The organism is Nitrococcus sp., from assembly GCF_059432795.1.
On sequence record NZ_JBXWZQ010000103.1, the window covers coordinates 1 to 47,358 of the forward strand.

General features: G+C 62.3%; 40 protein-coding genes, 3 tRNA genes and 2 pseudogenes. 18 read left to right on the forward strand and 27 right to left on the reverse strand.

The window, feature by feature from the left end; translation table 11 throughout:
• Nucleotides 1-168: pseudogene (gene aspA / locus AC52Q4_RS07555) on the forward strand (aspartate ammonia-lyase); the annotation flags it as partial.
• Between the two features lie 24 nt (nt 169-192).
• Here aspA and AC52Q4_RS07560 read toward each other — a convergent pair.
• Nucleotides 193-1,023: a RibD family protein gene (locus tag AC52Q4_RS07560; protein WP_495536192.1), complete on the reverse strand. Its 831-nt coding sequence runs from the start codon at nt 1,021-1,023 to the stop codon at nt 193-195.
• Nucleotides 1,024-1,200: 177 nt separating this feature from the next.
• Between AC52Q4_RS07560 and uvrY the strand changes: the two genes are divergently transcribed.
• The 6 genes from uvrY (at nt 1,201) to AC52Q4_RS07590 (ending at nt 5,484) form a co-directional block, all read left to right on the forward strand.
• Complete coding sequence (uvrY, locus tag AC52Q4_RS07565) at nt 1,201-1,839, forward strand: UvrY/SirA/GacA family response regulator transcription factor (RefSeq protein ID WP_495536193.1); 639 nt, start codon at nt 1,201-1,203, stop codon at nt 1,837-1,839.
• 51 nt (nt 1,840-1,890) lie between these two features.
• The gene (locus AC52Q4_RS07570) at nt 1,891-2,541 is read left to right on the forward strand and encodes a uracil-DNA glycosylase (protein ID WP_495536194.1); all 651 of its coding nucleotides are present in this window, start codon (nt 1,891-1,893) and stop codon (nt 2,539-2,541) included.
• Between the two features lie 157 nt (nt 2,542-2,698).
• Nucleotides 2,699-4,519, forward strand: a complete 1,821-nt coding sequence (gene uvrC, locus AC52Q4_RS07575) for an excinuclease ABC subunit UvrC (protein WP_495536195.1) — start codon at nt 2,699-2,701, stop codon at nt 4,517-4,519.
• A 93-nt stretch (nt 4,520-4,612) separates the two neighbouring features.
• The gene (gene pgsA / locus AC52Q4_RS07580; RefSeq protein WP_495536196.1) at nt 4,613-5,248 is read left to right on the forward strand and encodes a CDP-diacylglycerol--glycerol-3-phosphate 3-phosphatidyltransferase; all 636 of its coding nucleotides are present in this window, start codon (nt 4,613-4,615) and stop codon (nt 5,246-5,248) included.
• Nucleotides 5,239-5,314, forward strand: a tRNA-Gly gene (locus AC52Q4_RS07585). Before pgsA ends, AC52Q4_RS07585 begins: the two co-directional genes overlap by 10 nt.
• A gap of 96 nt (nt 5,315-5,410) precedes the next feature.
• Nucleotides 5,411-5,484: transfer RNA gene (locus AC52Q4_RS07590), tRNA-Cys, on the forward strand.
• A gap of 654 nt (nt 5,485-6,138) precedes the next feature.
• Here the strand turns inward: AC52Q4_RS07590 and AC52Q4_RS07595 are convergent.
• Together AC52Q4_RS07595 and AC52Q4_RS07600 are read right to left on the reverse strand one after the other, a co-directional pair.
• Complete coding sequence (locus AC52Q4_RS07595) at nt 6,139-7,401, reverse strand: TerC/Alx family metal homeostasis membrane protein (protein ID WP_495536228.1); 1,263 nt, start codon at nt 7,399-7,401, stop codon at nt 6,139-6,141.
• Between the two features lie 298 nt (nt 7,402-7,699).
• On the reverse strand, nt 7,700-8,065 hold the full coding sequence (locus tag AC52Q4_RS07600) for a hypothetical protein (RefSeq protein WP_495536229.1): 366 nt from the start codon (nt 8,063-8,065) through the stop codon (nt 7,700-7,702).
• Between AC52Q4_RS07600 and AC52Q4_RS07605 the strand changes: the two genes are divergently transcribed.
• Nucleotides 8,013-8,222, forward strand: a complete 210-nt coding sequence (locus AC52Q4_RS07605) for a hypothetical protein (protein ID WP_495536231.1) — start codon at nt 8,013-8,015, stop codon at nt 8,220-8,222. The two genes, AC52Q4_RS07600 and AC52Q4_RS07605, sit on opposite strands and share 53 nt — an antisense overlap.
• A 434-nt stretch (nt 8,223-8,656) precedes the next feature.
• Nucleotides 8,657-9,034: a hypothetical protein gene (locus tag AC52Q4_RS07610; protein ID WP_495536197.1), complete on the forward strand. Its 378-nt coding sequence runs from the start codon at nt 8,657-8,659 to the stop codon at nt 9,032-9,034.
• Nucleotides 9,035-9,205: 171 nt separating this feature from the next.
• On the opposite strand, the gene ku (AC52Q4_RS07615) is transcribed toward AC52Q4_RS07610, so the two are convergent.
• From ku (AC52Q4_RS07615) to AC52Q4_RS07655, 9 genes are all read right to left on the reverse strand, one after another.
• Nucleotides 9,206-10,183 carry a non-homologous end joining protein Ku gene (gene ku / locus AC52Q4_RS07615; RefSeq protein WP_495536198.1) on the reverse strand — a complete coding sequence of 326 codons (978 nt, stop codon included), beginning with the start codon at nt 10,181-10,183 and terminating at the stop codon, nt 9,206-9,208.
• Nucleotides 10,176-10,955: a non-homologous end joining protein Ku gene (gene ku, locus AC52Q4_RS07620; protein WP_495536199.1), complete on the reverse strand. Its 780-nt coding sequence runs from the start codon at nt 10,953-10,955 to the stop codon at nt 10,176-10,178. Before ku (AC52Q4_RS07620) ends, ku (AC52Q4_RS07615) begins: the two co-directional genes overlap by 8 nt.
• 226 nt (nt 10,956-11,181) lie before the next feature.
• Complete coding sequence (ligD, locus tag AC52Q4_RS07625; protein WP_495536200.1) at nt 11,182-13,752, reverse strand: DNA ligase D; 2,571 nt, start codon at nt 13,750-13,752, stop codon at nt 11,182-11,184.
• Nucleotides 13,753-14,275: 523 nt separating this feature from the next.
• Nucleotides 14,276-14,827, reverse strand: coding sequence for a DUF6580 family putative transport protein (locus AC52Q4_RS07630; protein WP_495536201.1), 552 nt, complete (start codon nt 14,825-14,827; stop codon nt 14,276-14,278).
• A 41-nt stretch (nt 14,828-14,868) separates the two neighbouring features.
• Complete coding sequence (locus tag AC52Q4_RS07635) at nt 14,869-15,792, reverse strand: ABC transporter substrate-binding protein (RefSeq protein ID WP_495536202.1); 924 nt, start codon at nt 15,790-15,792, stop codon at nt 14,869-14,871.
• Nucleotide 15,793: 1 nt separating this feature from the next.
• Nucleotides 15,794-16,519, reverse strand: a complete 726-nt coding sequence (locus AC52Q4_RS07640; RefSeq protein ID WP_495536203.1) for a Dph6-related ATP pyrophosphatase — start codon at nt 16,517-16,519, stop codon at nt 15,794-15,796.
• 213 nt (nt 16,520-16,732) lie between these two features.
• Nucleotides 16,733-17,377: a DNA oxidative demethylase AlkB gene (gene alkB / locus AC52Q4_RS07645; RefSeq protein WP_495536204.1), complete on the reverse strand. Its 645-nt coding sequence runs from the start codon at nt 17,375-17,377 to the stop codon at nt 16,733-16,735.
• Between the two features lie 218 nt (nt 17,378-17,595).
• Nucleotides 17,596-18,231: a peptide-methionine (S)-S-oxide reductase MsrA gene (msrA, locus tag AC52Q4_RS07650; protein WP_495536205.1), complete on the reverse strand. Its 636-nt coding sequence runs from the start codon at nt 18,229-18,231 to the stop codon at nt 17,596-17,598.
• Between the two features lie 193 nt (nt 18,232-18,424).
• A complete protein-coding gene (locus AC52Q4_RS07655; protein WP_495536206.1) occupies nt 18,425-18,745 on the reverse strand; it encodes a hypothetical protein in 321 nt (106 codons plus the stop codon).
• 892 nt (nt 18,746-19,637) lie between these two features.
• On the opposite strand from AC52Q4_RS07655, the gene AC52Q4_RS07660 reads away from it, so the two are divergent.
• The 3 genes from AC52Q4_RS07660 to AC52Q4_RS07670 all read left to right on the forward strand — a co-directional run bounded on the left by AC52Q4_RS07660 (nt 19,638) and on the right by AC52Q4_RS07670 (nt 21,823).
• Nucleotides 19,638-19,722, forward strand: a tRNA-Leu gene (locus AC52Q4_RS07660).
• Between the two features lie 358 nt (nt 19,723-20,080).
• Nucleotides 20,081-20,662, forward strand: a complete 582-nt coding sequence (locus tag AC52Q4_RS07665; protein WP_495536207.1) for a 3'-5' exonuclease family protein — start codon at nt 20,081-20,083, stop codon at nt 20,660-20,662.
• A 330-nt stretch (nt 20,663-20,992) separates the two neighbouring features.
• A complete protein-coding gene (locus tag AC52Q4_RS07670; protein WP_495536208.1) occupies nt 20,993-21,823 on the forward strand; it encodes a DUF6894 family protein in 831 nt (276 codons plus the stop codon).
• Nucleotides 21,824-21,834: 11 nt separating this feature from the next.
• Here AC52Q4_RS07670 and fabB read toward each other — a convergent pair whose 3' ends face one another.
• The 3 genes from fabB to AC52Q4_RS07685 form a co-directional block, all read right to left on the reverse strand.
• Nucleotides 21,835-23,052: a beta-ketoacyl-ACP synthase I gene (gene fabB / locus AC52Q4_RS07675; protein WP_495536209.1), complete on the reverse strand. Its 1,218-nt coding sequence runs from the start codon at nt 23,050-23,052 to the stop codon at nt 21,835-21,837.
• Between the two features lie 49 nt (nt 23,053-23,101).
• Complete coding sequence (gene fabA, locus AC52Q4_RS07680) at nt 23,102-23,623, reverse strand: bifunctional 3-hydroxydecanoyl-ACP dehydratase/trans-2-decenoyl-ACP isomerase (protein ID WP_495536210.1); 522 nt, start codon at nt 23,621-23,623, stop codon at nt 23,102-23,104.
• 124 nt (nt 23,624-23,747) lie between these two features.
• On the reverse strand, nt 23,748-24,230 hold the full coding sequence (locus AC52Q4_RS07685; protein WP_495536211.1) for a YcgN family cysteine cluster protein: 483 nt from the start codon (nt 24,228-24,230) through the stop codon (nt 23,748-23,750).
• 232 nt (nt 24,231-24,462) lie between these two features.
• Here AC52Q4_RS07685 and AC52Q4_RS07690 point away from each other — a divergent pair, with 232 nt between their 5' ends.
• Nucleotides 24,463-26,043 carry a peptide chain release factor 3 gene (locus AC52Q4_RS07690; RefSeq protein WP_495536212.1) on the forward strand — a complete coding sequence of 527 codons (1,581 nt, stop codon included), beginning with the start codon at nt 24,463-24,465 and terminating at the stop codon, nt 26,041-26,043.
• A 33-nt stretch (nt 26,044-26,076) separates the two neighbouring features.
• On the opposite strand, the gene AC52Q4_RS07695 is transcribed toward AC52Q4_RS07690, so the two are convergent.
• The 3 genes from AC52Q4_RS07695 to mobB all read right to left on the reverse strand — a co-directional run bounded on the left by AC52Q4_RS07695 (nt 26,077) and on the right by mobB (nt 27,860).
• Complete coding sequence (locus tag AC52Q4_RS07695; protein ID WP_495536213.1) at nt 26,077-26,289, reverse strand: acetyltransferase; 213 nt, start codon at nt 26,287-26,289, stop codon at nt 26,077-26,079.
• 8 nt (nt 26,290-26,297) lie between these two features.
• On the reverse strand, nt 26,298-26,966 hold the full coding sequence (locus tag AC52Q4_RS07700; protein WP_495536214.1) for a nicotinamidase: 669 nt from the start codon (nt 26,964-26,966) through the stop codon (nt 26,298-26,300).
• A gap of 351 nt (nt 26,967-27,317) precedes the next feature.
• Nucleotides 27,318-27,860 carry a molybdopterin-guanine dinucleotide biosynthesis protein B gene (gene mobB, locus AC52Q4_RS07705; protein ID WP_495536230.1) on the reverse strand — a complete coding sequence of 181 codons (543 nt, stop codon included), beginning with the start codon at nt 27,858-27,860 and terminating at the stop codon, nt 27,318-27,320.
• A 310-nt stretch (nt 27,861-28,170) separates the two neighbouring features.
• On the opposite strand from mobB, the gene AC52Q4_RS07710 reads away from it, so the two are divergent.
• On the forward strand, nt 28,171-28,542 hold the full coding sequence (locus AC52Q4_RS07710; protein ID WP_495536215.1) for a hypothetical protein: 372 nt from the start codon (nt 28,171-28,173) through the stop codon (nt 28,540-28,542).
• A 21-nt stretch (nt 28,543-28,563) separates the two neighbouring features.
• Here the strand turns inward: AC52Q4_RS07710 and AC52Q4_RS07715 are convergent, their stop codons facing one another.
• On the reverse strand, nt 28,564-32,454 hold the full coding sequence (locus tag AC52Q4_RS07715) for a DUF1631 family protein (protein WP_495536216.1): 3,891 nt from the start codon (nt 32,452-32,454) through the stop codon (nt 28,564-28,566).
• A gap of 283 nt (nt 32,455-32,737) precedes the next feature.
• Here AC52Q4_RS07715 and AC52Q4_RS07720 point away from each other — a divergent pair, with 283 nt between their 5' ends.
• Nucleotides 32,738-34,804 (forward strand): S9 family peptidase, encoded by a 2,067-nt coding sequence (locus AC52Q4_RS07720; protein ID WP_495536217.1) that lies wholly within the window; start codon nt 32,738-32,740, stop codon nt 34,802-34,804.
• A gap of 69 nt (nt 34,805-34,873) precedes the next feature.
• Here the strand turns inward: AC52Q4_RS07720 and AC52Q4_RS07725 are convergent, their stop codons facing one another.
• The 6 genes from AC52Q4_RS07725 to lexA form a co-directional block, all read right to left on the reverse strand.
• The gene (locus AC52Q4_RS07725) at nt 34,874-35,440 is read right to left on the reverse strand and encodes a hypothetical protein (protein WP_495536218.1); all 567 of its coding nucleotides are present in this window, start codon (nt 35,438-35,440) and stop codon (nt 34,874-34,876) included.
• A 226-nt stretch (nt 35,441-35,666) separates the two neighbouring features.
• Nucleotides 35,667-35,951, reverse strand: coding sequence for an Rdx family protein (locus AC52Q4_RS07730; protein ID WP_495536219.1), 285 nt, complete (start codon nt 35,949-35,951; stop codon nt 35,667-35,669).
• 218 nt (nt 35,952-36,169) lie between these two features.
• Nucleotides 36,170-36,832, reverse strand: coding sequence for a hypothetical protein (locus AC52Q4_RS07735; RefSeq protein WP_495536220.1), 663 nt, complete (start codon nt 36,830-36,832; stop codon nt 36,170-36,172).
• On the reverse strand, nt 36,829-37,593 hold the full coding sequence (locus tag AC52Q4_RS07740) for a Y-family DNA polymerase (protein ID WP_495536221.1): 765 nt from the start codon (nt 37,591-37,593) through the stop codon (nt 36,829-36,831). The genes AC52Q4_RS07735 and AC52Q4_RS07740 overlap by 4 nt, the downstream gene beginning before the upstream one ends.
• Nucleotides 37,594-37,673: 80 nt before the next feature.
• Entirely contained in the window at nt 37,674-38,399 is a 726-nt protein-coding gene (imuA, locus tag AC52Q4_RS07745) for a translesion DNA synthesis-associated protein ImuA (RefSeq protein WP_495536222.1), read from the reverse strand.
• A gap of 10 nt (nt 38,400-38,409) precedes the next feature.
• Entirely contained in the window at nt 38,410-39,009 is a 600-nt protein-coding gene (gene lexA / locus AC52Q4_RS07750) for a transcriptional repressor LexA (RefSeq protein WP_495536223.1), read from the reverse strand.
• A gap of 57 nt (nt 39,010-39,066) precedes the next feature.
• Between lexA and AC52Q4_RS07755 the strand changes: the two are divergent.
• Nucleotides 39,067-42,149 (forward strand): annotated as a pseudogene (locus AC52Q4_RS07755) (error-prone DNA polymerase).
• 303 nt (nt 42,150-42,452) lie between these two features.
• Entirely contained in the window at nt 42,453-43,037 is a 585-nt protein-coding gene (locus AC52Q4_RS07760; protein WP_495536224.1) for an exopolysaccharide biosynthesis protein, read from the forward strand.
• A 202-nt stretch (nt 43,038-43,239) separates the two neighbouring features.
• Here the strand turns inward: AC52Q4_RS07760 and AC52Q4_RS07765 are convergent, their stop codons facing one another.
• A complete protein-coding gene (locus AC52Q4_RS07765; RefSeq protein ID WP_495536225.1) occupies nt 43,240-44,760 on the reverse strand; it encodes a DUF3482 domain-containing protein in 1,521 nt (506 codons plus the stop codon).
• Nucleotides 44,760-46,310, reverse strand: coding sequence for a DUF2868 domain-containing protein (locus AC52Q4_RS07770; RefSeq protein WP_495536226.1), 1,551 nt, complete (start codon nt 46,308-46,310; stop codon nt 44,760-44,762). Before AC52Q4_RS07770 ends, AC52Q4_RS07765 begins: the two co-directional genes overlap by 1 nt.
• Before the next feature lie 219 nt (nt 46,311-46,529).
• Here AC52Q4_RS07770 and AC52Q4_RS07775 point away from each other — a divergent pair.
• Nucleotides 46,530-47,358 (forward strand): aldo/keto reductase (locus AC52Q4_RS07775; RefSeq protein ID WP_495536227.1); only part of this gene is annotated, 829 nt, incomplete at its 3' end.

A 47,358-nucleotide genomic window follows, 5' to 3' on the forward strand; every position in this document is an offset into this window, starting at 1 on the left:
CTCAACTCCGTTATCGGCTACGAAAAAGGCGCCGAGATCGCCAAGCGCGCCTATGCTGAGGGACGGCCCGTCCTCGCCGTGGCAAAGGAGATGACGGACCTCTCCGAGGCCGAGCTCCAGCGCCTGCTCGACCCCAACGAGCTTACCGGCGGCAGGCTTCGCCGGTGACTCGCCGGCGGTGGCAACGACGCGCTATAGGCGGTCGTAACGGGCGAACATCTGGCCCGCGCCGGCCGGTGTGGCGGCATCGTAATACAACCATCGCAACCGGTAGTCCACCGGGGTATCGAGCAGCGCCCCCTGCATGATGGTAGCGAACCCCTGGCCGCCGAGCAGGCGGTGGACGGTCGTGAGAAACAGCGTGTCCAGGCAGCCCGCGCTCACCAGCGTGTGCAGGACCTGCGGCCCGGCGACACAATAGGCGCGGCGGTCGCCGAGCGCGGCAAGGCGTGCCACGACGTCCTTGCCGTCTATGCGCCCATTGCCGGGGAAGCGCTCCACGCTCACCCCCGTTGCCGCCAGCTCGTCGAGCCGCGCGGTCGGTGGCGTATCGGCGGTGAAAATTCTGATGGTGCGGCCCTGTTGCAACAGCATCTGCGGCAAGGGGAAATCGAGATCTTCGCTGAGGACAACCACGTCCGGCTGCGCCGCCAGTCCCTTGCGCCGGCGCCAGTGGCGGATATCACTGAAGGCGCGTTCCGATCCCACCGGCAGAGTATCCTGGGCCTGACCGGCTGCCAGATCTCGCAGGTAACGCCCGGAACTGATGAGCACGTCGGCATGGCCGGCCAATTCCTGGAACAGCCGCCAGTCCCGTGGATTCGCGGTGGTGGAAGGCACGGACTGGTGACCGTGCGGCGGCTGCGCGATGGCGATCCGCCCGTCGAGGCTCACCACGAAGTTACCGTAAATGAACAGCCGGTCGGAGCGCCCACCGGAGACGAGGCGATGCTCGAGGTAGAGCCCTTCCAGCGCAACCGCCTCGAGGGGTTGTGGATAAAGGCGCAGCAAAGACGGGGTCATGAACCGAAAAGCTTCGATGCCGTATCGGCGAAGCTTGGTAATCTAGCAGATAAAGATACTCGTTGGATGGGGTATTGTTTGTATTGGGGGCTTATTATTTGAACTAATTTGAGGCATGCCAGGATCTCGGCTGCCATTATTTTGTATGCATAGCGCGCTTTCGGGGGTGGTGCTGGGATGATCAGGGTTGTGTTGGTCGACGATCACCAACTGGTTCGAACCGGAATTCGCCGGGTCCTCTGCGATGCCGAGGGCGTCGAGGTGGTGGGTGAGGCCGACTCGGGGGAGCAGGCGCTGGATGTGACACGGCAACTGCGTCCGGACGTGGTGTTGATGGATGTCCACATGCCCGGCATCGGTGGGCTCGAGGCGACGCGGAAGTTGTTGCGCGTCAACCCGAACCTCAAGATTCTGGCGCTGACGGTATTTGGTAACGAGCCTTATCCCAGCCGCTTGCTGGAGGCGGGTGCGCTGGGGTACCTGACGAAGGACTGCAGCGCCCAGGATATGTTGAGCGCTATCCGGATGGTCGCTCGTGGCGAGCGTTATATCTGCACCCAGATCGCTCGGCAAATGGCGCTCTCCAACCTGAAGGGCCAGTCCAAGAACCCCTTCGCCAAGCTCTCCCAGCGGGAGATACAAGTGATGATGAGGATCACGGAGGGGCATCGACTGCACGAAATTTCGGAGTCCCTTTGTCTGAGCCCGAAGACGGTTAGCACCTATCGCTACCGGCTTTATGAAAAGCTGGGGGTTTCCAACGACGTCGAGCTCACTCGGCTGGCGATTCGTTTCGGGATGATCGAGAAGACTTAGCGGAATGCCGGCTCGGCCCGGGCCTGCCCTGTGATTGCAGCGGAGTCAGTGATGATTCAGGCGCAACCGTTCGATGCCGATTGCACCGCCTGTCCCCGGCTGGCGGATTTCCTGAGCGAGACCCGCGCGCTGTACCCCGCCTACCACGCGCGGCCGGTGCCGGCGTTTGGCCCGATCGATGCGCGTTTAGTAGTCGTCGGCCTCGCTCCCGGCATGCACGGGGCGAACGCGACGGGCCGACCGTTTACGGGCGATTACGCCGGTGTGCTCCTCTACCGTATGCTTTATGAAACCGGTTTCTCCAACCGGCCTGACTCAGAGCGGTGCCATGACGGTCTGGCGCTGCACGACTGTCGCATAACTAATGCCGTACGCTGCCTGCCGCCCGCGAATAAGCCCACGGCAGGGGAAATCCGCAACTGCGCGGGCTTTCTCAGGCATGATCTGGCGCTCATGCCCGCCGGCGGGGTCGTGCTCGCATTGGGGCGGATCGCGCATGAAGCGGTCGTGCGATGCGAGGGTTACCGCCAGCGCGATTATCCTTTCGCGCACGGGGCAGAGCATTCCCTGTCGCGCCGGCGCACGTTGCTCGATTCGTATCATTGCAGCCGATACAACACGCAGACCGGGCGATTGACCGAGGAGATGTTCCGTGGCGTATTACGCCGCGCCAGAGAGGCGCTTTCGGCAACGAATACCTAGCCGACGCTCTCGCCGCCCCATCCGCCACGCAAGGCGCGATGCGCGGCGCTTGGCACGCTCTGTATCCGTCCCGTGCTCGCCGGCTGTGGCCGCCCCGGCCCCGGCCCCGGCGCGCGGCGAGCCCCGGGTTGCGACCCATTAGCGGCTGCGATGGTGGATGGATAACGACGACCGCTTGAACCCCAAAGCCCTGCTCGCGACGCTGCCGGAGAGCCCCGGCGTCTATCGGATGATCGACGGCGCAGGCACGGTGCTTTACGTGGGCAAGGCTCACAACCTCAAGCACCGCGTAAGCAGCTATTTCATGCGCACGGGCCACAACGCCAAAACGAAGGCGTTGATGGCGCAGGTGCAGGACGTAAAAATCACGCTCACCCACACCGAGGCGGAGGCGCTGCTGCTCGAGAACAACCTCATCAAAGAGTTGCGGCCGCGCTACAATGTGTTATTAAGGGACGATAAAAGTTATCCCTATATCTATCTCTCCAAGCAGCAGCATTTTCCCCGGCTTGCTTTCCATCGCGGGCCGCACAAGCAAGCGGGCCGCTACTTCGGGCCTTTCCCCAGCGCCGGAGCCGTTCGCGAGACGCTCAACCATCTCAAGAAAGTCTTTCCCCTGCGCCAGTGTCGAGACAGCTTTTTCAACAACCGCTCCCGGCCCTGCCTGCAGTATCAGATCAAGCGTTGCACGGCGCCTTGCGTAGGTTACATTTCAACTCAGGCCTACGCGGCGGATGTGCGCCACGTGGAAATGTTCCTCTCGGGGCGCAGCAACCAGGTGATCGACGAGTTGGTGCAGCGCATGGAAGATGCGTCCGAGGCGCTCGACTACGAGCAGGCCGCCCGGTTGCGCGACCGGATCTCGGCGCTGCGGCGCATCCAGGAGCGCCAGTATGTGGCCGGTGCCCGGGGTGATGTTGACGTTATTGCCTGTGTGGCCGCCGCCGGATTGATCTGCGTACAGGTCTTCATGATCCGCAACGGCCGCAATCTGGGTAATCAAACCTTCTTCCCGCGCATCCCCGAAGGAACGAGCGAGCCGGAAGCATTGGGCGCGTTCATCGCACGTCATTACCTGGGGCGGGACATACCCATGGAGTTGCTGGTCAGTCACGATTTCGAGGACCGCACTCTATTGGAGGAGGCGCTGGCGCGCGATGGCAGGCACCGCGTGCGAATCCAGTGGCGCCTGCGCGGCGAGCGGCGCCGCTGGCTGGCGATGGCGGCGAGCAACGCCCGCCACGCGCTTGCGGCCCAGATCGCGACCCGGGCCGGCATGGAGCGGCGGTTCGAGGAGCTGCAAACGGCCTTGAATCTCGAAGGTATGCCCGAGCGTATCGAGTGTTTCGATATCAGCCATACGCAGGGGGAGGCCCCCGTGGCCTCCTGCGTGGTGTTCAACCGAGCCGGTCCGCTGAAGTCGGATTACCGGCGCTTCAATGTGGCCGGGATTGAGCACGGCGATGATTACGCCGCCATGCGCCAAGCGCTGGAACGGCGCTATACGCGGCTCAAGCGCGGCGAGGCGCCCATCCCCGACGTTCTGCTGATTGACGGCGGGCGCGGGCAGCTCAAGCAGGCTCAGATCGTGCTCCAGGAATTACAGATCGAAGACGTGCAGCTCATCGGGATTGCCAAGGGACCACGGCGTCGGGCCGGCGAGGAAACCCTGTTCATTTCCGGTCGTGCGCACGCGCTGCAGCTGGCACCGGATTCCCCGGCGCTGCATCTTTTGCAGCAAGTTCGCGACGAAGCACATCGGTTTGCGGTTACCGGCCACCGGGCGCGCCGCAGCCGCAAGCGCACGACTTCCACGCTGGAAGAGATTCCGGGCCTGGGTCCCAAACGCCGACAGCTTCTGCTCAAGCAGCTTGGTGGTCTGCGCGGTGTACGCCGGGCCGGAATTGACGATCTGGCTCGGGTCACGGGAATCAGCCGGGCCTTGGCCGAGCGGATTTACCAGAGCCTGCATGACTGAGCCCGCATGCATCCGTAGCGGTGAACCGGTGCGTAGCGTGTTACAGTTTGCAGTGGCAGGCAAGACGGAGTTGACCGTCGCGCGAGGGGCCCGATGAGCTGGAATCTGCCTAACCTACTCACTTGGCTGCGCATCATCCTGATCCCCGTGCTCGGGTTGATATTCCTGTTGCCCTATCCTTGGTCGAACGCCACGGCGGCCGCACTGTTTGCCTTCGCGGGTCTCACCGACTGGCTCGATGGTTTTCTCGCCCGCCGTTGGGGGCAAACGTCGCTCTTCGGCGCTTTTCTCGATCCGGTAGCCGATAAGCTGCTCATCGCCGTGGCATTGATCGCCATTCTCGTCGCCACGCCGTCCGCCGCCGTGGGGGTGCCGGTTGCAATCATCGTCGGGCGCGAGATCGCTGTCTCGGCGCTGCGCGAGTGGATGGCGGAACTGGGCAAGCGGGCGAGCGTCGCCGTGGGTCGGGTCGGGAAGATCAAGACCGCCGCGCAAATGGTTTCAATCGTGCTGTTATTGTATGCGCACGACATCTACGGCATTCCCGTCTGGCTGATCGGCTTCTGGCTGCTCTACATTGCGGCCGCGCTGACGATTTATTCGATGGCGCTTTATCTGGCTGCAGCCTGGCGTGTGGTGGGGCACGTTGAAGGGAATGCGGTGCCGAATTACATACTTGACAGCAAGGTCGAGCTCACTAGAATGAAGGCGGATACAAAGCGGGAATAGCTCAGTTGGTAGAGCACAACCTTGCCAAGGTTGGGGTCGCGAGTTCGAGTCTCGTTTCCCGCTCCAAAGTTCAAAACCCCGGCGTCGCCGGGGTTTTTTCTGGGGTAACGGGTTCTCGCGCCTGGCCTCGACCGTTCCAACATCTTTTTTGATCGATTCGTCGGCTAGGTGGCAGAGTGGTTATGCAGCGGCCTGCAAAGCCGTGGACGTCGGTTCGATTCCGGCCCTAGCCTCCATAACGCCACCCCACCCGGTTTCACCTCGCATCTAAGCCCGCGTTTGTGGTGGGTTTTTTTAATCGCCAGTCCATTGTCGTGTCATGCGTACCCGTGGGAAATACCCCTTCGGGACAAGCTTTGGTACCCGAAGCAACGGTTGCCTGCCACCTCCGCATGGTATCCCGCTCAGAGTGACGCAATGGCGCGATACGATCGCAGAAAAAAGGCCGGACCCTTCCATGGCCCGGCCTAGGGGATGGTGGAGAGGAGATAACATCCAAGAATCAATCCACACTTGAAAAGCTAGCGCAGTTCCTGCGGTGGACCACTGTAGGAAGTTGCAGTCTCAGGCGTGCGGGTGCGGAGAAATTTTCCTACGCCGAGCCAGCGGAGCGTTGTCCCAGCGAAAAGAAGGTCGGGGCGAAATACCCGCGAACTTGGCTCGTGCCGTATTTCTTCGCCAATTGCGGCAGTCGAGGGAGGTGGTCCGCTATCCGAGCTGGCAATCAGAGCGATGCCCATCCCAACGACGGCGAAGTTATCCGCTGACGGGCTGCTCGGATTATGGGACGCGCGGGGTAGGGTCACGCGAAGCCTAGAAAAGCCTCGGTGCCAGTACCCCGACAACAACACGCCCGTCAGCCCTCTGTAGCGACAATGCCTTTCCGCAAGTCACCCGCCCCTATCCGTTTCTTCCCTTGTCTTTAGGGGGATAGTCAGCCTTGTGCCGATCGTGATCGCGTCCGGATCCTCTATCTGCTTTTGATTGGCCCGGTAGATCCGGCGCCATTGACTGGGATCGCCATAAACACGCTCGGCAATGTCGAACAGGGTATCGCCGCGCTGAACAGTGACTATCCTTTGTGTCATGGCTATTGTTTCTGGCGCTTTCCCTTTCTCTGGTGATGCGGGGGAAACCTTTCCCGCTTCGTCTTTTTTATGAATGCGTTTCCCAGACAAGCGCTCGGAGCGATCATTATTCGCTCTCGGCGGTTGACCCCTCGGTCGTGCTGCGCTGCCTAGATCCTCCGTGTCCGGATTGTTGGGTTGCGACGCTTGATTGTCTTCTCTTTTGCCAAGCGAGTTCTCTTCGTCGGGTTCTGTTTTAAGCGAATGATATAGTACTGGGGACGCGGCGAGGATCACGACCAGTAAAGCTGCTCCAACGACAGTGCGTTTCTTGGCGTAGCGATGAACGAAAGATGCGAGGCTATTTTTTATCTTCTTTCCGATTATTTTTGGATCGTAAAAGCTCGCCAGAATTGCTATCAGAAGCAATAATATCGTCACCGAAACGGAAACGAGTGCGGGAATATGGATCCAGTCCGCTAAAATCAATTTAACACCGGCAAACGCCAGGACACCCGCCAGACCATAATGGAGGTACTTCAGATCAAGAATAACCTGTATTAATGCTAAATAAAGCGCCCGCAGGCCCAAAATAGCAAATACATTGGAGCTATAGATAATGAAAGGGTCGCGGCTCACGGAAAAAGCGGCAGGGACCGAATCGATGGCGAACATGATGTCGGTGATTTCCAGGCCGAGGACCGCAATGAGTAGAGGCGTTGCGACGCGTTGTTGATTTTCTCTTACAACAAACCGCTGGCCATAAATTTTTTGAGTGACCGGGAGATGCTTGGAAAGCCAGCTGACAGCCTTATTTTCTTTCTCTTCCGCTGGATTTTTGCGAAATGCATGGTAGGCGGCTAATATGAGTATCGCTCCAAATACTTTCGCGATCCAGTCATAGCGTGCGAGTGCGGCTGCACCGAGAAAGACAAAGATAGCACGAAAAACGATCGCGCCGATAATTCCCCATAAAAGCACATCATGCTGGTATCTTTCCGGAATTTCAAACTTTGAAAAATAATTAAAAACACGAAAAGATTGTCCAGGCTCAGGCTTTTTTCTATAAGATACGCGGACAGATATTCTTTTGCCGAGTCAGCACCAAGGTAGAACGAAACAAAAATATTAAAGGCAAGCCCGATGGCAATCCAGGCCACGCTCCACAAATACGCGCTCTTCGCTGAGCGCCGCCGCCCTCCGCGATGGAGGAATAAGTCGAGGCTGAAAAATAACAGGAACAGGACCGCGAACGTTATCCAGGCCCACGTTGTTATATCGTCCGTCCCTGTAGCCATTGGCTGTGTTTGGCTCGTGCAGCACCTCAGGTGGACTCGTTAGACCGTTTCTCAAAAGGTGCAGTTCCCCTTGAGCCTCCCTCGTACTAGCAGCGCCTGCAGTGAGTGAAAATTCCACCGTCCCCAATTCGCCAGCATGTCCGGAAGGGGGCTGCCAGGCCTATCCGGACGGGGACCAAGAAGGAATTGAGCCGTCGATGAGCGTATAGGGTTGTCTTGCAAGGCTTCGTGAGGTGTTGACCAACTAAGTCTCCCCATAGTCGCCGGCCTCCCCAGAACCTGTCATATGCAGCGTTATTCCTGAAGCCAAGAAAGATGCTCAGCGCCACACCGATGAGTGTGAAAGGCGTCGTGGTGAGTGTGTGTTCTCGAATATCATAAACTAGTTGGAGGTACGTCATGACGCAGGCAACGGCGGTAACCGTGATAATTCGCGGCCACGTTTCCGCCAAGCTGCTGCCTTTGAGTTGGAACAGTAACCGCAGCGAGCTGAATTCATTCTTGACGATCATGCAATGGGCCACTCTTTATTACGACGTGTTGCTGGGATCGATTAGAAGGTTTCATGGGATCGCTATTATGAGTCTTTCGTCGCGGACAACACCCTGAGCAGCCACGGAACAGTATGGACGCCTTGCAAGCCGTCTTTCGTCTTGCGGACAGTCGATGACAAGGGCGAGCGTTATTTTTTCAATGCGTGCGGGTCGCGCTCAAGCGGCCGCCATGTCACGAGAAGAATTCGAGGTCAAGATGCGCATCCTGTACGTCCAGCGGCCCCTGCGACGCATTAACAAACGAGCGTGGCAGACGTCGCGCCGATAATGAAAACGTGCCTCGCCACCAGGATATAAATGTCGCTGCCGGTGTCTCAGTACTTGAATGTCGTTGAGCGGCATTGAGGCATAAGCGTGTTTACTCACCGTATTTCGGGCGAGCTTGTCGTTCCGAACGGCGGTATTGAGCCTGCCGGTTATTTGAGGCCTCCGGCGATTACGGTGAACGCGCTATTGCAACGCATTTTTGCTTAAGAACAGGAGTAAGTGATGAAGGCAAAATGGACGACACCGTTGATGATTGGGACATTCTCGGCAGCGCTTGCCATTGCCAGCGGCGTGAGCGCGACGGAAGTCGGTGGCGGCATGCAGGGCCACGAGCGTTCCGGTGCCGCTTCTTCGATGGATCAGAAACATGATGCGATGAGCTTCTCGAGGCTCGATCAGAACCAGGACGGCATGGTAAGCGAGCAGGAAGCGGCCTCCAACACGCGCTTGAGCGAACGGTTCCAGCGTCTGGACAGCGACAACAATGGCAGTCTGGACAAGGGCGAGTTCGCGCAGTTCGAGGTGCAGCCCACGCAGTCCGAGCAGGAGATGGAGCGGGCGCCCTCGCAGGAAAAGGGCAAGGTTCCGGATCAGTGGTAACTTCGCCACTCGCGACGGAGGCGCCCGTGAGGCGCCTCTTTTTTTTATACGCGAGTTTTCTCGGCGTACATGGAATTGCTTGTTTCTAAGGGTGGGCGCCAAGCGGACCGACGTCATTTTACGCCGTGGAGGGGTCTGCCCCGCGAGGCGGCGCAATATATGGGGAGGTGTTTACCGAGTGTTGGCGATAGCCTCGCTGAGCTCCTTTTTACTCATCTGGCTACGTCCGGCAATGCCAAGCGCTTTTGCCTCGGCGTAAAGATCGGCTTTCGATCGACGGGGTGCGTGACTCGTTGCCTCGCTCGGCGGGGCACGACGCGTTGCCTGCCTAGCCGGTTTCTGCTGCAGGCTTTGCTTGAGCACCGCCATCAAATCCTGTTCCGGTTCAGTGGAGTCATCATCCGGCTCGTCTCCCGGCGGCGGCTCGATTACGTCTTGGCCCGCCGCGAGCTTCTCGTTTACTCGCTCGCGTATTCGTTGACTCTGACGGTCGGAGAGCTCATCTCGGTCGAATGTATCGCTGCTGAGCTGCTGCACGGCCTTGCGGAAGCTACGCAGCCGATCGCGGGCAGGCGTCTTGGGCTCGGGCAATCCCACATCGGCGGGTGAGCGCAGCTCTTCGTAAAAGCGCATCGTTTCAGCGCGCAGAATGCGGTTTTCGGCAATGATCGCCACCCAGTATTCCTTGCCGCGCATGACGAAGGTCGCAATGCCCGCCCGGCCGGCCGCCTCCATGCTCTGCGCGAGCAAGCGGTAAGTCTTGACTGCACCTTTGCCGGGGGCGAGAAAATAGGCGCGCTCGAAGTAGATGGGGTCGATCTCGGCGAGCGCAACAAACCGCCGAAGATCGATTTCCTGGGATTTTTCCGGTGCCAGTGCGGCAAGCTCTTCGTCCGCTACGGCAACGAATCGGTTCGCCTCCGTCTCGTAGCCGCGCACGATTTCCTCGCTGGAGACCACGCGTGCCTCCTGCGGGCAGAAGTAGTGCCGGTTCAACGGTGTGCCGGTCTGATCCACCAAGCGCAGATTCACCGCTTTCGAGCGATAGGCAAGGAAAAGCCGCACCGGCAAATTGACGAGGCCGAACGCGATCGTGCCCGACCAGAACGGGCGCGGTTGATTTCCTTGGGCTTCCTTTTTCTCAGGCATGTTCATGCTCCCGCTTGAGACTCGCCTCCAGCGCGCGGGTGAGATCTTGCTCCGCAGGCGGGCGGCGCACCGAGCGGCGCTGCATCCTCTGCCCGCGTTTCTTGGCTTCGATAAGCTCGAGCACGCGCTCGCGGTATTCGTCCTGATACGCTTGCGGCTCGAAGGAGGCCTCGAGCATGCCGATGAGCTGGCGCGCCATGGAGAGTTCTCTCGCGTCGAGCTTTGCCCCTCGCGGTGGCTCGAGTGTGTCGATAGCCACCACCTCTTCTGCATAACGCAGCATCACCAGCATCAGATAGCCTCGGTGTGCCCGAAGCGCCCCCAGATATTCTTTCTTGCGCATCACCCAGCGTACCAGCGCCTCTTTGCCCTCGGCCTTGAGCGCCGCGGCCAAGGCGAAGTAAGGCTCGTCCTCGCCATCCGGGCCAAGGTAGTAGGGTCTTGCATACCAGCGGTGATCGATGGCCTTGAACGGCAAGAAGCGAAGCACGTTGATGTCGCGGGAGGGCTTGGGCTCCAGAGCCGAAAGCTCCTCCGGGTGGAGCATAATCCAATGGCCTTCCTCGCCCTGGTAGCCGCGATAGGTTTGCTGATACGCCACCACCTCATCGGTGTGGGGGTTCACCAGGATTTGCCTGAGCGGGGCATAATCGTCGACGTGCAAGAGCCGGAAATGGACGCTGCGATCCTCCACGGCGGCGTAGAGCTTGACCGGGACACGCTCCTCGGTGAAGCGGATGATGCCTTTCCACATGGCACGCGCTGCCATCATTCACCCCCCGCGTGGCACGACGGGCAGCGCAGACCGCCGCTCATTCGGACCTCCACCACGCAGAGCGGGCAGACCGGCCGGTCGCAATCCGCGCAGTAAACACCGGCCTCGCCGTGGAAGGCGGCCAAGCAGAACTCGCATGTCTGGGGGCCTGGAGTCAGCCACCACGGGATTTCCGAATGCGGGGGCTCGCTACGACTCACTTTCGCTGACCTCCGGATGCGGCTTAATCCAGGCCCACGGCCCGACGCATTTGACGGGACAGAGGACGGCGGAGCGCCTCGAAGTCCCCCCATGGGTCTTTGCGCAGCGCCGCGAGTCGACGGGGCAGATTGTCGATGGTGTAACGGTCGGGTCTCAGCACGCTGCTCAGCTCATGCCAGCCGATGGGTACAGCAACCGGTGCTCCGGCACGCGCGCGAGTGGAGTAGGAGGCAATGGCCGTCGCACCGCGGCTGTTACGCAGGTAGTCGATGAAAATCCGCCCGCGGCGTTTCTCCCTGGATGGGTTGACGGTCAGCCGTCGGGGGTCGTCGTGGGCATGCCGTTGCGCCACGGCGCGTGCGAAGGCCTTGACTTCTCCCCAACCGGCCCGGGGCGAAAAGGGTACGGCCAGATGCAGGCCTTTACCGCCGGTGGTGCGAACGAAGCTCGCAAGACCGAGCGCTCCCAGCCGGTCCCGCAACTCGGTGGCGACCCGGCGGATTTCCGGCCAGCCCACGTCAGGCGCCGGATCGAGGTCGAAGACGATGACATCCGGGCGATCAATGTCGTCGACCCGAGCGCCCCAGGGATGGAGCTCCAGCACCCCGACCTGCACGAGTGCCACGAGATCGGCAACCGAGCGCACATACAAATACGTCGCCGCACCTTGCTTCTCCTCAATCGAAAGCTTCGGAATATCGGCCGCGATCGCCTGGCCCGGATGCTTTTGAAAGAAGCATTGCTTGCCTCGGCCCTGCGGACAGCGCAGCAGCGACAGTGGCCGATTAGCGAGGTAAGGCAGTATCCAATCCTGAATCCCCTCGTAATAACGGGCGAGGGCGAGCTTGGTGGCGCCCTGCTCGGGATACAGGACGCGCTGCGGATGGCTGAGCCGTATACCGGCCACTTCCGCGCTGCCCGCGGGCGAGCGCGTGTGCGAGGTGGATTTGCGAGGCGTCGGAGCGCGTGTGGTTGGTTCCTCGTCGCGGTCGTTCTGGTCGAGCCTGATCTCGCTAGGGTCCCGGTCTTCGCGGACACCCCGGTAGGAGGGTTGCCGCAGTCGGCCGTCCCGCGTGCGCTCACTGTACTCGATGTCCACCACGAGCCGCGGTTGCACCCAATGGACACTGCGAGCGCTTGGCAGCGCACCGTGGAACGGGCTGTTCGGGCGCTCGAGCGAGCGTAGAACACGGTGCAGTGCGGCAAGCTCACGTGTGCTGAAGCCGGTGCCCGCGCGGCCGGTGTAGACGAGCCTGCCCCCGTTTTGATACGCGCCGAGCAGTAACGAGCCGAAGTGGCTGCGTTGGCCGCTGGGCTCCGTGTAGCCGCCGACCACGAATTCCGCCTGGCGCCGCGTACATTTCACCTTCAACCACTGCTTCGTGCGACCGCTTTCATAATGGCTGCTGCCGCGCTTGGAAATGACGCCCTCCAGGCCAAGCCGGCAGGCGCGGTCGTAAAACGTCGGGCCTTGGGCCTCGATATGATCCGTATAACGCACGCGATGACCGTTGCCGAAGCCTGCCGCGGCCAACAATCGCGCGAGCGTGCGTTTGCGCTCCAGCAGCGCAACCTGCCGTAAGTCAAAAGTATCGAGGTGGAGCAGATCGAATACTTGATAGACGAGCCGATCGGTGTGCCCGGAGGTCAATGCCTCTTGCAGTCGACGAAAGCTGCTGCGCCCGTCACGTGCGAGCGCCACCACTTCACCATCGAGAACGGCCTGGGTATCCGGTAGGCGTTGCCGTAAGGATGCCGCGAGTGCGGGGAAACGTTCGGTCCAGTTCTTGCCATTGCGGCTGCTCAGGCGGACAGCCCCTTTGTCGAGCTGCGCCATTAGGCGATAGCCATCGAATTTGATCTCGTGGATCCAACCGCTGCCCTTGGGGGCGCTCCGCGTCAGCGTGGCGAGCTGGGGGCGAAGCGCCTGGGGCAGTAAATCCGCCACGGCACCGTTGAGGCGGCTCGGATCCGGCAGCTCGGGAGACGCGGGAGAACGTTCTGCTGGGCGCCCGGCGTCGGACCGAGCTGCGTGTGCGATCTGCTCCATGGTGCGATCCGTGACGACGCTTCGATCATTGAGTTTCGGTGAGGAAGGCTTGGTTGCCGAATCGGCATTCGCCCGATTGATCAGGAGCCAATTCACCTGCCGCTCTGAGATCTCGCCCCTCATACGCACAAGGGTCCAGGTGCCTTGCAGCTTGCGTCCCTCGAGTATGAAATCGAGGCGTCCATCGCGCACGCCATCCCTTTGAGCACTCCAACGGCCCTGATCCCATAACATGACCGTGCCGCCGCCATATTCCCGCTTGGGGATCACGCCCTCGAAGTCCCCGTACTCCAGGGGATGGTCCTCGACTTCCACGGCCAGGCGCTTCTCGCCGGGCGCGAGGGCCGGTCCCTTGGGTAACGCCCAGCTTTTCAGTACGCCGTGTTGCTCGAGACGAAGATCAAAATGCAGGCGCCAAGCGGCGTGCTTGTGCAGCACGAAGCGTCCGCCGAGTGTCGCGTCCGTCTCCTTCGGCGGTTCCCCGGCCGGCTCCGGGGTACGTCGAAAATGGCGTTTTTCGCGGTACTGCTTGAGCCTGTCCATTGCCGTCCTCTGCAGCGCTCGTGGATGATGGAGCCGGATACCTCGCATAGAGTGGAGCGCTTCGCTCGTATCCGACCGCGGCCCCGGTCGCTATGCAGTGCCTCGATTCGATCGTCTCAGCTCGCCGGGTCGGCAGATCGCCTGTTGGCCATGCCCACGGCTTTGCCGGCGTTACTACTTACTTAGTGTTCTGGGGCCGCCCGGAGTTCGGAGCCGACGAGGGTCGTTGAAATATCGGATCGAGACCGCGTATCCACGGTGCGAACGGCGGTCGAGGGCGGCACAGCAGGGTAGGCAGACGGTGCTGTTGTCGTGTTGTCGTGATGTACGGAGCTATGGCCGGGAGTCGCATCGCTCGCGCCGCGATGACGCAGGCGCCGGCGGATTCCGAGGGTAGAACGCTAGGAGCTCCGGACGTGTTATCATCCCGTTACGCACATATTGCGGACTTCGTTCATAGAGCCGGATACGTCCGGGTCCCGGCGTGAGGGCGGGCCTCAACGCCGGGTAGACGCGTCCCGCCTCAATGGGACAGCTGCGGGCATAGCGGCAGGCGGGTGTGCTGCTGCGCTAGCGCTAAGCCCCCGAATAGCACGGCGGTGTAGACAAGAGCTCCGGCGAGCGTGTAGTGGAAAAACGGTAGCCCTGCGAGATAGCAGGCGAGCAGTCCGCTTGCGTTATGGGGATAAAGCCCGCTGGTCAGCCAGGCGCCGAAGTTTGTCACCAGGAAGAATAAAATGGCCGCCATTACCGCGCCGCCCGCGATCCGAGAGATCGTTAACCGTTGGCGCAACCAGCCCGACCCCAATGCGGCGATCAGTGCCACGCTTGCATAAACGAAGGCCATTCCGCCGTAGACGAGCCCATAGTCATAGATGACAAACCCCAGAACGAGATCGCTCAGCGCTAAGGCGAGCAAGGGCAGCAAAAGCGCTACGCGCCGGTCGGCCAGGTAAGCCCCACCGAAGAGCGCCACGGCCTCGATCGGAGTGAAATTCGGCGGGTGGGGCAATAAGCGTGCCGCCATCGCGGCGATCATTATGCCGGCCAGCAGCAGGGTCGTTCGGCGAAACATCGCGAGATACCTCGATTGTTGTCGTCGCTGAGGGTTTTCCTTCACTTCCAATGACTTGGCTGCAGGATTTTTTCAGCGTCCTGATTTGGCGGAAAGATCTCAGGGTGCAGCATTCCCGCTAGAATTTCCAGGCTGTCTATCAGACGCGGTCCCGGCCGGTTGAAGTAGGCGTTGCCATCGACGAGGTAGACCTGATCGTTGCGTACCGCATCGAGCGCTCGAACCGCCTGCACGTTGGCCATGCGGGTCCAATCCTTCGCGGCGCGCTCGGCCGTCTGCCCGCAGCAGGCGATGACCAGCACGCCGGGCCGCGCCGCTTGCAGCGCGTCCCAGGTCAGGCGCATCGACGGTTGACCGACTTCTCCCAGGACGCTTTCGCCGCCGGCAATGCTGATCAGCTCCGGCGTCCAATGCCCGGCGCAGTATAGCGGATCCAGCCACTCCAGCAATGCGACCCGCGGGCGGCGCTCGGCGAGCGCAACGCCTTGCACGACCTTGGCGATCCGTTGCTGTAGCTCGACGATCAGGCGGCCGCCCTGCCGGACGACCCCCAGCGCCGCGGCGACCTGCTCGATCGTGTCGAGCACCCCGGCGAGTGTGGAGGCCTCCAAGTTCACGATGCGTGGCGGCTCGGCGAGCGCGGCCGCAATCTCGGCGACGGTCTCGGGCCCAGGAGCGCAGACCCGGCAGAGGCTTTGGGTCAAGATGACTTCCGGGCGCAAGGACGTCAGCCGTTGGCGGTCGAGGTGGAACAGCGGTTCACCGCGAGCCAAGCGCTCGCTTACCCACTGGTCTATCGCGGCGCTCTCGAGCGGCGTTTGTGCGATCTCACAGCTCGTTACCTGCGGTTTCGTCACAACGTCCGGCGGGAAATCGCAATCGTGCGACACCGCCACCAAGTCGTCCTGCCGATCGAGGGCATAGACGATCTCCGTGGCTGAGGGCAGAAGGGAGACGACCCGCACGTCATTCTCCGACAGCGCTCTCGGACGCCGCGTCCGAGCGCATCCGTTCATGCGGCAACAGATCGATGAAATGGCGACCGTCCCGGCTTACGCGATGGCCCTGAGTGATTTTCAGCGGCCAACGAAACAGTGGGCCGGCGTAGACGAAAGAGTGGTATTCGCCATATTCCCCGCAGGCATCGACCGTTGTCGGCAGATCGTCGAGCAGACTGGGCCCGAGATCTCGTCCAGCGAACTCAGGCCCCAATTTGGCCGCGTCCACGCAGCACAGGTACGCTTTGTATCCCAATGCCGCGAATTCGTGAACGAGCTCGCTGGGCTCACGTCCCCAGAGCGGGAACAGGCCCCGCAAGCCGACTTTTGCCAGATTCTGTTCCCGGTAAGCGCGCAGATCCGCCAGAAAGATATCGCCGTGTGCCACCCACTGAATCCCTCGGGCCGCGAAACGCGTCAACACCCGCTCCATGCACGATTCGTATTGCGCGTTGGTGCAAGGTGACGCAGGTAGATAAACCTTCTCCAAAGGTAGCCCGAGCGCGGCGGTTTGCTCCTCGAGCAAGCTCTCCCGTACGCCATGATGGCTGATCCGGCGGTAATCATGAGCTAGCGTCGTCAGCAGGCCAACGACATCGTAGCGGGGGTCGGCTTGCAGCGCATGCAGTGCCAACATACTGTCTTTGCCGCCGCTCCAGGCGAGAAGCACTTTTTCCGGTTCGCTTCGCTGCATTGGAGGCGCTCGCGCAAGCCCTTAGTCGAAGGACACTGTGACACAATTGGATATCTGGGGTAAGGCCGCATCCCTTTTCGTCAGGGAGGCACCTCTGAGCGATCCGGCGCGGCGTCAACCACTGGGGTGCATTTCAGCTCCCGCAACCCCTCCCCAGAGTCAAGGGTCCGAAGCATCACTCGGGCTAATGGGCGCTGAGCGTCGGCTTGCCTGTCAGAGCGCCTTGCGTAACGTGAGATTGATTCGGCAACGGCCGGTCAGTGAGTGTTGCCCGTCAGCGAGCGGCGCGATGCCATGGTAGGCAAGGCGGGCCGAGCCGCCCCAGACGGCGACGTCGCCGCTTTCCATACGGATGCGCCTCGGCCGCTCGCCACGCTGTATCCCGCCGAACAGAAATATGGCCGGCAGCCCGAGCGAGACTGAGACGATGGGGGCACTGAAATCCCGCTCGTTCCGATCCTGATGCAGCGACAGCCGTGCTCCCGGCTCGTAGCGGTTGATCAGGCATGCATCGGGTTGGAAATCGGCAAAACCTCCGTCCTGGGCCGCGCGCGCGGCAAGTCGGAGAAACGCCACGGGCATCGCCGGCCAGGGACGTTGCGTCACCGGGTCGGCCGAGGTGTAGCGATAGCCGCGGCGATCCGTGACCCAGCCGCTTTGCCCGCAGTTGGTCATCGCCGCGGACATTCTTCGTCCGCCGGGAGTTTCCATGTGGCGAAACGGCGCGGCTGCGATCACCTCCTCGATCGCCGCCATCAACTCGGCAGCCATCGGACTTGCCAAGCCCTTGAGGAGAGTTGCATCCTCGGCGATCGGCTCAACGTCGCCGCGCGAGGTGTCATCGAGGAAGTTTTTCATACTCCCACCGTCACTCCCGGCATGGCCGTAAAGACGAAAACCCGATGCCTAGCTGAGCATATGGCGCCGCCTCGGGGATCGGGATCGCCTACGTGCACACCTCCAGGCAGCCGCACCTATGTTGGCGTCGCGTCTTCTATGTAGCACAGAAATGACAGCTGCTTGTCTGCAGCCAATCTGCACTACGGCTTTAACGTAGCCTACGCATTTTTCCCGGCCTAGCCGGTTCCCGCCTGATTGCCCCATAACGTGCGCAATCGTTTGTCACGGCCGCAGTAAAAACGGTAGAACTTGTAGGAAATCGGATTCTTTTGATAATAATCCTGATGGTTCGGCTCCGCGGGGTAGAAGGCTTCGGCTGCCCGGATCTCGGTCGCAATGGGTTTGTCGAAGCGCCCGCTTTCGGCAAGCTGACTTTTGGAAATCTCGGCCAGACGCTTTTGCTCTGCCGTGTTATAGAAGATGGCGCTGCGGTATTGATCCCCACGATCGCAGAAGGCGCCGCCGGCATCCAAGGGATCGATGTTGTGCCAATAGATGTTCAGCAGTCGCTCGTAGCGGACCTCAGTCGGATCATAGACGATGCGGACGGCCTCGACGTGCCCGGTGCCGCCGGCGCTGACCTGCTCGTAACTCGGGTTCGCGACTTGTCCACCGGTATAGCCGGAGGTAGTGGATAAGACGCCATCGACCTTGTCGAACGGCGGCTCCATGCACCAAAAACACCCGCCGGCAAAGATGGCCGTGGCGAGCCCATCAGCGGGCTCATGGCTCGACGAGCCGGAATTTCCAGCCCCCGCGACCCCCGATAGCAGCAGAATCGCAACGAGGATGCCCGTCAGGCGATGAAGCACGAGACCTATTCTCCACACGCGTGGCCGGCACCTGCCCGGGAACCCTGGCATACCGGCGAGGGAAACTCCTTCAATGCTACCAGAAAGCCCGAGACGAATGCGCCGGCGTCCCTATGGCCCGCGTCTCGGGTTGCAACGACAGTATGTTGGTCCCGCAATGCGCGGATCCGCTGCGAATTCGGCTACCGATTCGTTATCGGGTTCGGCAGTCCAGTTGAATCGGGATCCATATGTTTACGATCGGAATCAGCCCGACAATTGCGGCGAGCAGGCCGTATAGCAGACCTTCGCGAACGCCCTTGCCCCCCCACAGACCGTCAGCCGCCAAACTGATAAAACCGAATACCGCCACGGCATAGCCCGCGGCAAACGGAATTCCGGCAAGCAGCAGGCCCCGGGGACCGAACGCGGCGACCATGAGCGGATAGAATCCGACGGTGGCGCCGATCAGGCCGCCCCGCATCAGCCAGCGCGGTACTCGTGGATCCTCGGAGAGCGTCTCGAACAGATTCATGGATGTATTCCTTATGTTTGGCTGCGCTAATCCGCCGCGAGCGGTGCTGAGGCTACACGGACCACGAACGTTGGGGCAGCTATTCAACGCCGGTCTCGTTCGCCTCGTCGCCAGGCAAGGCATCGAATCAAAAGCGAGGGGCACCATCGGGAAACGGGCACGGTGGGCCTCGCTTCGATGGTGGCCATCACCATCGCCAAGCAAGTGTAATTGCCGTAGGTCTCCGGTTCCCGCGTCCGCCATGGCAGTCGCCAGGAAGGCATGTTTTTTTGGTTTTGAGTTCTGACTGTTGGCCACGTAGCGTTCAGTCGTTGCCCGACCTCGCCATATGCGCCCCGTGTCCGGGAAAATGATCGCTGCCACGCCCGCCGAGCGCCTGAAAACGGCGGCAGACCGATTGGTGAATTCAATCGCGTAGCGCATGTCCGGTAGAGAAATGGCTTGCGAATTTTAGCATGAAGGGCCGGTGTTTCGCCTAGCGCAATCGATGGCCGGTTGCGCCTCGGTTCGCTTCAGCGGGTTGTCATCGTTCGGCGTGGCCTCCAGCCGGCAGGGACGATCAATGACGTTCCGCGGCATTTCGCGCGCGATTCTACTCGCAAGGCGGAACGAGGACGGGTTCGGAGCAAATATCGCAGACACCCTCAGAGAAAGGGCAATCTATGGCACACTAGCGATTTTGCAACCGTGCCAGTGAAGCGCGTTTTTTCATCGCGCGAGGTGAGAGCACGTTGCGCGTGATGATCTCGACGGTAGAATGCCAACTGCTGATCGGAGTCGATACACGTTTGCAGCTGCAAGGCAGCTCTAATTAAATGACCTACCGCAGGAATATGCGGTTGTGCCGGAATTTCATCGTGCCCGGCTTTGACTGGTTGAACCGTGGAAAAATGCCCGGATGGCGGAATCGGTAGACGCAAGAGACTTAAAATCTCTGGCCGCAAGGCGTCCGGGTTCGAGTCCCGGTCCGGGTACCAGCCTGTCAACCCTCGCGAATTCGGTCTGGCGGTGACTGAAATAGCCAATTTTGCCTTTCTCTAGCATTGTGGCCGTGGATCGCTTATGGGCTGGTTCAGCCGAGTTTGTAGGTGCTTACGCGTTGAACGCGTAGTGCTCAAGGATCCGGGTTTTGCTTTATCAGCCGCCTTCAAACGGGCACTTGCAGCGCCGCCGCGGGATGTGGAAAGGTGCCCCGTTTTGAGGCGGACACTTCGGCGGGGGTGGCGCACGATGAGCCAGCCATGACTTTTGCGGCCGACAGGGGGCAATCGGCCCGGGTCGCACAATTGAGGTACGCGATCACCTCGAAAGAGTTTCGAGGGCGGAGGAAGCGAAATGAGTCACGACCATGACAACGTGAATACCTATTTGGCGCTGGAGGCGGTCGTAGTGGGCGATGATCCCACGACGAGCCGGGTCGTAGAGATCGGTTGTGTCGAGATGCATGATGATCATCCCACCGGGCGCACGTTCCATAGCTATGCGAATCCCGGACGCGATCTGGACATCGCGGCGCTGCAGGCCAAGGGTCTATCCACCGAGGCGTTGGCCGACAAGCCCCGGTTCGGGGATATTGCCTATGGTTTGGTATCCGTCATCCGCGATCGTCCGGTGCTGATACTCGATGCTGCGCGGGTTTCGGCGATCGAGCGGGAGATGGCGAAAGTAATAGAGCAGCTCAAGCCCGCCGGGTGGTCGGGAGAATACAGGCTCGATCAAGTGTGTGAGCTCAGTGTGCTCTCGACGATCGCCGAGTCGATGGGGCAGGAGGACACGAGCATCGAGGGGTTCAGCAAACGCTATGTTCTGGCCGCGCCACAACGCGCGGGCGGTTCGCTGGCGGTGGCCCGTTTTGCCGGCAATCTGTGGCAGTCGTTGCGAGCCGATTACGACAAGTGGCAGGCGGAACGCTCCTGAGCGCTTGATATACCCGCGCAATCCATCCATGGCTGCGCGCCCCCTTGCCTGCGGCAGCGGTAATGGAATCCCGGATTGGTGCGCCCGTCCGGGTTCAAGCGTATGCTAAGCCGTGGCTGCGGCCGACCGTGGTCTGTGGTTGAGCCACGATGAGCGCTCACTTCGCCGCAATCGCCGCATCTGTGCGATTCATGCTTTGAATCGGCCGTTTGCGGCCACTGTATCCGCTGGCCCCACGTGCCGTCAGGTTGTCACGCCTGTCCAACGACGGACGCGCACCAGTAGTCAAGGGGCAGGGCGAGGAGTGATTCGAGCGGATTGGAGGTTGGAATGATCGATCAAACAATGGTCATGAGATGCAGCAGCTGTGGCGTTGAGATCGAACCCGACGAGTACGAGAGCTGTGAGCGATGCTGGGTGCATGCCATCAGTGGCGCGTGCAGCTATTGGATGCTGTGTGATCTCTGCGCCGAAGAGGAGGGAGTCGAGCACGAGCGTGATCCGATCTGTGCGGTATGCGTTGCAGGGGCGCCCGGCATAAGGGTGTTCTGGCACGTCAAAGCGGATTTTGATGAATCAGCGGGACCAGGGCGCTCCGACGAGACGGGGGCCCTCGTGCCCTTTTTCGATATGACTACCGTGCGGCGCATCGCGATCGAGACGGCACGCGAGATCATGAGCGCAGAGGCGGATGCCAAAGACTGCCTGGGCTGGGTAATCCAAGCCGTCACGGAGGATGGCGAGCAGTTGATGGACGTGCCGTTTGAGCTTGCCATGCCGGCGCAGGATCGGTGCGAAATGTGTACGGCGTCGATGGGTCGGATTGCCCTGACCGATGAGCTCTGGACCGGTGCCACGGGCTCGATATGGGGCCATGCGAAAAACGGCGAAAATCGTGATTGTGGGAGTCGAACGCTTTGCGTGGGATGCGCCGTGCGGGCAAACGAGCTCCCCCTAGAGGTTGCCGCGGCCGAAGGCTTGGGACCGGATCCGGGCTGCGAGCGCTGTCAGGCGAGACCGGAGGGGCCCTGGCTACGCCGAATCACGTACAAGCTGTTTTCTGAAGATCCCTGGGTGGTCTCGCTCGAGCGCCTCAGGCGGCAGGTGGAGCAGTCGGGAGACGACTCCGATCCAAAGAAAGGTCCATGGATTTTGCGTTGACCAGCCTGAGGCTATTCCCTTAAGCGGCGGAAAATCAAGCTGGCGTTGGTCCCGCCGAAGCCGAAGCTGTTCGACATCACGGTATTCAGGCCAGCGTTGTCCAGCCGTTCACGCACGATGGGCATTCCCTGTGCCTCGGCGTCGAGCTCATGAATATTCGCCGAAGCCGCAATGAAGTCCTGCTCGAGCATGAGCAGCGAGTAGATTGCCTCCTGCACCCCGGCTGCGCCCAGCGAGTGGCCGGTCAACGACTTGGTGGAGCTCACCTGCGGCATCTTCTCAGCGAAGACCTCGGCAATGGCTTTGAGCTCGATGATATCGCCGACCGGAGTGCTGGTCCCGTGCGCGTTGATGTAATCCACCCCATGATCGATGCCCGCCAGCGCATCACGCATGCAGCGCACCGCGCCTTCACCGGAAGGTGCCACCATGTCGTGGCCGTCGGAACTCGCGCCGTAGCCCACCAACTCCGCATAGATGCGTGCCCCACGGGCAACAGCATGCTCGAGTTCTTCGAGCACCAGCATTCCCGCACCGCCTGCGATGACGAAACCATCGCGGGTCGCATCATACGGGCGGGACGCCTTTTCCGGAGTGTCGTTATATTTCATCGATAACGCCCCCATGGCATCGAAGAGCATGCTCATCGACCAATGCTCTTCATCGGCGCCGCCGGCAAAGACGATGTCCTGTCGCCCGAGCTGGATCTGCTCCATCGCGTTGCCGATGCAGTGAGCGCTGGTGGCGCAGGCCGAGGTGATCGAATAATTCACACCCAGGATACGAAACGGTGTGGCCAGCGCCGCAGAAACCGTGCTGCTCATTATCTTCGGCACGCTGAAAGCGCCGATCTTACGAACGCCGCGGGAGCGCAATATATCCGTGGCCTCGACGAGGCTCGAGGTCGAACCCGACCCGGAGCCCGCGATCAAGCCTGTGCGCGGATGGGATACGTAAGACTCGTCCAGGGCCGCATCCGCGATGGCGCGATCCATGGCGACATAGGCATACTCGCCGGCGCCCGCCATGAAGCGTCGCGCCTTGCGCGGGATGAGCTCGCTCGTATCCAGGTCGACAACACCCGCCACGCGGCTGCGCAAGCCGAGCTCTGCATAGTCCTCGCGATACCGGATCCCGGAGCGAGCATTACGCAGCGCCTCAGTGACATGCTCCTTGTCATTGCCAAGGCAGGAGACGATACCGATACCGGTGATCACCACTCGACGCACGATGACTATCCTCGCTCTACGCTAAAGCTTGATCGGTAAATCTTGGCCGTTACATGGCGTGGGAAGGGTCATGGAAGAGGCCAACCTTGAGCTCCGCCGCCTTGTATATCGTCTGACCATCGGCGATGACACGTCCGTCAGCGAGGCCGATCGTAAGTTGACGGCGCGAGATCACGCGTTTGATGTCCAGACAATACTTCACGAGTTCATTATGCGGCAGGATCTGTCCCATGAACTTGACCTCGCCACAGCCGAGGGCCCGCCCCTTGCCGGTACCACCGAGCCAGCCCAGGTGAAATCCCAGCAGTTGCCACAACGCATCAAGTCCCAGACACCCCGGCATCACCGGATCGCCTGGGAAATGGCATTCGAAAAACCACAATCCAGGATGGACGTCGAGCTCGGCTTCGGCGTAACCTTTTTCGAACTGCCCATTATTCGAGTCGATCGTGGTAATCCGATCGAACATCAGCATGTTGGGGATCGGGAGCTGTGGATTACCGCTCCCGAATAACCTGCCGTAACCACAATCCAGCAATTCTTGATAGGTATAGCTCGGTTTGCCTGTCATGTGCCCGCCGGCGCGCTTGCGCTCGCTTCTTCCAAACGTATTGATTGTTGTTGAGCTGTTCGCGCCCGAGCGTGGAACGTAACGCTCAAAGTCGGTGCTTCATAGACGCGGCTGCCTCTGCTGTTCAATCTTCACCGTGGCCGGTGCCAACCTCTGCCTCAGCGTCCACAGCGAGGTAGTTTTCAAGCTCTGTCAGATCGATCTTCCATTCCGGTACGACTCGCCCACGGACCGAGACACCGGCACGGTGCACGGTTTCCGGGTCACCCGAGACCAGCGGGTGCCACCAAGCAAGGCCACGCCCCTCGGCCAGTCGCCGATAGGCACAGCTGCGCGGCAGCCACTTGAACTGGCCGATGCGCTGAGGGGTCAGCGTGAGGCAATCCGTCACGTGCTGCTGGCGATCCTGGTAGTGAGTGCAACGGCAGGTACGGGAATCGAGTAGCCGACAAGCGACGCGGGTGTAGAGAATCTGACCGCTGTCCTCATCCTCCAGTTTGTGGAGGCAGCATTTTCCGCAACCGTCGCACAACGCTTCCCACTCGTCCCGAGCCATCTCTTCGAGCCGTTTGCGTTCCCAAAACGGGCGTTGGTCCTGTTGGCCCATCGCTGCGCACCCCATGGATCGATGGTCCGGGCGGCTGCCAAGCTCGGCGCGAACGGGTCGCCGGTAGCGGCGCGCTTGCTCGACCCTGCGATTCGACGCGTGTAAACCTTTTACTACGCTGCCTTTGCTGCCCAGTCGTATCAACCGCGGCCCTTGGCCCACCGTGGAGCTCTTGTATAATCGCAGCCTCCGCTCCAATTGAGCGCATAGCCTAGCAAAACTGCACGACGAGATGAGTGAACTCAGCACCGAAATCGCGCGCCGCCGCACCTTTGCCATCATTTCCCATCCGGACGCCGGCAAGACGACGGTAACCGAGAAATTGCTCCTCTACGGGGGCGCGATCCAGCTCGCCGGCACGGTCAAGGGGCGCAAGGCGGCGCGCCATGCAACGTCCGATTGGCTGGAGTTGGAGAAACAGCGTGGTATCTCGGTGACTTCCTCAGTCATGCAGTTTCCATACAAGGGACATATCGTCAACCTGTTGGATACGCCAGGCCACGAGGACTTCTCGGAGGATACCTATCGCACCCTCACGGCAGTGGACTCCACGCTGATGGTCATCGACAGCGCCAAAGGCGTGGAGGATCGCACCATCAAGCTCATGGACGTCTGCCGGTTGCGTACCACGCCGATCATGACGTTCATGAACAAGCTCGACCGCGAAGGGCGTGATCCGATATCGCTGATGGACGAGGTCGAAGAGGTCCTGAAGATTCGTTGCGCGCCAGTCACTTGGCCGATCGGGATGGGCAAATCCTTTAAGGGCGTTTATCACCTTATGCTCGATCAGGTCCGGCTTTTGGGCGGCGCGCGGAACAGCGCCATCAGGGAAGGGGAGGTCGTGAAGGGGCTGCATAACCCGGCGCTCGACGAGCTGTTGGGCTCACGCGCCCAACAGCTGCGCGAAGAGGTGGAGCTGTTGCGCGAGGCGAGCCATGGCTTCGATGTTGAGGCCTACCGGCGAGGCGAGCTGACACCGGTGTTCTTCGGCTCCGCCATCAACAGCCTGGGGATCCGCGAGCTCTTGGACAGCTTCGTCGAGCATGCGCCGCCACCGCAACCCCGCGAGACGACAACCCGCGTGGTCGATAGCGCGGAGCCGGCTCTATCCGGATTCGTGTTCAAAATCCAAGCCAACATGGATCCGAATCATCGCGATCGTATCGCCTTTATGCGGGTGTGTTCGGGGGTATATCGCAAGGGCATGAAGCTGCGCCATCTGCGCAGCAACAAAGAGCTTCGGATCGCTAATGCCATCACTTTCATGGCTTCCGAACGGGGTCATGCGGAGGACGCGTACCCGGGCGATATCCTGGGGCTCTACAATCACGGCACCATTCAGGTCGGCGACACGCTCACCGAGGGCGAGGAGCTGAAATTCACCGGCATCCCGAATTTTGCACCCGAGCTCTTCCGTCTGGCGCGGCTACAGAATCCAATGCGCATGAAAGCTTTGCAGAAAGGGCTTGCCCAGCTCTGCGAGGAAGGGGCCTCTCAACTTTTCCGCCCCCTGACCGGCAACGAGCTCGTCGTCGGTGCCTTGGGGGTGTTGCAGTTCGACGTGGTGGCCTTCCGGCTCAAGCATGAATATGGGGTTGACTGCCGGTTCGAGTCTGCCAATGTCGTGACGGCACGCTGGGTGAGCTGTGATGATCCGAAACGCCTAGAGGCCTTCAAAGAGCGCAATCGGAACCATTTGGCATTGGATGTCTCCGGGGACCTGGCCTACCTTGCCCCCAGTCGTGTCAATCTCGACCTTACGGCCGAGCGCTGGCCGGAAATACATCTCTACGCGACGCGGGAACATTGACGCTGCTGGAGCGGAGCAAAGCCGAGCGACCGGTTAACGCCTCTCGGGCGAGTCGGCGTTCAGGACGCGGCTGACGAGTGAGGCTATATCGAGGCTGCGCAAGCGGTCCAGCGTGAAATCCCAGCGGCCCTCGACGCACAGCCCATGCATTCCACCTTGCTCGAAGGCCTCGCGCGCCTCGGCTATGCAGCGCTCGCGCACCGCTTCCGCGACACGGTGAAGGGTTCGCTCGTCAGCTTCGTTCATTGTCTGCCTCAGCGTGGCCAGTCGAGCTGTTCGCGCCTGATGATGCTGACTCCGTGCGCTTTCAGGCTCGCCTCGACCTGCGCGTTGGCATCGCTATCCACGGGCCGGGTGAGATCCCATAAGACGTAGGTGGTAAAGCCCGCAGCGACGGCATCCTCGGCGGTCCATTTGACGCAGAAATCTCGCGCCAGGCCGCCTATGAAAAGCTCGGTGATGCCTCGCTCCCGCAGGTACCCAGCGAGCCCCGTCGGCGGGCGCTCACCATCGGCATTCCAATTGTTGCGAAAACCGCTGTAGCTGTCGACCAACGGGTCTTCACCCTTGCGCACGATGGCCGCCACTCTGTCCCAGGGCAGATCCGGATGGAGGGCGGCGCCTGGGCTGCCCTGAAGGCAGTGATCGGGCCATAGCACCTGCTCATGGCCGTAGAGGTCGATCACATCGAATGGCTTCCGTTCCGGATAGCTGCTGGCAAAGGAGATGTGCCCTGGCGGATGCCAGTCCTGGGTCGCCACGCAATGACGGAAACGCCCGGAGTTCATGAGTTCTGCGAGTGGCGCGAGCAACGAGCGGCCCTCACGGGCGGGCAATGCTCCGCCTTCCATGAAATCCGGTTGCATATCGACAATGACCAGCGCGCTGCGCCCGGGCGCGATGGAAATCGGCGCATCGCTCATGGTCCCTCCGATGATTACGCGTGGCATTTCAATAGATATGCGGGCGTTCTTCGAAAAGACCAGGGGGCACGGCGCCTTGGCGGACTATGTCATCTGTTGATACAGACGAGCAAGGCGGGCAAACACCTCGGCGCGAGAGCGCAAAATTGACGATGCACGCGCAAGCGACGATTCGGCGGACGGTGACGGCTCATCCCAGTAAAACGAGACAGGTGCTCGAGCCGAGTCCGTCCGCGTTAGCTTGGTCGGGCAGCACAGATGCATTCGGCACGTCGCGTGGATAAGCCCGACAGCGGTTTCCTTTGTGGCATGCAAACCACCGGGCTAGGCGCGGGAGGCCCGACACGGCACTCAGGCGGCCGATTGTCGTCCCATCACGGCGCTGAGGATGAACTGCACGATCGGCTCGACATCGTTGAGATCGAATACCGGCAGCGTCTGCTCGGGGAGGTCTTCGATATCCGTAGCGATGGCCACGATGCAAGGGTCGTTCGGTGCCAGCGGTGCGCCCGGCTCTTCACGGCGGCGGCGCAGCTCGATTTTCGGTAATCTTTCGTGGCGGAAGCCCTCCACCAGGATCAAATCGATACTGTCCTGATCGAGATAGGAAATTTCCTCCTCGAGGCAAGGATCGTACTCGCTGGGGCGCTCGATGATCAGAGCCCGGCGACGTGCCGAGGTGACCAGAACCTGACCGGCGCCGGCATGGCGTATCTCGTAGCTGTCCTTGCCGGGTATGTCGATTTCGAAGCCGTGATGGGCGTGTTTGATAACGCCCGTGCGCACGCCGTGCGCGCACAGATGCGGTATGAGCCGTCTCAGCAAGGTGGTTTTGCCCGTGCCGCGCCACGCCGCGAAGCCCACGATGGGACGACGGACACCACGCGGCCACAACTCCTGGAAACCCGGCTGGGCATCACGATGTTCCTCGGCAGTCGACGCGGTTGCCAAATTGCTTACCTCCACGAAATCTTCTATTGTACGGCTCATCATGCAAATACCTCGGTGTGACCGATCGCCGCCGTGCACGCGGAATGGAGATCTCGCCTCAGATGGCCGGTAAAACCTTACCGCGTCTCTCGTTTTTGCTCAACCATGACTCATCGTGGCGCCCGCACCACGACTCGTTTCGCGCCCGAGCATCCCGGCCGAGCGCGGCACGAACGTGCTTGCAGCGGATCAACCGTTGGCTACGCTCCCGCATATGAACGATCATTTTCAGGATTTCATCCAGGACGGGCTGGCGCGTGGCATGCCTCAATGGCTGCTGCTCGTCTTTCTTTACGTGGAGCACCATGAAGGCAATGGGTACGGCAGGACGATGAGCCTGACGCCGCTGATGATGACCCATCAGCGCCTGTTGGAAGCGCTGACGTTCGATGCCCTCGTCGCCGAGGCCGATCACCTGGACGACCGCTGGGAGTTTCTACTGCTCAGTTGCATGGACGACGCGCCCGAGGCAGCAATCCGCGAGGAGCTGCGCGAGATTGCACGCAAGCTCGCGGCAGGAGACGACCTGTCAGATTTTCTGATCCTCGACCGACAGGAACACCCCATCGTTATTGAGTCTCCATAGGCTCGGACGGCGCTCGCGGCGCTAGGCTTGAGCGACGAGTTCCTCGATCGGGATCGGATGTCCGATGCCATACCCCTGAGCGAAGTCCAGGCCGATGTCCCTGAGCTGGAAGAGAATGGTGTCATTCTCCACATATTCCGCGATCGTGCGTTTGCCAAGGAAATGTCCCAGTTCATTGATGGACCGGACCATGGCATGGTCGGCTTCGTCCCGATCGATATCGCGCACGAACTGACCGTCGACTTTGAGGTAGTCCACCGGCAGATTCTTCAGGTAGGAATATGAGGACAGCCCCGAGCCGAAATCATCCAGTGAGAAGCGACAGCCGAGATCTTTGACTTCCCGGATCAAGTCCGCGGCACGGGCAAGATTCTGCACCGCGGCTGTCTCGGTCACCTCGAAGCAGAGCAATTCGCCCGAAACCCCGGTGCGGGCAAATTGGCTGCGAAGATAATTGGCAAGGTCGTTGTCATTCAGCGTCGGGCCGCAGAGATTGATGGTAAAGCCGTCCACCTCCGTCAACGCATCGCCATTTACGGCGCACCAATCCAGCACCTCACGAATCACCCAGCGGTCGACGGCGGTCATTCGCCCGAAACGCTCCGCCGCCGGGATGAACTCATTGGGGGGGATGAGATTGTCGGTTGGCCCGAGGATCGAGAGCAGGACCTCATAGAAGGGGCGCAGCGAGGTGTTGCTGATGGGCTGAATCCGCTGGGCGCGCAGCCGCAGCTTCCCCGACTCGAGCGCTTTGTCGACCTGAGCGGCGCGTGCCATGCTGCCGCGCAGCTGTTGGAGCTCGCGATCGTCCGGCGTCAGCATGTGCAGTTGGTTGCCACCGGCATGCTTGGCCGCGAGACAGGCCTCATCGGCGTCCTTGAGTAAGCCGTGGGGGCTGCGGCTCTCGAGCGTGAAAGGAACGACACCGACGCTGGTGGCAACCGTCAGACTCTCGCCATCGCGCACGAAGCGACGCTCATAGAGCGCGAGACGCAGCCGCTCGGCGAGCTCTCGCGCCTCGTCCGCGTTGCAGTGCTCGATCAATACCGCGAATTCGTCTCCGCCCATGCGCGCGACGCATCCCGCGCGCTCGGACACGACCTCCCGCAACTGCTCGGCAACCTGCTGCAGCAGCTCATCACCGCCCTCATGACCCAGCGTGCTGTTGATCACCTTGAAGCCGTCCAGGGCGAAGTAGAGCAGAGCGTGCCATTGGTTGCGCGCCTCCAGCCCGCTCGGCAGCTTTTCCAGCGACTTCTGCAAAGCCTTCCGGTTGAGGCAACCGGTCAGCGAGTCGTGGGTGGCGAACCGACGCAGCTCGTCGTGCAGATCCTGGAGCTTCTTCTGCCACTGGCGCTCGGTCAAGGGCATGTCCATATCCTCGGTGAGCCCGGCGGAGGTAACCTCCAGCAGTTGCGCTAGCTCTGCCAGGCGGATGTCCTTGGCCTTCGTCCCGCTGCGGTGGACAAAGACGAAGCGCGTGCGGTCTTCGTTGATCCACTGCAGGCGCAAGGGTTCGGGCGTGCCATCCTTACCGGCGAAGAATACCCAATCGCCAACGCTGAGCAGCTTGGTCTGGCCGAGCCAGTAGGGCTTGACACGGGCTGCAAGCGCCATTTCATCGGCATCGGAGCGTTTGGCTTTGACCAAGGGAAGCGGCCGGGGCGCGCGGCCTTGTTTCGTGACCGCGAGCAGGTATTCGCGGATCTCACCGACGATGGATTGCATCTCCGTGGTATAGCGGCCGAATGCAGTCAGCTGGTGCTCGATGTGATTGACGACCTTGTGCGGCTGGGGGATCGGCCGCGCCGTGGCCGTGGCGCTGCCGAGTCCGGCGATCAGCCGGTCCAGCACGGCAAGGCCGCGCCGCCATTGATCGTTGTCGACCCCGGCACGCAGATTCACCAGCACGAGCAGATTACGCCAGCCCTGGTCGATGAAATCGAGTAACAGCCTCGGGATCTCGCGCTCGGCGATACGTCTGTCGATCTCCCGGTTCGCCAACCGCTTTGCACGCTCCAGCTTCTGCGTTCCTTCACATTGCTGCAGTACTCGCTGCATGTTGACCGCGCGCGCGCCGAGGGGGCGCTCGATCAGAGTCGCAATCTCATCGGCAACCTCGCCGACGACCTCCGGCTGTTCCCGCGAATCGGTGAGCGCGCGCTGCAGCAAGGCCTCCAGATTGCGCTGCAGGCGCTCCTGCTCGCCCCCGCGCAAAACGGCGAGAGCCACGCCGCAGCGATCCAGCTGATTGAGCAAATGATGAATCGGTTGGGGGTCCTCACGCAAAAAACCCCCTTTCTCGAGCTGAGCGCGCAAGGCGAGAACAGCCAGACGCCCACTCCAGTCGCGCAGGAAGCGAGTGTTCAACGGGTCGTCGCGCAGGGTCCCAAACCAGTTGTCGAGTAGCTCGACGGTGCCGTGCGTTTCCGCGGAGAGCTGCTTTTCATCTCCGTCACCGCCATCGGCGCGCAGCCGCGCCATTACCTTTTCCATGAGGCTGGTATTTGCCTCGGCGGGCGAAGCCTGCTGAACGTTGGCATGCAGCTGATCGACAGCCGCCAGCACCTCGCTGGAGGCGAACGCCGGGACCTGTGGCGACCGCGGCGCTTGCGGCGCCGGAGCGGCCGTGGTTGCCTCCGTCGAGCCGGTAGGAGGTACACGGTTTAGCAGGCGATTGCGCGCCGCCAGGAGCTCGCGAGCGGCCGGCAGCGTTCGTGAAGGGCCGAGCGGTGCGGACGCGGTTTGCGGTCTCGAATAGGCAGGCGCCGCCGCCGTTGCCGACGATGGCGCCACCTCGGGGTCCGCTGAGCTCTCCTCGTCAGCCTGCTGCGACTCGGTTTCGGGATCGGATGGCGCTTGCCCAGGGCGCTGCGGCGTCGAGGGGCGGATTTCCGGTCGTTCGTTCTCGATGTCGGGCAGAATGCCGCGTTCGCGCAGACGGGCGTTCAGCTCCTCATAGAATCCTCCCAGGCGCATCATCACGGTCTGGCCGAATGTCTCATGAAGCGCGCGAGCGGGCTGGCGCTCGATTTTCGAGAGCTCCAGCACGGCGGGGAGAATTTCACAGACAACCGCGGGGGCGAGGGGATTGCTGAGCTCGTCCAGCCGGCGCCCGACGATGTAGGACAGGCGCCGGTTGAGCGCCGCCAGCGAAATCGTGAAGCGGGACTCGGCGCGGTTGATCGCATCGGAGCGGCTGAGCCAGTCCTCGAACTCGCGCTCGTCCACCAAAGCGAGCTCATCGACTACCTCCGGTGCCCGCTGCACGCTCCGGGTTGGCACTGGGTCGGTAAGCTCGGTCAATCGGCGCCGCACCTCGTCGGTGAATTGGCGGGGCAAGTTGGCTCGGATATCGCGCAGATAACGATAGCCACCGTAAAAGGCGTGCTGTTCTTCATTCGTGGCGCTGCGGCGTGCGCAATCGAAAAGGCGGTCGACGGCATGGTTGGTGAACTCTGCGAGCGCTTCAGTGAAAAACCCTTGTGCCTGTTCCCGACAAAGCTGCAAAGCCTCACGTGCAAGCCGACTCAAGGAGCGCTCACTCGCGGCTTGCTCATCCCCGCCTTGCGGCTGACCATCGGCGATGGCGTCAAAAGCGGACACCAGCTCCGTATGGGAGCGGCTGAAGGTCAGCCCGAGTCCGGTCGGGCTCTCGCGTACGATGCGGCCGCTGACCTCGATCTGCGTGCCGTCCAATGGATGCGTGAAGCGCACGATGACGCGATGGTCGCGTTGCAAGCGCTCGGCAGATGGCCAGTTTCTGCCGCCCGTGCCGTCCTGGGCGGTCAAGAACAGGCCCCCGGCACAGAAGTCACGTATGATGACCGGTTGGGCTGCGAAACCTTCACCGGAAACGGCGGCATCCCAATATACTGCGCGTCTTTGGTACTTGCGACGGTCCCTGTTCATCCACTTACCTCGGGCTTTCCCACCCTCAGCAGCTACGGCCGAGCCGCAGCACTCTCCTGGAAGTTCACTCTTGGATTGTTTCTTAGAAGCATATCGTAAGCAATGCCATTGATTTTGAAAAAGCGCTTGCGTCACGGACTGACGACTCGCTAGCCTGCGAAGTATCCTCAGCCCGATGTGGCGCGGCCTCTGTAGTCGAGGTTGCCGAAGGTGCCGATCGGTGTCCGCCCCGCCGAGTAAGCCAAGCGGCTGGGGCCCCTTGCGCAGGTCAACGCGGAGAACCGTGATCAGAAACGAAACGCCCCACGCGCCTCCGAAGCCTCCTCAGCGCAACACGGTCATCACCTCGCATGGCGAGTCGCGAAACGACGAATTCGCCTGGTTGCGCAATCGCGATGACCCGCAGGTCATCGCTTATCTGGAGGCGGAGAATCGCCATACCGACGCCGTGATGGACTCCACGGGGGAATTCCGGGAGCGGCTCTATGAGGAATTCGTAAGCCGTATTCGCGAAGATGACGAGTCGGTGCCGGTAAGGCTCGATGCCTACTGGTACTACACGCGGACCCGCGCCGGTTTCGAGTATCCGCTCCTGTGCCGCCGGCTCGGCCCGACGCCCTCGGATGCGGCTGAGCAGATCATCCTCGATCTCAACGAGCTAGCCGCGGAGCGGGATTATTTTGCCTTGGGGAGCGAGGAAGTCAGCCCCGATCATCGCTACCTCGCATACTCGGAGGATCTCGACGGCAGCGAGCGTTACGTGCTGCGGATTCGTGACCTCGCCACCGGCGAGACACTCGACGAGGCGATTCCGCAGACTTCCGGCTCGGTAGCCTGGCACAACGATAGCCGCACCTTGATTTATACGCTGCTCGACGAGACGCATCGTCCCTGGCGGGTCATGCGCCATCGCCTCGGGGAGCCTCAGGCCAATGATGCCGAGGTGCTGCGCGAAGCGGACGCGGCCTATTTCGTCAGCGTGGGCAACACGAAGGATCGACGTTATCTGCTGATCGAGCTGGCGAGCAACATCACGAGCGAGTCGCATTTGCTCGACGCGGATGATCCGAAGGCCATGCCCGTGTGTTTTCGGCAACGCGAGGACGGCGTCGAGTATGAACTCGAGCACCGCCACGGGGAATTCTTTGTCCTCACCAACCGATGCGCCGTCAATTTCAAGCTGCTGCGCGTGCCGGCGAATCGTTTTGCCGACGAATCAACTTGGCAGACGTTGGTCGATCACCGCGAGCAAATCATGCTCGAGGACGTCGAGGTGTTCGAGCGTCATCTGGCACTGATGACCCGCGAGGAAGGGGTGTGCCGGGTTTGGATCTGTGACTTGGAGACCGGTCACTGGCATGCGGTTGCCTTCGATGAGCCGCTCTACGTGGTGGACTTCGGCAATACCCCGATGTTCGACACCGAACGGCTGCGATTGCATTACGACTCGCTGGTCACGCCGCCACGCGTCTACGACTGCGATATGGCAAGTGGCGAGCTGCATTTGCTCAAACAACGTGAGATTCCGTGCGGCTACGAGCCGTCGCAGTATCGTAGCGAGCGCTTGTGGGCCAGCTCGGCCGATGGTGTGCGGGTGCCGGTCTCCGTCGTCCGCCACCGTGACACGCCGCTCGACGGGTCGGCCCCTTGCCTGCTCTACGGCTATGGCAGCTATGGAATCTGCAGCGAGCCGAGCTTTTCGAGCAGCCGCATCAGCCTGTTGGAGCGTGGCTTCATTTGCGCGATTGCCCACGTGCGAGGCGGGGGCGAGCTTGGCGAGCAGTGGAAGAACACCGGCAAGCTCCTGCAAAAGCCAAACAGCTTCGCCGATTTCATTGCCTGCGCGCAGGTGCTTATCGACGCGCGATATACCCGCGCCGCGCGGCTCGCGGTGATGGGGGGAAGCGCCGGAGGGCTGCTCATCGGGGCGGTCGTCAACCGTCGCCCGGATTTGTTTCGCGCCGCTGTCGCCGAGGTGCCGTTCGTCGATGTGCTCAATACGATGGAAGATGCTTCCCTGCCGCTCACGGTGATCGAATTCGACGAGTGGGGCGACCCCGCGCAACGGTGTTACTACGAAACCATCCGCGATTATTCACCGTACGAGAATGTGCGCGCGCAGCGTTATCCGGATATGCTTGTCATCGCTGGCTGGAACGATCCGCGCGTTCAATACTGGGAGCCAGCCAAGTGGGTTGCGCGATTGCGCGATCGTGCCACCGGCGGCCTGCTTCTGCTCAAGACGGACATGGAGGTGGGCCACAGCGGGACCCACGGGCGCTATCAGGCGCTCAAGGAAGTGGCTTTCGTCTATTCCTTCCTGTTGCTGCGTCTCGGGGTCAGCGGCTAGGGCTGGCGCGGGCCGCCAGCCCCCGTCACGCGCCTCCGGCCGCGCCGCGCTCGTCGGGGCGCGGGCACATTAGTTGGACGAGGCCGCGCTCTCCTGGGAGCCCGATTTGCCGGTGCCGCCGCGTGTCTTGCCGGCAGCGCTCTGGGCCACGGTTTGCTGAGCGGATTGTGTTGCAGTGCTCAGCTCCTCGCCCACCTGCCGTTGGGTCTCGAAGAACTCATCGGTGAGCTGCTGCCAGGCGGTGAAAAGCTGCTGCGGCGTCTGCATGGATTCAGCCAGATTGCCGAGGCGCGCGATGTCGATCCGGTCAGCGTTGTCGAACCATACCTGCCATAGCCGCGACCGCGTGTTGATGCCAGCCTCCATAAGGGCCGCCGAAATGCGTGACACCTCGCCGCTAAGCCCCTCACGCGGGCTATGGTCCCGGATTTCGTCCACCCAGCGATGCTCGAGTTGCAATGTTTCCTCGATTGCGCGGCGAAACCCATTGATCTGGTTGTGATAAGTGTCGTCCAGCGTGGAAGAGCCCTGAAACATGCGCGGCGGGCCTTCGAGCCAAGCTTTCCAGAGCTCGGTATTCAGGCTGGCCAGTTGACTGAATAGATCCGTGCTGCTCGTTGCTCTCGCATTACTCATGGCGACCTCCGACTGTCGATTGAGGGCTTGGAATGATAACGGCGGGCAAAAGCCTAACCCGCTTCGCATCTCTGCATCGGTACCACACAGCATGGCTCCAGCGGATAGGGAACTCAAGCGATTGACTTAAATATAATATTTTTATTTTTTGGTGCGTCAGTTGGCATATTAATATGCGCTCGCGGTCACAAACTGCACCAAGCGCAAGGCGCGAAAACACCTCGGTTCAGGGAACACCTTTCCGGTCGGCATGGCCAAGGCCTTTGCCGGGTGCGATCCGGTCGCGGACGAGTTGCTTGAGCTCAGCAATTTCCGGGAATCGTCCCGCCTCCTTTCGTGACCAAATGCGCACTTCGTTTACGTATACTTCGAAAACGCCACCGGTGGCGGGTTGCAGAGCCAGCTCCGTGATTTCCTGCTCGAAGGTGGTCAACAGTTCCTGGGCCATCCAACTCGAGCGGAGCAGCCAGCGGCATTGGGTGCAATAGCGGATTTCGATTCGATTCGCCATGGTTTCAATCGGGCACCGGGCGGTGCCCGCATTCGCTTGGTTGAATTGCCGCAATCCCTTGTGAAGGCAAGGATAGCAGGACTGGCAGCGCCCGGCGTATGCATCGTTATTCGCTGGCTTGCTCCGCTTCATCCGGCCAATTTCGTGCTGGCGCTCGGCGCATCCGAAGCAAAGCGGCGGCGTGTGTTGAGCGCGGGCGAGGGCATGCCCAAGGCCGTTCAGGCAAAAATACCCTGCAGATACCAAGTGCGCCGTCCGGCGCGTTCGCGGAAAATCCACACCCGCTCGCCGGCGGCGTTGCGAGCCACATAATAGTCCCGGGCACAATCCCCGCCATCCCACCAGCCGGATTCGATGCGCTCCGGGCCATGTTGTAGCACCAGCGGCCCGTGCCAGAGCGGCCGCCCGTTTTGGGCGCTCAGCGGCAGGGGGCGATGCAATAGCCACAAAGGCCGCTCCGCCATGGCAGTGCCCTGGCTTTCCCGGCCCGGCAGCACGTATTGCCATGCCCGCTCCGGGCGATGTGCCGCACAGACCCGCAGCCCCCGTACGGCACGTTCTCCGAGGCGGGCCGTGAGCCGTTCGACCAGCGTGTTGCATTCATCGCTCTGGCCACGATCCTCGCTCAGCAAATCTCGGGGGGATGCAGCCAAGTGCTCGATGGAGCGGGCGGCAAGCGCAAAACGGATTACCGGTGCGGGCAGGGAGAGTCGCTCAAGCCGTTGCCGGGTGAGTTCCAGCAAGTGAGCGGGATCGCGGCTGCAGCCGACCAGCCCAACGGAAATAGAGGTGTTGGTGCCGCCACGGTGATACAGGTAAAACTCAAGGCCCCGAGTGCCCGATTCGATGCCTCTAAGATAGCCGCAGAGCTCTAGGATCAAGCGCTCGAGCCCATAGAGCAGTTGGCCGCGGTGATGGACCTCCTCCGGGAGCTCCAGCTCGCTGTGAAAGCGGGGGGGGCGTGCCAGCTCCGGCGTGGCTCGGGAAGCCGGCCGAGTGCCTGATCGAGCTGGCGTAGCAGCGCGGGGCCGAACCGGCGGGCAAGGGCGTCGCGGGGCAGGGCAAGGCAGTCCCCGAGGGTATGGATGCCGAGGTTTTCCAATGCCTCGTATGTCTTGCCGCCCAATGCCAGCGCTTGCGTTGATAACCCGCGAAGCGCCTCTTCAAGCCGATTCGCCGTGATGACCGATTGCTTGTAGTTGGCGCGCGCCAGCAGCCAGGCGGCCGTGGGCGTGGGAGCGATGGCGGTTGCGTGGCAATAGCCAAGCGCTTCGAGCCCTGCTTTCAATTGGCTATGTAACGGTTCGAGTCCGTTGAAATAGCGTAGGCTGCCCCCGATCTCCAGCAGCAACGATCGGGGCGGTTGCAGACTGATCTTGGGCGTGAACTGCAGCGACCACCCCGCGAGCCGCTCCAGGGCTCGTGTCTCGGCACGGCGGCTGCGTTCCCGTCGCTGGAGCCGGGGGAGCACGGCGAGCGTGGCCGGCAGCCGCATTCCCACTTGTACACCGCCCCGGGCCGCGGGGGAATTAACGGCCAGAATGCACCCTTTCTCCACGACGGCGGTGGGTTTTTCTCCCCTGCCGCCCCGCTGAAAGCTCTCCAAGGGCAATTGAGGCAGATCGATGCAGAGCCAGAGCATGGTGCGGCGTCGGATCCCGTTCCTAGCGGCTCGGCCGGCAGGGTGATGGTCGCCAATGGATCTTCCCAGTGCTGGCGTGCCTATCGTTTTGAGAATGAGCTACGCGGAGGCGCGGTTGCGGGGCGGAGCGCGAGGTCGGTGACGGCCGGCCCGGTGCGCGGCGCCGGGTTCTGGCCCGGGGGGCCGTCAAGGGAGAGGTTCACGAGCAGTTCCTGCCCGGCGCGGGCGCCCCGGCACTTGAGCAGCTTGATCAAGGCACGGCCTTCGTGTTGTTTGAGGCCGAGCCGCAGCGCGGCGGGGGAGGGACGGGTGCTGCTGGCCTGTGGACGAAAGAGCAGGCCCAGGCTGCGGCCGACGCCAGCGGCGAGCTGCAGGCGGCGCAGGCTCCTGGCATCCGCCCGGCGCGGCCAGGCCAGCACGGCGGCGCAGGTACCCGAGCGCAGCACTTGTTCCACCGTCCAAAGAGCGTCGGTGGCGGTGCCGGGGTGAATCAGCAGCAGCCGGGAGAGATCCACGCCGTGACCGGACAGAGCCGGGGCATAGGGGAGATAGGGCGGGGCGATCAAAGCGAGCCATTGCCCCCTCCGGCTGAGCCGGGCAAGCGCCGGCATAAACAGACTCAGCTCGCCGATGCCGGCCTGGTCGTGCAGAACCTCGGTCAGCGCGCCGAGCGGCCAGCCACTGCCGGGCAGCGCTGCATCCAGCGCCGGAAAACCGGAGGTTACATGCTCCAGCCCCGTCTGCCGTTGCCGTTCCCCGGCCCGCCAGAGGCCAGGCCGATTAAGCAGATCGTCCAGGTTATCCATTGGGCACTCCCTACAGCGCCGGGCGAATGACGCCCACCCCCCGGCCCTCGATGACGAGCGGCTCGCGCCGCAGGTCCACCTCGATGGGTTGAAACGCCGGATTTTCCGGCAGCAGCCGAACCCGAGCTCCACGGCGCTCAAAACGCTTTACCGTGACTTCGTCGTGCAGCCGAGCCACGACAATCTGGCCGTCCCGTGCCTCGAAGGTGCGGTGCACCGCGAGCAGGTCGCCTTCCAGGATGCCCGCATCACGCATGCTCATGCCGCGCACCCGCAGCAGATAGTCGGCCCGCGGCGAGAACAGCTGCGCCGCCACGAGGCAGTGCTGCTCGATGTGCTCCTCGGCCAATAGAGGGCTGCCCGCGGCTACGCGGCCTATCACGGGCAGGCCCGCCTCCTCGCCAAGCAGGTGAATGCCCCGGGAGGTGCCGGGCCGGATTTCAATGACGCCCTTGCGGGCCAGTGCCCGCAGATGCTGCTCCGCCGCGTTGGGCGAGCGGAATCCCAACGCCCGCGCGATTTCGGTACGGGTCGGTGGATAGCCGGTCTGGGCGATGAATTGCCGGATCAGCGCCAGGATCTCCTGCTGTCGGGGGGTCAGCGTTCGCATGACCGTTCTCTCCAATACTGATAATTTATACAGTACCATCGAGACGGTCGGATCGCCATGCCGAATATCTCAGCGCCGCCCTATGCCGAGCTGCATTGCCTGACCAACTTCAGCTTTCTGCGCGGGGCCTCGCATCCCGAAGAGCTGATTATCCGTGCCGCCGAGCTGGGCTATGAGGCCCTCGCCATTACTGATGAGTGCTCGGTGGCCGGGCTCGTGCGCGCGCACATGGCGGCCAAAGAGACTCGGCTGAGGTTGCTGATCGGTACCGAGCTGCGCTTGGCCGATGGGCCGAGGCTGGTTCTGATTGCCCCGAACCGGCGCGCGTACGCGCAGATGTGTGCCCTGATCAGCTTGGGCCGCTCACTGGCCCCGAAAGGGCGTTATCGGCTAACCAAGGACAATCTGGACGAGGCAGTGCCGGGCTGTCTCGCCATCCTGCTCATCGGGGAGTCGAGCACGGATCGGGAGGCTCTTTGGTTCGCCGATCGCTTCGGCGACCGGGGCTGGATCGGCGTCAATCAACTGCTGGATGGCTTCGATGCCGGGCGCCTCGAGCGCAGCGCCAGGCTCGCCCGGTACGCCGGTCTGCCGCGGCTGGCTTGCGGCGACGTGCACATGCACCGTCGCGGCCGCCGCGCCTTGCAAGATACCCTCACCGCCATCCGGCTTCGCAAGCCGCTGGCGGAGATCGGTCGGGGCGTATACAGCAATGGCGAGCGTCACCTGCGCTCCCGCCTCGCCCTGGCCCGGCTGTACCCCCGGCGTTACTCGCCGAGACGGTGCGCCTCGCCGAGCGCTGCACTTTCTCGCTGGACGAGCTGCGCTACGAATATCCCGAGGAGCTGGTGCCCGAGGGCTACACTCCCAGTGCCTGGCTGCGCCATCTCACGCAGGCAGGCGCGAAACGCCGCTGGCCGGCGGGGGTTTCCGAGCCGGTGCGCCGTCAGCTCGAGCACGAGCTCGCGCTGATCGCCGAGCTGCGCTACGAGCCTTACTTTCTCACCGTACACGATGTGGTGCGCTATGCCCGTGAGCGGAACATCCTCTGCCAGGGGCGCGGCAGCGCCGCCAATTCGGCGGTGTGCTACTGCCTTGGTATCACCGAGGTGGATCCCGCGCGTTCCTCGTTGCTCTTCGAGCGCTTTATCTCCCGGGAGCGCGACGAGGCCCCGGATATCGACGTGGACTTCGAGCACGAGCGCCGCGAGGAGGTCATCCAGTACGTCTACCGCAAATACGGTCGTTCCCGGGCGGCGCTCGCGGCCACGGTGATCACTTACCGCCCCCGCAGCGCCCTGCGCGACGCCGGCCGGGCGCTCGGGTTGGCCGAGGACCAGCTGGGGCGGCTCGCCGGCGCCGTGCAGCGCTGGGAGGGCGGGGGCCTTGATGAGGAGCGGCTGCGCGAGGCGGGCTTCGACCCCGGCAATCCGCTGCTTCGCCGGGTGCTGCGCATGGCCCGGCAGCTGCTCGGCTTTCCGCGTCATCTCTCCCAACACGTCGGCGGCTTGGTGATTTCCCGCGGGCCGCTCGCGGAGCTGGTGCCCACCGAGAATGCCACCATGGTGGGGCGCACCGTTGTCCAATGGGACAAGGACGATTTGGAGTCCTTGGGCTTGTTGAAAGTGGACTGCCTGGCGCTTGGCATGCTCACTGCCATCCACAAGAGCTTTGATCTGCTGGAACGCCATCGCGGCCGCCGGCTGAGCTTGGCGAGCGTGCCGGCCGAGGTGCCGGCCGTCTACGAGATGATCTCGCGCGCCGATACGGTGGGTGTGTTTCAGGTGGAGAGCAGAGCCCAGATGGCCATGCTGCCGCGCCTGCGACCGCAAAACTTCTACGATCTTGTCATCGAAATCTCTCTCGTCCGCCCCGGCCCTATTCAGGGCGATATGGTGCACCCGTACCTGCGCCGCCGGGAGGGACTGGAGGCGGTCGATTATCCGAGCCCCGAGGTCGAGCGCGTGCTGGCGCGCACTCTGGGAGTGCCCATTTTCCAGGAGCAAGTCATGCAACTGGCCGTGGCGGCCGCCGGATTCAGCCCCGGCGAGGCGGACCGGCTGCGCCGGTCCATGGCCGCCTGGCGCCGCCGGGGCGGGCTCGGTCACTTCCGTGAACGGCTGCTGCGCGGCATGCGTGAGCGTGGCTATAGAAAGAATTTCGCCGAGCGTATCTTTGCGCAGATCCGGGGCTTCGGCGAATACGGCTTTCCGGAATCCCATGCCGCGAGCTTCGCGTTGCTGGTCTACGTCTCCGCCTGGCTCAAATGTTTCGAGCCCGCCGCTTTCACTTGCGCGTTGCTCAACAGTCAGCCCATGGGTTTCTATGCGCCCGCCCAGCTTGTGCGCGACGTCCGTGAGCACGGCGTGGAGGTGCGGGCCGTGGATGTAATGCGCAGCGAATGGGACTGCACGCTGGAGCCCGATGGCGAGCGGCTGGCGCTGCGTCTTGGGTTGCGTTTGGTCAAGGGGCTCTCGGCCGCCGGCGGCGAGCGCATCGTCCAGGCCCGCGCCACCCGAGCGTTTCGCGAGGTGCAGGATTTGGCCCGCCGGGCGCGGCTCTCGCGGCGCGATCTCAAAGCCCTGGCCGGTGCCGGGGCCCTGGCAGCGCTTGCCGGGCACCGCCGTGATGCCTGGTGGCAGGTGCTCGGCGTGGAACAGGATCTGCCCGTGTTCGAGGACGTGGAAATGGCAGAGCCTCGCTCCTTCCTGCGTGCGCCTACCGAGGCCGAGGACCTTGTCGCTGACTATAACGCCATGGGCCTTAGCCTCGGCCGCCACCCCATGGCGCTGCTGCGCCCCCGGCTCGAACGCCATCACTTTCGCACGGCGTCGGCGCTGCGGGAGATCGGCAACAAGCGCCTGGTGCGCGCGGCCGGCCTCGTCATCTCCCGGCAATGTCCGTCCGCCGCCAACGGCATCGTTTTCATTACCCTGGAGGATGAGACCGGCATGGTGAACGTCGTGGTCTGGAAGCGCATCGTGGATCGGTTTCGCAGGATCGTGGCGGGGGCGCGTCTGCTGGGGGCGATCGGCGTCTGGGATCGCCGTGGTGAGGTCGCGCATCTCATCGCCGGGCGATTGGAGGACCACACGCACCTGTTGGGCGCATTGCGCACGAGGAGCCGGGATTTTCAGTGAAGGCGGCCATTTGGGGCGCGCTCTGCCGGCGGCCTTTGAATGCGGCCGACGGGAACATGCCGCCCTTCGGGTTGTCTGCCTATCCGGGCAGGGTGGCAATTGACACGCGGCTCGGCGGACATTCCCTGCCGCCTCAGCCCCCAGCCAGTCCCGCTTCCACCGCGCTCGTGGTGCTTGAATCTGGCCACGCTTTAGCGGCGGGCGGCATGGGGTGCCCCAGCCAATGAAAACGCGACGGCGGCGCGTTTTTCGATAGCGCCCCGGGGCGCGCTGCCCGCCCTGAGTCGACAGGAGCTAATCACAATGCAAGAACTCAACAATCTGGAGCAGCTGCTCGAGCGCATCGACGAGGCCGCAGAGGGGAGTGGTCAAGTTTCGCTGCGCGAGATCATGGAGACGGTGGGGCGCAGGTCCTTTGGGCCAATTTTGCTGCTCGCAGGGCTTGGCAGCGCGGTGCCGGTCATCGGGGGCATCCCGGGCGTGCCGATCGTCATGGGAATATTCGGGTTGTTGACCGCCGGACAATTGCTCTTTGGCAGGCGCTACTTCTGGCTGCCGCGCTGGCTGGTCGAGCGTTCCGTGGCACGAGGCAAGATTCAGAGGACACTGCAGTGGCTGCACCGGCCGGCGCGGTCCGTCGATCGGTTGCTGCGGCCCCGCCTCATGATGTTCACCCAAAGCCTCGGAACCTACGCCATCGCGCTCACCTGCGTCCTCATTGCGGCCGCCATGCCGCTCATGGAACTCGTGCCGTTCAGCGCCGCCGTGGCCGGTCTCGCCATCGCCGCTTTCGGCCTTGCCCTGATCGCCAACGACGGCCTGCTGGCGTTGTTCGCCTACTTTTTTACAGCCGCGACGTTCGGAACCGTTCTTTACGGTTTCGCCTGAACGATTCGCGATGAGGTGTCCTCGCACGTCAGCGGAGGCGAAAAAGCGCAGACGGCAGCAAAGCGCCTGCGCCTTCCGCTGTTAAAGTCCGGCCGCGCAGTAAAGCCTGCCACGCAAGCGAGACCGTCGATGTGGCCAGATCGCGCGGCGCAGTAAAGCGCGGGATTGCTGATATCGCCTCGGTCCGGGTGGAAACCGCTGGTCAATCCACGGGGCGTTGGGAGCCCGCCGCCGTGCGCGATGGCGGCTGACCGGGTGCTGTTTGGGTTTGCGCCGCGGGCGGCTCCGCGTTCGCCGAGCCGTAGGACGGCGTCGTGGCCGGCGCGCTCTGGGTAAATTTGACCGTTATCTCGTCGATGATCTCCGCAAGCTGCTCCAGGAGCACCGGCTCGTAGTTGCCGTTATCGGAGTTTCTGAGCCGCGTGAACACCCGCTCGAGCTTTTTGCGCTGGGACTCGGCGATGGAGCGGGCGCTGGCGTCTTCAGCGGTGGTATCGAGGCAGAGCACGTCGCGTTGCGCGTGGGTGCGATGCATGACGGCGGCGTGGTGGTAGAGGGCTCGGCCAAGCACGACGTAGGGGAAATTGAGGTTACGTGCCGGGCCGACGCGCAGTTCCTGGCCGCCGAGCGGTAGACCCAGAATCTTCACTTCGCCGATGCGTTTGTAGGAGAACCAGGCCGAGGTGCCGCCAACCACCGAGCCGATCGCCGCGCCGAGCAACAGCGAGGCCCCGCCCACGGCGAGATCGAAGCCGGAGCCCAGCGCGGCGCCGCTGATCGCGCCGGTGGCGATCAACTGGTTTTTCTTGAGCCCCCACATGTTCCAGCTTTCCAGCGAGAAGAGATCCTGCTCGATGACCTCGATCTCCGTCTCCTCGCGCTTGAGGTCCTCGTAGTCATAGATCTTCTCGATCTGGCGGCGCCCTTGTCGCTCGCGGCGGCGCAGCTTGCTGCGGTATTCTTCGGCAAGGCTCGCCTCCTTGGCCGTCGGGTCTTCATCGGCGGCGATCCGCTTGGCGACCGTCAACGTGATCATCTCGGCGAGCATCTCGGCAATCGCGTACGACCCGCGCTTTCGCCGGGCCCGGCGATCCTCCTCGAGCGTCGCCACGGCGCGGGCCAACGGCGCCCGCCATTCCTGCTTCAGCTGACCGAACGCCTTGAGCAGCTCCAGACGCTTTTGGAACTCGGCGGTGACGGCGTTGAACACACGCACGATCTTGAAGTACTGCTCGAGCGCCGCGCTCCACTCGTCGATGTAGCTGTCGTTGCGGATCATGTTGATCAGCGCGATGCTCGGCTGGCCGGTCCAGCGCAGGATCTCCATTTCGGCCTCGTATTCTTCCCCATAGGGGCGTGAGCCATCGATCACGTACAGGATGCCGGCACCGTCGATCAAGGGTTTGAGCAGCTCGCACTCATCCGGGAAGCGCCCGGATTTTTCATGTTCCTCGACGAACTGCCGAACGACGGCCATCCGCTCGGCGGCGCTCGTGGCACGCGCTTTCATCCAGGCCAGGGCCTGCCTTGCGCGCTGGAAACCGGGGGTATCCACCAGGATGTATTGGACCTCGCCGTCCACTTTCATGGGGAAGTGCCGGCATTTGACCGTAGTGCCCGGAATGGGCGATATCTGCACCGAGTTGTCCTGGGCCAGCGTGGCAACGATACTGGACTTACCCTTGTTGGGATGGCCCACGACAGCGAAAGCAGGAGCGGACATCAGGCGGCCTCTGCAGACACGGGAAGGAAGTCCATGCGAGAATCGCCACGACTCTGCAAGCGTTTCTTCCACACGTCCAGATCGTCCGGATCGGCCGGGACGAACTCGCGTTTGTGATCGAACATGATCGGGGTCACGGTGATCAATCGCTCGGAGCCCACCGCCTCGCGCAAGGCATCCAGGAAATCCATGAATTCCAGCAGCGGCGGCTCCCACGACTTCACCGCCACGAGAATGTCGGGATTGTGCTTCGCCTTTGCCACGGCGTCGATCGTCTGCTCATCCTCATCAAGCGAATCCATTCGCCCCGCATAGAGCATCCGCTCGACCGCCACCCCCATGGTCCGTTGGAACAGGCGATCGAATTGCTCCTCGTCGGCACTGATTCCGGCCCAGTTGATCAGATAGGCGCTCGGGGTGTTGCGATCCAAGCCGGGCGCGGGAAACGGTGCGTCCTTCAAGGAGCTGTACTGCATGTGCACTTCGGGTTCGGTCGCCGCGGTCTCGATGAAGGCACGGTTCATCCGGTCGAGAATCTGCAGGGCGCCGGGCGCATGGACAAGCGCGGTTTTCAGCGCCTCGTCCAGGCGCCAGTGAGCGAGGGCGAAAAGGCCCAGCCGAGGCAGGAGGCCGTAGCAGGCGATCGCCATGAGCAAGAACGGCCACCATTGACCGAGCACGACGACATCCGGCGAATCGCCCGGGGCATTGGGAAGAATGCCGTGATCGAAGCGGAAGTAGCGGGTGGCGTCGATGATCTCCAGGGACGGAACCGCGCCGGGCAGCCAGGCCCGCCAGGGCCAGGCGAGATCGGTGATCAGCGCATGGAAGCTCTGCGAATCGACGGTGAGCGTGGTGCTCCAGCCGAAAGCCAGATCCGAGACGGTGACCAGATAGAGGCAGCCGGCCAGCGCGCCGACGTTGAACGCCACGGCGACAATCTGCGAATAGCGCAGGATTAGCCATTTCTGCACGTGGCCATAGGCCAAATGACTCGCCTTGTGGCGCCCCAAGGCGGCTTCCAGAGAGAGGCGATGCTCGGCGGGCAGGTAACGCGCCGCAATGCCGACGAGTCGACCGGGGCTCAGCGATCCGATGACATCCTGTACCTGCCGCGCGCCGGGCACCCGCTGCAGCAGATTCCTCGGCAAAACCACGATCGCGGTCAAAAGCAGAAGAAGCAGCTGAACGCCGACGAAGGCGGCGAGGACGTTCACGACATTGACCGGTCGCGTGCCGTCGTAGGAGAAAATACCCAACGCGGCGCCCCAACCGATGAGCAGCCCCAATAGGGCCACAACCAGCCCCATCCGGCGGAGCGTCCTCACGGCGGTATCGCCGGCTTGCGTGGGTCGCTGCCGATTCGTCTCCCGCAACCACTGCCGAAGCTGGTCGCGGGGCTTGCCGGAAAGGTCCGCGAACTGCTGACCGATGGCCCGATCGCGACGGCGAAGCTCGGAATGGTTGAGATCCGCGTCGCGATCCACCTGGACGCTCAGATCCACCAGGTCCGCTAGGATCGGGCGCTCGGCGACGTTACTTTCATTCATGGTGATGCCCTATAACTCAGGCGGCGCCAGGCAGGCCGTGCCCTACGATTCACGGCGGCCGCCGGGCCGCCCGCGAACCGGGCCTGCCTGCGCCGCCGCACAAGTGCGCTCGCCGATATCGGCGTTGCCGTGCCAGAGGTCTTTACCATCTTGGTTCCCAGCGGGCCGCGGCGTAAGGTGAGAACCGCTTTATATACCGTTTCTGCTCGGAGGCATGCAATGGACTACCGCCATCTCGGCTCCACCGGTCTCGAGGTCTCTCGTATCTGCCTGGGGACAATGACCTATGGCTCGCCTGCCTGGGGCGAGTGGGTCCTCGATGAGGAGCACAGCCGTCCCTTCATCCGCCGGGCCCTGGAGCTGGGCATCAATTTTTTCGACACCGCCGATATGTATTCCGATGGCCTTTCCGAGGAGGTATTGGGACATGCTCTGCGCGACTTCGCAACCCGGGAAGAGGTTGTCATCGCCACCAAGGTTTTCATGCCGATGGGCAAGGGCCCCAACCGGCGCGGGCTCTCGCGCAAGCATATTATGCATGCCATCGATGCCTCGCTGCGTCGGCTGCACACCGACTACGTGGATCTCTATCAGATTCACCGGTGGGATTATGAGACCCCCATCGAGGAAACGATGGAGGCGCTGCACGATATCGTAAAGGCTGGCAAAGCCCGTTACATCGGCGCCTCCAGCATGTTCGCCTGGCAGTTTGCCAAGGCGCAGCATGCGGCGGAGCGGCGCGGCTGGCCCCGTTTTGTGAGCATGCAGCCCATGTATAACCTGATCTACCGCGAGGAGGAGCGGGAGATGCTGCCGCTATGCGCCGATCAGGGCATCGGAGTGATTCCCTGGAGTCCCCTCGCCCGCGGCGTGCTCGCCGGCACCCGCCCGCCCGGCAGCGAAGGCAGGACGCTGCGGGCACGCGCGGATGAGAAAATCAAACTCTGGAGCCTGGGACAACAGGTGGACTACCCCGTGATCGGCGCGAATCAGGCCGTGGCCTCCGATCGCGGTATTTCGACGGCGCAGAGCGCGCTCGCCTGGCTCC

Excerpts from the sequence above, each read along its gene's own strand:
- AC52Q4_RS07560 (WP_495536192.1), bottom strand. The coding sequence starts at position 1,023 with ATGACCCCGTCTTTGCTGCGCCTTTATCCACAACCCCTCGAGGCGGTT.
- uvrY (WP_495536193.1), top strand. The coding sequence starts at position 1,201 with ATGATCAGGGTTGTGTTGGTCGACGATCACCAACTGGTTCGAACCGGA.
- AC52Q4_RS07570 (WP_495536194.1), top strand. The coding sequence starts at position 1,891 with ATGATTCAGGCGCAACCGTTCGATGCCGATTGCACCGCCTGTCCCCGG.
- uvrC (WP_495536195.1), top strand. The coding sequence starts at position 2,699 with ATGGATAACGACGACCGCTTGAACCCCAAAGCCCTGCTCGCGACGCTG.
- pgsA (WP_495536196.1), top strand. The coding sequence starts at position 4,613 with ATGAGCTGGAATCTGCCTAACCTACTCACTTGGCTGCGCATCATCCTG.
- AC52Q4_RS07605 (WP_495536231.1), top strand. The coding sequence starts at position 8,013 with ATGACGCAGGCAACGGCGGTAACCGTGATAATTCGCGGCCACGTTTCC.
- AC52Q4_RS07610 (WP_495536197.1), top strand. The coding sequence starts at position 8,657 with ATGAAGGCAAAATGGACGACACCGTTGATGATTGGGACATTCTCGGCA.
- ku (WP_495536198.1), bottom strand. The coding sequence starts at position 10,183 with ATGCCTGAGAAAAAGGAAGCCCAAGGAAATCAACCGCGCCCGTTCTGG.
- ku (WP_495536199.1), bottom strand. The coding sequence starts at position 10,955 with ATGATGGCAGCGCGTGCCATGTGGAAAGGCATCATCCGCTTCACCGAG.
- ligD (WP_495536200.1), bottom strand. The coding sequence starts at position 13,752 with ATGGACAGGCTCAAGCAGTACCGCGAAAAACGCCATTTTCGACGTACC.
- AC52Q4_RS07630 (WP_495536201.1), bottom strand. The coding sequence starts at position 14,827 with ATGTTTCGCCGAACGACCCTGCTGCTGGCCGGCATAATGATCGCCGCG.
- AC52Q4_RS07640 (WP_495536203.1), bottom strand. The coding sequence starts at position 16,519 with ATGCAGCGAAGCGAACCGGAAAAAGTGCTTCTCGCCTGGAGCGGCGGC.
- alkB (WP_495536204.1), bottom strand. The coding sequence starts at position 17,377 with ATGAAAAACTTCCTCGATGACACCTCGCGCGGCGACGTTGAGCCGATC.
- AC52Q4_RS07655 (WP_495536206.1), bottom strand. The coding sequence starts at position 18,745 with ATGAATCTGTTCGAGACGCTCTCCGAGGATCCACGAGTACCGCGCTGG.
- AC52Q4_RS07665 (WP_495536207.1), top strand. The coding sequence starts at position 20,081 with ATGAGTCACGACCATGACAACGTGAATACCTATTTGGCGCTGGAGGCG.
- AC52Q4_RS07670 (WP_495536208.1), top strand. The coding sequence starts at position 20,993 with ATGATCGATCAAACAATGGTCATGAGATGCAGCAGCTGTGGCGTTGAG.
- fabA (WP_495536210.1), bottom strand. The coding sequence starts at position 23,623 with ATGACAGGCAAACCGAGCTATACCTATCAAGAATTGCTGGATTGTGGT.
- AC52Q4_RS07685 (WP_495536211.1), bottom strand. The coding sequence starts at position 24,230 with ATGGGCCAACAGGACCAACGCCCGTTTTGGGAACGCAAACGGCTCGAA.
- AC52Q4_RS07690 (WP_495536212.1), top strand. The coding sequence starts at position 24,463 with ATGAGTGAACTCAGCACCGAAATCGCGCGCCGCCGCACCTTTGCCATC.
- AC52Q4_RS07695 (WP_495536213.1), bottom strand. The coding sequence starts at position 26,289 with ATGAACGAAGCTGACGAGCGAACCCTTCACCGTGTCGCGGAAGCGGTG.
- AC52Q4_RS07700 (WP_495536214.1), bottom strand. The coding sequence starts at position 26,966 with ATGAGCGATGCGCCGATTTCCATCGCGCCCGGGCGCAGCGCGCTGGTC.
- AC52Q4_RS07710 (WP_495536215.1), top strand. The coding sequence starts at position 28,171 with ATGAACGATCATTTTCAGGATTTCATCCAGGACGGGCTGGCGCGTGGC.
- AC52Q4_RS07715 (WP_495536216.1), bottom strand. The coding sequence starts at position 32,454 with ATGAACAGGGACCGTCGCAAGTACCAAAGACGCGCAGTATATTGGGAT.
- AC52Q4_RS07725 (WP_495536218.1), bottom strand. The coding sequence starts at position 35,440 with ATGAGTAATGCGAGAGCAACGAGCAGCACGGATCTATTCAGTCAACTG.
- AC52Q4_RS07730 (WP_495536219.1), bottom strand. The coding sequence starts at position 35,951 with ATGGCGAATCGAATCGAAATCCGCTATTGCACCCAATGCCGCTGGCTG.
- AC52Q4_RS07740 (WP_495536221.1), bottom strand. The coding sequence starts at position 37,593 with ATGCTCTGGCTCTGCATCGATCTGCCTCAATTGCCCTTGGAGAGCTTT.
- imuA (WP_495536222.1), bottom strand. The coding sequence starts at position 38,399 with ATGGATAACCTGGACGATCTGCTTAATCGGCCTGGCCTCTGGCGGGCC.
- lexA (WP_495536223.1), bottom strand. The coding sequence starts at position 39,009 with ATGCGAACGCTGACCCCCCGACAGCAGGAGATCCTGGCGCTGATCCGG.
- AC52Q4_RS07760 (WP_495536224.1), top strand. The coding sequence starts at position 42,453 with ATGCAAGAACTCAACAATCTGGAGCAGCTGCTCGAGCGCATCGACGAG.
- AC52Q4_RS07765 (WP_495536225.1), bottom strand. The coding sequence starts at position 44,760 with ATGTCCGCTCCTGCTTTCGCTGTCGTGGGCCATCCCAACAAGGGTAAG.
- AC52Q4_RS07770 (WP_495536226.1), bottom strand. The coding sequence starts at position 46,310 with ATGAATGAAAGTAACGTCGCCGAGCGCCCGATCCTAGCGGACCTGGTG.